The organism is Streptomyces deserti (assembly GCF_054782695.1).
In genome coordinates this window covers 1-57671 of the sequence record NZ_BAAGRZ010000033.1, presented here as the reverse complement: position 1 = coordinate 57671, position 57671 = coordinate 1, and the positions used below count along the sequence as shown (strand labels likewise).

Below are 57671 nucleotides of genomic sequence, written 5' to 3'. Positions count from 1 at the left end.
GGCCGATCTGGTCGCCGGTCTCGGCGAGGGCCTCCATGGCGTGCACGTGCCGTGCGTAGGTGTCCCAGTCGTCGTCCCCGTAGGCCCAGTTGGCCAGTGCGTTGTGGGCCTCCAGCCGGCTGACGGCGTCGCGGTGGGGGTCATGGGCCACCTCGGCGATCACGGTGCGAAGCTCGCGGGGGTAGCCGTCCTCGAAGAAGCCTTCCTGGTTGGTGAGTTCGAGGACGATGTCGATCTGTCCAGTATCGGCCAGCAGGCGCATCCACCGGGCCAGCCGGGCAAGCCCCCGGCATCCCTCCAGGAGGCCGACCAGGGCTTGTCTGACGGCGTCGGTGGTCTGCGCGGGCAGGTCCTCGGCTGCCTGGGCGGCCAGGGAGCGGATCGCGTCGTGAAGTTGGCAGTGACCGTCGACAAAGGTTTGCGACAGGCCCCGGCCGGCGAGTTCACGTACGGCCCGGGCCGCGGCAGGCCCGGTGCTCCCGGCGGCCGCGGCCAGTTGCTGGAGTTCGGCTGCGGTCAGGGCGACCTCCGCGATCGACAGCAGGCCGGCGATGGTGCGTGCCGATGCGGACAGCTGCTCGAAGACCTGCGCCAGGATCACTTCCTGGGTGGTGGGGATGAGATGGGTCTGGGTCTGTACGGCGTCGCAGAAGGCGGCCCCGTCGCCATCGTGCATGGTGCGCACCAGGTATGCGGAGTTGACGACGAACAGGGGCAGGCCGGCCGTCAGTGTCAGGACGCGCCGGGCGGTGGGGTAGTCCAGGGTGCAGCCTTCGGCGGCGAAGACAGCGGCCACGGTGTCGGTGTCCCAGCCGGACAGCGACTCGATGGTGATGCCCAGATGCGTGGCGAGCGGGATCTGTTCCGGCCGGGGGTGGCCCAGCAGCGTGATCCGGGCTGTCGGCAGGGCCTGGACGAGCAGCCGCACGTCGTCCGCCGGGAGGTCGTGCATGTTGTCGATGACGACCGCGAGGGCTGTGCTGGCGTGGGCCAAGCGGCTGTGTACGGCTCGCAGGACGTCGATGCCGGCGCCGTTCGGCAGAGTGACGGCATCGGGCCCGCTCAGGTACCGGGCGGCGATCTCCCGGGCCAGTGCACCAGGCACCGTCTCAGGCGGCATCCGGCCTGCGTCGAAGTAGGTGACCGGCAGCGGGCACCGGGCGGCGGCGTGCGCCGCCCAGGTCGTCTTGCCCGCCCCGGACAAGCCCGTCACCAGCCGCACGCCCTGCTCGCCCGTCAGCTCCAACTCGCCGCCGTGCGGCCAGTAGATATCGGGAACCCGGGGGAAGGCCTGCAGTTCCTCGACGAACTGCTCGAACAGGGCGGGCAGTTCAGCCGTATGAAAGGCGTGCCCGTGGGCCCCGGTGCTCGCGTACTGCACACGGGCGGCCAGCTTCAACACCAGCGTCTGCGCGCCCAGGGACCCGAACGGGACCTGTGCGGCCTGCTCGGTGCACCACTCGAAGACACCATCAAGATCCGCAGCAGCGGGCGGCAGCCATGTCGCCTGCGGATCCAAACGGCCCGGCCACAGCAGCGACACGTCCGTCGGCCAGTCCGTCTGCCCGATCCTGCGCAGCAGATCGGGGCCCGGGGCGGTGTTGCTGACCACGACCAGCTTCGGGGCGCCGGGGCGCCGCCCCGCCGTGTGTTGGGCGCGTATGTCGGCGAACTGCCCAACCGATCCCTTGACGTCACCCCACGTCAGACTGCCTTGACGGGTCTTGACCTGCAGGTAGAGGCGCCGATCCGAGAACGCGACCTCCACGTCCTCGTCCATCTCCATCAGCAGTGTCTGCGCACCGGCCTCACGCAGCCGCAACAGGCAGCCGACGGCGTACAGGTTCTGGTAGGTGAATCCGCGGTGCAGGGAGGTGATCCGCCGCAACTGCGCCGTATCGAGTGGGGCGGCCGGCTGTGTCACGCTGTTTTGGGTGTTGTCGTCGGCCGGTGGCCGCTCCTCGTCGTGCACACCGCCAGGGTATCCGCTCCTGCCTAAGCCGCAGCGCAGGCGTATGCCCTGAGCGGGGCTGCGTGAGGCGCCCGTCTGGCGTAGCAGCAGACTTTCTCGCGGTGGGCTGACAGGCGGCTTACCTCAGCCGTAGGGACAGCGTTCAGCCCAGGGGGCAGGGGCCGAAGGGACCGGGATTTCAGAAAGCGACGGCGAGTGACGCAAGAGCGATGCCGAGGTGGGCGGTCGTACCTGTCGAGCTGCTCGTCAGCCACGGCCCGAAGGGGCTACGACGCGTGCCGACGGTCGACCTGGGCGAGTTCGGCCAGCTTTGCGACACCTTCGCGCACACCGCCTAGGGCCGGAGACGGGGCCGTAGGGACGCCTCCGACTGCGAGGGCTTCACGACGCCGAGTTCGTTGAGTCCGGCTCGAACACCCTCGTCTGCGACGACTGGTCGCAGAGCATCAGCAGGGCGCAGCGGACAGTGTGACGAGGGGTGCCGGGCCCCGACCCTGTGGGCGATCGAGGCCGCGTCCTGCCGCGCACCAGCCCTGCGTCCGTCATGGCTGTGCCGGAGTCCTCCTCATCCTGTCTTCGAGAGCGTCCATTCGGTGGGCTCGCCGCTGCCCGGTTGGTACACGAGGCGCTCCGGCTTCTTGCCGCTTGGCACGGGGAAGGCGACGAGGCCGCGGGCACACCGCCCGGACGTAAGAGTCTTGTCCATCGGATACTCCGGCTTCGGCATGTCACCGCCTGAGGAGCCGGTCACCTTGATGGTGGTTCCGTCCTCGTAGGCCAGCGACCACGGGAACTGGTCGACACTGAAGCTGGCGCCCTCGACGTTGCAGACCTTCACGTCGGCGGTCGCCCAGATGTCGCCGCCCTGAAAGTCCTCGGGCTTCGCGGGCTGGGGGCCCTTGTAGGGCTGCTGATAGGCGAGCGCCTGGACGGTGGCATGGATGTCGTTCTCGGCGTCAACGATTGGTCTTCGTGGCACCCATCTTGAGGACGCTGGTGTCTGTCGTTGATGTGCTGTCGGTGCTCGGCGACGCGGTGACGGTCTGCGTGACGGTGACGCGGATGGTCTTCGGTTCGCCGCTGCCTCCGCAGGCGGTGGCACTCGCGCTGATCAGCAAGACGGCGGCGATGGTGATGGCGCGCATGGTTCCCCCTGGTCGTGCATGTCGAGGTGGGCATCATGCGCGTCGTGGGGTGTGAACGTGGTCGGTGTGTCCGTGTTGTGATCCAATGGGGTGGCCTCACGTGTATCGCTGCCGTGAGGGCTGGCCGGGGGCGTATCTCGCGCGCCGACGTGAACACCGCGCGCAACTGCTCCTCAACTCGGGCCCTAGAGGAGGCGCCGCAGCCACGGTTGCGCCCGCGGGCGGCCCTACTCCAGGCGAGCCTGGCCAGAACCCGTTCCAGGGCTTTCCCTGCGGGCTTCGTGAGCGGCGACGGCGGGTTCATGGTCGAGCCAGTACTGGCACACGGTCCAGCGGATGCGAGGACTGCCCGCATCGCGGAGGACGACCTCGGCGACGAGGTCGCGGGCGCAGCTTCTTCTTCCGTGTGCGCTGCATACGGTGCCCTCGCGCTGCGGCTGCGGGGCATCCCACCGCACGATCTGCATGATGTGCGACTTCATGCCCGACACCGTAGCCGGGAACCGGGCCCCGCCGTGCCGGACGGCCACCCCGCCTGCGCCCGGGCCATCATGGGCCGGGCGCAGGGTCGTTGTAGGCCGCCTCGATCGCACCGGCATTGATCAGCGCGGTCCGCAGCTGCTCGTGCTCGGCTGTGCCCTGCGCAGTGCTCTGGGCAAAGAGCCGGGCCGCATGCCGCTGGATCTCCTGCCAGTGGAAGGAGTCCACGTCAACGCCGAGCATGGCCGCGGCGATTAGCAGGGCATCGGCCGAGTCGGGGTGGCGCGCGGCCCGTTCGGCGATCGCGTCAGGCGCCTCCAGATCCGGCTGGCGGGCCACGGTGCGGGCGGTCAACTCCAGCCAGGCGGCATCGTCGAGGTGGTCGGCGTAGGCGAACCGGCCCGCGCCGGACAGAGCAGCGGGCTCCAGTGGTGCCTCGAGCGCGGAGCGCCACAGCGCTGCCGCGCGCTCGGACCACGGGCTCGACTCACCGCAGCCAATCACGGCCTGGGCGAGGTGGGACAGCAGCTCGGAGACCGCCTGCAATCCGCCGTCCTGAGCGGCGAGCTCTGCCAGTAGGGCCGGGGCGGGGCCCAGCACCTGGGAGCCGTCGAGGAACGACAAGATGATCTTGCCGAGGATGGGGGCGTTGTCCGGGCCGGCCGCCGCCTGCAGTAGCGCCGTACGGTCCAGGCGCGCCAAGACGCCGGCGTGCGGCCGTCGCTGACGCAGCCAGGCCGCGGCGGGCCGCCAGGGGGCGTCGAGTGAGTAGAGCGGCTCTGCGTGCTCCTCGACCCACGCCCCATCGACGTCTGCCAGCTGGTCCAGACCCAGGCCGATGACGGCCAGGGCCTGATCGTCAGGCTCGTCCGCCAGCAGGCGGGTGTCGCCGTTCGCTTTGTTTGATCGGTTCGTGGGTCGTTGAGCTGGGCTGATCAGTTGGCTGGTGGGCCTCGTTTGTGCTGGGTCCTGTGTCGGCCTGTGGGGTAGAGCTTGCGGTGGCGTTGTTGGGCTATGGCTCTGGCCTGGGGGCCTGTTGTGAAGAGTCAACCCTTTGGCTGTGGTTGATCAGGTGTCTGGCTGGGTGCTCATGTTCGCTGGGCGGCTGTTGTAGTGATACCAGGGAGCTGAGAGGGGTGAAGGTGTCTGGCGGGCAGCGTCGTTAGCCGGAGCTGCGCCGGTGTTTGAAGAGCCGGTGTATCTGCTGAAGGACGCGGCTGGCGAGGGAGGGATGCTCTGGCGCCGGGCGTTGCTGTGCGGTCCTGTTGGCGGTGATTTTCTCGGCTGTCCAGCGGGGGGCCCAGTGGGCGGTGTTTCGGCGGATCCAGTAGTGGGACTGGCAGGGGTAGCTCCAGTTCCCGATCGACGGGTTGAGGCTGATGGCTTCGCCGTCGAAGGTGAGTTGCCAGTCGGAGGGGCTGAGAGGTGTGACGGTCCTGTGGCCGCAGCCGCAGCAGCACTGGTGCACCACGGTGGCGTAGGGCAGGGAGACGTACAGGACGCCGGGGGCGATGTGCTCGGGGATGTAGTCGACGAACTCGTGCGTCAGATGGACGGGTCTCACGGGGTGTCCTCGTTGGAGAGGGTGTTGCCGTCGATCTGGTACACGCAGTGGAATTCGTGCTCCAGGTCCAGGTAGATCCCGCAGAGCTTCTTCCATTTGATGACGGCCAGGGTGGCGTTGAGCGCGTTCAGGTCGGCGATCTGGATGTTGCGCTGGTAGTCGTTTGGCCCTCCGGTGTCTGCGAGGGGGATGCGCTGGTGATCGTGCACGTGCTGGCGCTGTTCGGGGGTACTGGTGGTGACCCGGACCAGTCCGGACAACTGCCCGTCGGCCTCGTAGACACCCATACCGACGTCGATGAACGCCACATGGGCCTGTTCAAGCAGTTCGACGAGGAGCTGCCGGGCGCTGCTGCTGTCCACCGCGAGGAAGACGAAGTCCATGGTGCGCAGGCTGTCGGCGTTCGACTCGTCCAGGCAGACGGGGTGGGCGGTGATGCCGCGCCGCATCCGGCCGTAGACGGCGGCAAAGTGCTCGGCCTTGTTCGGGGCCTGCGACAGGTCCTCGCGGGAGGCTGCTCCGGGGGAGCGGAAGGCATTGTGCTGCAGGAACTTGTCGCCGTCGTAGAGGTGTATTTCCTGGACGGGGGTCTTGGCAACCAGGTCGAGGAGATAGCTGCCGGTACCGCCCAGGCCCACGATCGCGATCTTGAGGCCCTCGAAGCGGCGGGAGATGCCCCCGATGCCGGCCCGGCTGGAGGCGGTGTCCGCGTAGTGGAAGACGGACTCCTCGCCGTGGTCGTCGACGACGGGGAAGGTCTGCGCGGTCGCCGTTGGGTCCAGGACCTGTGCCTGAGAGGCCAGGATCGTGGCGTACGTGGTCATCTTCTCGTAGTAGTCCCGGTAGCCGCACGCCGGTTTGCTGGAGAAGGTGAAGTCGATGTCGATCCCCGCACCCGGAGTCTGCCGGGTGCGGTCGTTGATGATGGCTTCAAGCGGCCGCCCTTGATGGTCGCAGGGCTCTGCGCCGCTGAACATGACCACGTGGGTCTCCGGCAGCACGGTCACGTCCCCGGCCAGGGAGAGCTGCGAGACCAGGACGCCATAGTGGATGGTGCGCTGGCTGTCCACGTAGGGGACGTGGTGCATCAGCAGCAGGCCGGACCGCACCTCGATCGCATAGCCGTCGTCCTGGAGCCGCCTGAGGTCCGGGCTACGACTTATCAGTTGCGGTGACATTGAAGATCGTCCTGTTCTTGATCTCTACGCTGCTGCCGGCGGTGAGGGTGCCGTGGTCCGGCTTTTGGTCGGCGTGGCGGAAGGTGATGGTGAAGAAGACGTACGGGCCAGTGGGGACCGGGTCGAAGGCCAGAGCCACGATCTCCTCGAACGTGAGCGTGGCTGTGTGCACGGTCCGCTCCTGGCCATTGACGATGATCTTGTAGCTGCGGGGGTGTCCGGGCGCTGCTGGGGTATCGGGGCGACTCACGATCAACTCCTATCCCTACGGTTTCACTGAAGGCAGTGAAACCGTAGCACGGGTTAGTGGAGTGCGGCACCGACACGCCCAAACGGGTGACTTCTCGTGCGCAGCGCAACTCCTGGCATGCTGGTCAGCCGTGCTACTGGAACTCGCCGGACGACACCCGCTGCTGCGCAACCAACTCGCCGCCCGAAACGCCGTGCACAACCGACTCGTCGTCGATGCGCGCCGCCTGATCTTCGCGAGCCCTCTCGATCTCACTGCCGCAGCAGCCACCACGCACACCTACGCTGCCGCGGGCGCGGACGCCACCCTGGTCCTGCCGGACTCCCCGGACGTCACCGCCTACATGCAGCGGATGGACCTGCTCCAGGCGCTGCCGCCTGGAGCCCATGTCGAGGGCGATCTCCCCGGCGAGACCCGCAGTGACCGCTCCACCACCCTGCTCGAGGTCGCCGCGCTGCGCCCGGACACCGCCGGCGACATCAGTCAGAGGATTGGGCACGTGGCCACGCATCATCTCGGTGCCCGACATGGGCGCCGGGTTTTCCAAGGCGTCGGTGAACTCATCGACAACGCCATCAGCCACGGCGTCAGCACTTGCGGAGCTTTCATCGCCGCCCAGGCCTACAGCGGCAGGACCACCGGCTTTCGACGCCTGGAGATAGCCATCTGCGATACCGGCATCGGAGTCCTCGACCACCTGCGCCGCAACCCTGCACATTCCGGCATTTCCAGCAGCGCCGAGGCTCTCGAGCGCGCTGTGCTCCCCGGGGTCAGCGGCACTCCGGACGTACGGGGTAACGGTCTGCCCGATCTGCTGAATGGCACCAGCGACACCGCTGCCACCCGGCTTGTCCTGCGCAGCGGCAACGGCCTGCTACGTGCAGGCCGGCTCCGGGACGCCTCAGTCACCTACAGCATCAATACCTCGGTCCCCGTCCATGGGACGTGGTCCTGGCTGAGAGTCTCGTATCGCGCCTGACCGAGCTGTGCTTCAATGAATTAAATGAAACCGCAGAAACGTGAAACGTTGCTCACCTACACCGTGAAAGAGCACGGCCCGTTTCTTGCCACCAGGGCCGTCGGGGATGAGGCTCGCCGAACCCTGGAAGAGCAACTACGCGCCGCCGCTCCCGTCGCCATGCTGACCATCGACTTCGGTGGTGTTGAAGCCATGACCAACAGCTTCGTGGACGAGTTCCTCGGTAAGCTGTACCTCCTTCTGGCTGCGGGAGATCTCCGTACCGATGGCGTCCGGCTGACCGGGCTGAATGAGGAAACCCGGGACGCCATCACAGTCTGCCTAGAGCGGCGCAAACAGATCGCCGTCGACGGCGACACCCACATGCTGCTCGGTGACGCAGCGGTCTTGGCCGACACCTACGCTCAGGCCCGGCAACTGGGTCAGTTTCGGGCAGCGCGGCTCGCAGAAGCACTCGGCATCTCACTGCCCAACGCAAACAACCGGCTCAAACGGCTGTTGGAGGCGGGTGCCTTGCACCGCGAACGAGCCGCAGGGCCGGAGCGAGGTGGGAAAGAATTCAGCTACCGGCTGCCCTGAATCGCCTTGGCCGCAGCCTCACCTGGTAGGGCGGGAGAGAAACGCAAGCTGGCCCTTCACCTGCCAAGGCCAGGCGTTCGTCGAAACCCGTGCCCGCTTGCTGGGTGGCTGTTGTAGCGGTGCAGGGGTGTGGGGCTGTGGATGCCGATGGTGCCCAGGAGGTGTTGTTGGTGGGGGTGGAGCTGGTTCCAGGTGTGTTGTTGGGTGCGGATCCATTTGGTGGTCTGGTTGGGGAAGGCTAGGCCGGCGCTGTGGTGGGTGTGGGCTTGGTGCCAGCTGTGGTTCCAGGTGGCGCGCCATGGTGGGTTCCACCACGGGTCGAGGGCGGCGAGTTGCGGGTCGTGGGGCCAGGGCCGGCCGGTTCGTTTCACATGTGCGTGGGCGGCTCGGCGTTGTTTGTACAGCCACCATCCCAGCGGGAAGCCGTCGTGTTCGGTGCGGTAGCCGGCTGAGGTGAGGTTGCCGTGCTGGGCGGCCCACGCTTGGGCGTAGGGCAGGCCGGCTGCGAAGGCGGAAGGCGGGTTCTTCAGCCGCGGGCGGGCCGGGCGGGCTGGTTGGGGAGGTTTCGGTGGTGTCGCCAGCGCGCGGGCCCGTTCGCTGGTGAGACCGATCTCGGCGAGCTGCTGTTGCTGCTCGGGGTGGAGGCTGTCGTAGCTGGAGCACTGGGTGAACAGCCATTTCGCTGTGTCGGCTGGGAGCGCGTCGAGGTCGGCCGTGGTGGCCAGGGAGCGGCCGGTGGTATGCGTGCAGGCGGTGAGGTAGGCCTGGTGCCAGCGCAGTCCTCCCGCCGGGTTCCAGTGAGGATCGATGGCTTCCAGGGCTTTGATGCGGTCGGTGGGCAGTTTTCCTCGGCTGGCGCGGCGGCGTTGCGTGCGCAGCCAGGTGCCGAGGCGGTAGCCGTCGTGGCGGGCGGGTTCGGGGACGGCGAGGTTGCCGTGCTCCTCGGTCCAGGCGCGGGCGTGGGCGAGGCCGGCGGCGAAGGAGGCGGCTTGGGTTTTGCGGCGGGGTAGGGCGGTGCGGGCGCCTTCCGCGGTGAGGCCAAGGTCTGCGAGGAGGTGCTGCTGGCGGGGGTGGAGCTCGTCATAGACGGCGCACTGGTTGTAGAGCCACTGTCCGGTCCAGTCGGGTGTGCCAGGGAAGCCCTCCTCGGGGGCGAGGTTTTGGCCGGAGGTGAGCTGTGTGCGGGCGGCCTGGTAGCGGCGTTGCCATTTCATGCCCCAGGGCGGGTTCCAGTACGGGTCGATGCGGGCGAGGTGTTCCTCGTGCGGCCAGGGGGTGTCGAAGAGTTCGCGGTGGAGGCTGGCCTGGTGGCGTTGTTGGGCCAGCCAGCGGCCGAGGGGGAAGCCGCCGTGCTGAGCGGTGCGGGGAAGGTCGAGGCTTGCGTGCTCGGCCGCCCAGGTGCGGGCGTAGTACAGGCCGGTCTCCATGACCGGGTGCTGGGTGGCCGGGTTGGGCTGGGCGGTGCCCGCGACGGGTTCGGTGAGGCCGAGGCGGGCCAGGAGGTGCTGTTGGCCGGGCTGGAGGGCGGTGTAGTTGACGCATTGGGCGTACAGCCACTGCCCGGTGCGGTCGTCGAAGTTGCGGAACCCGGCTTCGGGGTCGAGGAGGGTGCCCGCGGTGACGGCGGCGTGGGCGTTGTGGTGCTCGCGTTGCCATTTCATGCCCCAGGGCGGGTTCCACCAGGAGTCGATGTCGGTCAGTGCCTGGTTCAGTGCGGGGTCGAGTTGGCCGCGCCTGGCGCGCACTCGTTGGCTGTGCAGCCATTTGCCGATGGTGAAGCCGTCCTGGCGCGCGGAGGTGGGGGCGCACAAGTGGCCGTGTTTGTTTCCGTAGGCGCGGGCGTGGTCGAGGGCGGTGCGCCGGGCTGCCTTGAGGTCCCGGCGCCGGGGCATGGCGTCGCGGGCGCGTTCCGGTGTGATGCCGAGGTCGGCGAGGAGACGCTGTTGTCCGGGGTGGAGGCTGCTGTAGCTGGTGCACTGCTCGTAGAGCCAGGTGCCGAGGTTCTCCGTTATGCCGGGGAAGCCGTGTTCGGGTGTGAGCAGTTGCCCGGCCTTCACCAGTGCTTTGGCGCGGTGGTAGATGCGCTGCCACCACAGGTTCCAGGGCGGGTTCCACCACGGGTCGAGGGCGTCGAGGGCGGCGGCGCGTTCGGGAGCGAGTTCGGGGCCTGCGGCGCGCTGGTTGGCGAGCCAGAGGCCGATGGCGAAGCCTTCCATCTGCACTGTGTTGGGCGCGCACAGGTGGCTGTGCTCGGCGGCGTAGGTACGGGCATGGCGCAGCCCGCGCGCGAACCCCCGGGCTGCGTCTTCGGCGCTGTCTGGGAGCGACGTGGGCTTGGGCTGTGCGGGTGTCTCGCCCCGGTCGCTGCTTTCGGCCAGGAGCTGGGAAACCGGGGTGGGCCGGTGGGGTGGGGAGATGCGCCACATGCTCCGCGTGTTCGGTTTGTGTCCGGCTTGGCTGCGGACGCAGGCGCGCACCCAGGCGTTCAGCGGCCCTGTCGTGACCGCAGCGAGGCGGTCGGCGATCCATGGCCGCTCAAGACGCCGGGCCAGTTCGTCGACGAGGCCGGGGACATCGGCGAGCGAGTGCGGTTGATGCCGGCCCGCCTCGTCGAGCAGCTGCCGCTGGACACCCGCATCGGCCAGGGCCACCGCCAGTGCGACGGCTTCCGGATAGGTCACCGCATCTCGCGCCGCTACGCGCCAGGCGAGGCCGCTGCCCATGGCCATCGACCGCAGCCGGTCGGGCCAGATGGTCTCTTCCGGCCAGGCCTCGTCCCACCACGACGCTGTAACCGCCTGCGCCACAGCGAACGCTTCGCCGGCGTGTGGGCTGCGCCGCAGCAGCCGTGCATGACGGTGCTGGGCCGTTGCGATCTGCGGCACATGCCGCACGTCCAGCTGCCCGGGGCCGGCCGTCGCTCCGTCGACGACGGGGGCTTCGAGCATCCAGCACTGGTGTTTGACGCATACCCGTGCGTGCGGCAGGAGGTAGCGGCGTGCTTGTTCCCGGCCTCGTGTGGCGGTCGCGGTGCAGGCCTGGCAGCCGGGGCCGGTCGGCGGGATCGTGGCTGCGGTGCGGACCCAGGCGGCCGGACCGCTTCCCAGTCTGCTCGAGGGAACCTCCCGGCCCCAGGCGGGAAGGGCATGGCACAGGTGTTCTTCGGGCATGCGGCAGAAGGCGGCGACCACCGTCCGGGCCTCGGTGTTGAAGACGACTTCGCCGTCGGGCCGCACGGTGAAGAGGTTGGGACGCCGTCCCACGTCCACGAGTGCGCCGATGAGTTCTTTGGCCGTGAGCCGGTAGTGGGAGGCGACTCGGCTCATGTAGGACAGCGTCGTCTCACCGTGCAGCGGCGCTACCCGCACCGCGCCCAAAGCCCCTGCGTGCCCGGAGAGTTCGGGCTGCTCGCGCTGTAGTGGCTGCGCCTGCCGCCCGCTGGTGGTCTTCGTCACCGCCGCTCCAACCTGTCAGGATCCCGCGTTGTGGCTGCGCGGGCGCGGGATGCGTTTTCGGGGCGGGCGGGCTTGCTGTTCCGCGCGGATGTCGAGCTGGATGCCGGCCAGGAGCTTCTTGGTGATCTTCTCGCTGCCGTCGAGCAGGGTGGTCAGGGCGGCTTCGCGGATGAGGTGGGAGAGGCTGCCCATGACGCCGCCGGTGCGCTGGTGGAGGTAGTCGGCGTGCCGCGCCAGGGTGTGCGGGGTGTGGTGGCGCAGGCGCAGGGCTTGTTCCATGTCGGTGACCAGAGCGCGCCAGATCTCGCGCTGCTCTTCGGTGGCGCAGGGCAGCGCGGTGTTGCGGATCAGGGTGAAGCGGCCGGCGAGCTGGGCGCCGCGCGGCCCGGTCAGCAGGGGAGAGGCTTCGACGTCGACGCCGGCGTAGACGAAGGTGGCGGGGATGCGCTCGCCGAGGTGTTTCATCTGGTCGGAGGTTTCCGCGCCGGACCGGGTGCGGGTGTCGAGCAGGTGGACGTCGTCCACGAGGACCAGCTTCGTCTCCAGGAGGCACAGCAGGTGGCAGACGGCGTCGGTGATCTGTGCCTGGTTCATGCGGGCCGCGATGGGGATGCCGAGGAACCGGGCGAATTCGCTGACCAGCATCTTGGGTGTGGAGGCCGGTGGCACGGCCAGGAAGACCACGGGCAGGCGGTCCGTGCGGCCGGGGTGCCGGCGCTGCTCGGCGAGTTCGAAGGTGCGGCCCATTTCCAGCAGGGTGGTGGTCTTGCCGGTGGTGGGCGGTCCGGAGACGATCAGGCCACGGCGTGCGGTGCCCTGCTGGCGGCGGTTGAGGAGCATCAGGCGCCGTAGCGACCCGGAGATGCGTTCCATGGCCGGGGTGGTCAGCACCACGAACCGGGAGTGGTAGTCCAGCCGTTCCTCCAGCGACCAGTCCTCGTCCGCGGCCGGATGGGGCTGCAGCGGGCCAGTGGCGACGAACTGCTGCCAGCCGTCCCGCGTGGTCGGCGGCGCGTACGCCGCGGCCCTCGCTCCGTCGTGAAGGGTGCTGTCGGCAGGGGCGTCTGTCACCACTGTGCTGCTTCCTGGTAGGCGTCATAGATCCGGGACGGGCGCTGAACTTGAGCGGGGGAGTCCGGCCGTTCGTCTCCAGCAGGCTCATCGGCGTCAGCGGGGCCGGGCAGGTCGTCGTCCTCGTCCCAGCCGTCCTCGAACCCTGTCTCGCCTTGCTGATCCTCTTCTTCCAGCGGCGTGAAGGCACCCACCAGGCCGTAGGAGAGGGTCGGAGCCGCCACAAGGTCCGGGACCGCCTGCGGCACGGCCGGTCGGGCCAGGGACGCTGCGGCGCTGGCGCGCGCCGCCACCGTCTGCTCGCGGCGAGTCCCGGCACCGTTGCTCGCACGCCGCAGGAGGCGGTCCAGGGCCTGGGCGAGCTGCCGCTCGTGCTCGACGCGGTCGCAGCGGCGCTCGACTGCGGCACGGACGTGCTGCCAGGTGAAGTCGGTGAAGGGCAGGCTGACACAGCCGCGGTGGATCCACGGCACCTCTTCCCACCCGGTGGGCAGCCGCACCCAGATCTGATTGGGGTCGTAGGGGTTGTGGTGCACCTCCCATCTGCCGTCCGGTGCACCCGACGGGTCCCCGCGATGCGGATTGAGGACCTTGTGGTCGTAGGTGCGGTAGTCGAAGCGGATGCCGTAGTCGTTGATGGCCACCCGCTTGATGGGCATGAGCTCGATGTAGTCGTCCGCGCTCAGCGGCACCGGGATATAGCCGGTGACTCCCACGAGCGCGCCCCACATCTCGTTCGGCGACAAGGCGAGCTTCGGCGCCAGCGGATGGCGCAGCGACGCGTGCGGGCGGTGCTGCCAGTCGGTGACCAGCCACTCATCCAGCAGGTCCTGCACCTGCGCAAGCGTCCAGCACGCCTCGTCCTCAACGCGCGTGCCGCGCCGGGTGACATCCGAGCCGCTGTAGCCGGCCACGTACTGGGAGAACCGGTCCCCGATGGTGCGGAACGTCCGCTCGACATGGCCCTTGGCCGGGCCGTTGGCCGGCGGCGCCGGCTGAACGGACACCCCCAGGCTCTCGCACGCGGCAATGAAGGAATGAGAAACAAACACCGCACCTTGGTCGACCACCACCGTCTCCGGCATGATCACCGGCCGGGCCGCTGCTCCTTCCAGCCGCGCATCCAACGACACCAGCCGCTCATAAGGGATGACCGACCGGGACATCGCCAGCGCCGTCTCCCACCCCGGGCGCATCCGCATGGGCGTGACCATCTGCGCCAACAGCACCGCCGCATCCACCGACCTTGTGCCCACCGGACGCACCACCGCGGCACAGATACTGCGCGTTGCCACGTCCAACGCGATCGATAACTCGACCGACCCCGTCACCCCGTCGGCGAGTACCACCAGCACATCAAGCGGCGTACTGTCCAGCATCACCAGCTCACCCGGCCGCAGCGCCACGGTCGGGGTGAAGGGAGGGGCCGGCCGCGACGTGCGCCGCCGCTGCTGCGCCGCCGACCCCAGCAGTCCATGGCCGTCGGCGAGCGCGTGCACCAGTCGGTTGAACGTCGTCACCGGCGGCACCTCCACAACGCCCGGACCATAGGTTTCCTCCAGAACCCACCCGACCATGCGCCGCAGCCGGCTCAGCGTGCCATTGGAGCGTTCCCGCTGCGCCTCCAGCACCTGAGTGATCGCAGCGACCACACGCTCATCGGCCCGTCCCACCACAGAACGCCTACGCGCCGTGCGCTGGTCGACCAGCCCCCACAGCCCCTTCTCGCGGTAACGGGCCCGCATCCGACGCACGGTCACCGCGCTCGTCGGCTGCCCCGCCGCGGTCAACTCCGCTGCCTTGGCCTCCTCCCGTTCCGCCACAGTCCGCTGCGCCGGATCGAACTCCGCCCGCGGCACACCGCCCTGTCCCGGCGCAGGGAGGCCGGTCTCCACCTCGCGCACGTGCCGCTCCCAGGCCTCAGCACGCTCGCGTGCCTGCACAGGCAGTTCCTCCAAGAGCCCGAACGGAGGCACCCGGCGGCGGGCCGCTCCGACGAGTTCGAAGTCAGGAGCAGCGAACAGATAGCTCACCAGCACCGTTGCCGTGGCTTTGTCCGAGTCGACCAGCCGTACACGGGCCCCTTCGAGCATCACCACCGTCCAGGAGCGGCCATCGAACCGCACCTGGCTCCCCACCTCGAGTACTGCCGCCGTCACGCAGACGCCCACTCGCCCGGTCCTGCTGTCACGGTCACCCGTTCATGCAAGGGCTCGTTCAGCGGGGCTGACAGCGCCCCAGTCCATAGGGCATGGAAGAGGGCCGGGAGAACCCTGATGGTGTCCCCGAGGTCACGTGCCCCTTCGATCAGCGGCCGAGGACGGGCAAAGACCCGCATCGCCCCTTCCCTGAGCGCGGTGTCCCGGTAGCGAGGGTGCCGGTATCCCGACAGCCAGCCCAGGTTGGCGGCGACAACCGGTTCGGGAGGCGAGGCGACCCTGTACTGCCACCCCACCGCCCGTGCCGCCGCTGCCATGACGTCAGCACGGTGTGCGAGCCGGGGAGAGATCTCCCCTCGTCCGGCACAGTCGAGCAGCAGACCGCCGCCATCGCTGAACCGTGCCATCAGATGCGGCACATGCGACACCCCGGTCCCCTCAGATCCCCGCCAGGACAGCTCCACAGGGCGGCATGCCATCGCCGTGACCGAAGGATCACGGTCCAGCAGCAGCACCTGGGTGCGCATGACACCTGACCCGTAGTGCACCAGCCGCCCGGTCGTTGCCGACCACCACCAGCCCGGCGCGAAACGACGGCCAGATCGCAGGGGAAACGGACGTACCGGACCGCAGTCCTCCAGACGAACGACACGAGCGGCCTCGCTCCATGGCATCCGCTGTTCTCCACCGTACGGATCCAGGAACCGGGCGCTGTACGAACCTGGATCAGCGACCGCCGGGTGCGCCGAGGAGCCTTGCTGCCACATGCACCTTCAACCGATGAGCATCCCATCAGGTAATGGCCACGTGGCGGCCTGCTCCCTCACACGCATTCCAAGCCCTGCTCAGCGAACGCGTGCCGGCGGATCTGACGGCACGGGGCAGCCGCCTGCTGGGGGACTGGTCCAACACCAACGCCGGTGATTCGAGCGGTCGCCGCGTACGGCTATCGTCCACCAGGACGTCCCCGGTGGGAACACGCCGCCGCGTCGATGTGCAGCAGGGAGCGCGTCATGGTGCGGGACGGCGCGGACAGCTCCAGGGCGCGCTGCTGGCTCTCGTTCGGGCGGCGGGTGTCTGCGAGCGTGGTGAAGGCGTGGCTGAGGCGGACGTGGTGCTTCTGCTCGCTGTACGTCAGCCACGTGTCTGACCGCTCGCCCTCGGGGAGCCGCTCCATGAGGGCACCGGCGAGTGCGGCGTGGGCCTGCTCGGTCTGTTGGTGACCTGCGGCCTGGCGGGCCTGGTCGGCGAGGCCGGCCCCCGCCCTCGGGGCGCCGTAGTTGAGCGGCACCATGGCCTCCCGGGCAAGCCCAAGGCATCTGGGCAAGCCCGCGTTGTTGGTTGGCTGCAATGTCTGGCGTGCCCGGAACCTGGTGACGGCAGGAGCAGATCCGAAAGGTAAAAATGCCAGGCTGCTCCAAACACCGGACCCGTAATCTGCCTATATGGCTGCTGATCGTGAACTGCTCTCCCGGTCCGCTCGCAATGCTGTCCGCGGACTGATGAGCGGTCTCGTGGCAGGGGCGATCCGCGAGTACTGGGAGAACGAGCATTTCGCTGCAGACCCCGACTTCGTACCTGGCGAGGGCGGGGTCCGAAAGCAACTCTTCGACGCCTACGCTGCCTCCGTTGATTGGTCCGACGAAGACCATGTCACCCGAGCCCTGCGGGTGTTTGAAAGCATGCTGCGCCGCCTCGACCGGGAGAGCCGAAAGTACGGTGAAGACGGACTGCCTGCCGACACGGTGATGGAGCTGCGGGAAGCGTTCGCTCGGGACGGCTGCCGCCTGGACGACGAGCTGCGCCTGCACACGGCGCGCGTTGCCCGCCTGACTGTCCACGTCGACGCGCTGACGGAGGCATCGGGCATCCATGCCGAACTGGAGCGGGTCCGCAGGTTCGGTGCCGAGTATCCCGACGATGCGATCGGCGCCGCCAAGCAGCTCATCGAGGCCACTGCCAAGCTCGTACTGCTCAAGCAGAACCTTCCGGTGGACGAACGCCAGGACCTGCCTGCGTTGATCAAGCAGGCGCAGCAGGCCCTTCACCTCCACCCCGCGGCCGTGCCCACGACCCGCACTGGCAGCAGCCCGGACAACGCCGACAGCGTCAAGCGCATCCTGGGAGCACTGACTTCGGCTGCCATCGGCGTCGCCGAACTGCGCAACCGGTACGGGACCGGCCACGGACGGTTGGCCGCACCCACAGGGCTCGGACCCCGGCATGCCCGCTTTGCCGTCGGCACCGCCGCCACCTGGTGCGAGCTGATGCTCGACACCCTTGCCGACCCCAACGCCCCCTGGCGCAAGGCGGCCCCGGCAACAATTCCGCCTGCCGGGAACGCACCCGCAGCCTCAGCCTGAGCCGCGCGAGTCGAACTTCTCACAGGAAGGGCAGCCGGTGGCACCACAGCAGCTCACCGTCGTAACCCGCCAGCGCCTTATCGACCTCCTGGTCGTCGAGAAGATCTGGTGGTGGGGCGCTCTGGATGAAGTGAGGTTCCTGGAGCGCCTGTATGACCTGGACGCCCTCGAAGGTGATGGCTACCGGCGTCTCACGGCCAGAGAAGACATCTGGCAGCACTGCATCAACAACGACGACTGGCCGCCGGAATGGGTGTTCACGGACTCCCGGTTTGGCCTCAGCGGAGACTCTCCACAGCCGCTCTTAGACTTCCTCGCCGAAATGCTTCACCCCGTGGTACGGCGTGACCCGGTCGAGGTGCAGCGTCTGGCCGAAAGACTCAACGAGATCTTGATCAAAGACGGATTCGAGCTTTACCCGACCGAGTACATCAGCGGGCTGCCGGTCTACGCAGGCGGCCCCCGGGCGTCCTTCCACGGCGGCCGGCCGGACTTGAAGTTCGAATCACGACCGCTCCTGACCGACCCTCGAGTACTACACGAACATCAGGAGCGCATCAGGGCCGGCCTGGAACGCGACCCGGCCGCGGCGATCGCTTCATGCAAAGAGCTCGTCGAAAGCCTGTGCAAGATCATCTTGGAGCGTCAAGGCATCGAGTTCCCGCCCGGGGAAGACCTGCCACCGTTGTTCAAGCGCGTCACGACGCTGCTGGGCCTGAACGCCGACGCCGTGGCCGACCACGCCAAGGCCAGTGCCACGGTGGTCAAGATCTTGCGCACACTGACGACGACGGTGCAAGGCCTGGCCGAACTGCGCAACCAACTCGGACTCGGTCACGGGCGCACCGCACCAAGTCCAGCACTGACCCGCCATGCTCGGCTGGCACTGAACAGCACCGTGACCGTGACGGAGTTCGTGCTCGACACCTGGCAGGACCGCATCGATCGAGGGAAACTCCCACCCCTCCCTCAGTAACTTCGCCTCAGCGAGGTCCCAGGGCGTCGTAGGGCCCTCCGGAATCATGCTGCCGTGCACCGGCTGGGAAGACGCCCGAGGCCCGCGAAGACGGCCGGGCTGATGAGTTGTCACCGTTCGGGCAGCTTGCGGCGGAGACCGCCCCCGCCGCGCCACCTTGGCCCACCGGCGCTGCGCCGCGACCACCTCCGGGGCGCCGTGCAGATCGAGGTGCTCCAGAACCTGGTCGGCGTCCGCGTCCAGCAGCCACCGCCGGTGCCGGACGCACACTCGCTCCCATCGCGGCGCGTACCGCACCACCCGCACGACGTCCCCGTGCGGCGGGCCGCGCACAGGCGGCAGCCGAACGCCACCGGCCCGGCGACCGCGCCCCCGGGTCCGCCACGCCGCCGCCGACACCCCGTTCCTTCCGGCCGACAGCTTGGCGTCCTCCTGTGGCCTGCCAGGACCTGGCGTCCGGCTGCCTTCAGCAGCACCTCGGCGTCGGCCCGCGCGCCCCCGCCGTCGTGCCCAGGCGGGTAGTTGCGCCACTGCCAACACGACCGCAACACCTTCGCTTCCATCCGGTAAGGGCTCGCGATGCGACAGATCAGTGACGAGGTCGTCTCCCTCGGCAGGGGAGCGGTCCGCAGCAGGCCGGGGTGATGGGTCACTCCACCACGGTCTCGTGTCCGCCGTCTCGGCTTGATGGGGCTCTTGGCCTTGATGAGGCCGTAGGTGCCGATCATGGCGACCTTGTCGGCGCCGTACTTCTCGGTCACGTACCGGATCACCTCGACGCGCCTGCGCTCGTCGAAGTCGATGTCGACGTCGGGCATCGAGATGCGCTCGGGGTTGAGGAACCGCTCGAAGATCAGGCCGTGCGGGATCGGGTCGAGGTCGGTGATGCCGAGGGCGTAGGCGACGATCGAGCCGGCGGCGGAACCGCGGCCGGGGCCGACGGCGATGCCCTGGGTCTTGGCCCACATGATGAAGTCGGCGACGACGAGGAAGTAGCCCGGGAACCCCATCTGGATGATGATGTCCATCTCGTACTCGGCCTGCTTCTGGCGGTCGTCGGGGGTGCCGCCCGGGAAGCGGCGGTCCATGCCGCGGCGGACCTCCTCCTGGAACCAGGTGATCTCGGTGTAGCCGTCGGGGATGTCGAACATCGGCATCCGGTCGCGCTTCTGGAGCATGCCGTCCATGTCGAAGCGCAGCCCTTTCTCCCGGGCGTCCGAGGAGTCGATGGCGTACATCTCGTCCGTGGACTTCAGGTAGTAGCCGGTGCCGTCGAACTTGAAGCGGTCCGGGTCGGAGAGGTTCTTGCCGGTCTGGATGCACAGCAGCGTGTCGTGGGCGGTCGCCTCACTCGCATGCGCGTAGTGCGAGTCGTTGGTGACCAGCGGGGGGGATGCCGAGCTCCTTGCCGATCTCCAGGAGGCCCTGGCGGACGCGGCGCTCGATCTCGATGCCGTGGTCCATCAACTCCAGGAAGTAGCGGTCCCTGCCGAGGATGTCCTGGTAGCCGGCGGCGGTCTTCGGCGCCTCGTCGTTCCAGACGGGATATGCCGTGCCGCCCTGTCCACGGGCCTGACCTGTGGTGGTCGGGGCGTGGACAGAGCGGAGGGGTGGTGGTGATCCTGCTGGAAAGGGCCGTTGTCAGTGCCTGGTCCTACTGTGACAACGACAGGGAGGAGCAGGTGATGGCGGCAGAGATCTTCCGTACCGGCAGGGTGTGCCCGGGTGCCCCGGCAGGCGCCCGGGCGGTAGTCATCGCCGGATGTGCACGGTGATCTGCAAGCCGCCGGCAGTGGCTCCTACGGCGGCGACAGTGGCGGCGGCCGTGCCGTTGCCGGTCAGGGCGAGGACGAGGACGGTGGCGAGGGTCGCCAGCGTCGTCAGGACGGGCAGCCACGGGTAGAACCGGGCTGCGGAGGACTCCGTACCCGTTCGGGTACGGTCAAGGGACGTCACGGTTTCTGTACTCCTTCGACGGATCGGGAGCCCGACGTCAGGCGATGGGGAGACCCTCTTTCGCGAAGCGGCTTTGGACGGCATGGCTTCGCAGGGTCTCCCTTCGTCGTCTGAAGGGCCTTCGGCATTCAGACTCTAAGCCTCGGCACTGACACTCGCGGGGCCCACTCGCGTACCTTCAGGCGCTGCCAGTTCGTGTCTCGCAGTTGGCACGCGGAAGCCGTCGGTTAGCCAGGACGGGATGCGTGCATCGTTTCGAACCTGGGGATCGTGGTCGGTTCCGCAGCTCAACTCAACGACGAGCACCGGGGCGAGGAGATCCTCGCTGTCTTCGACACCGCCTTCGGCCAGTTCCTCGCTGCCGACCCGGCCGCGTGAAGTTCCGGAAGATGGCGGCCTCGGCCTTCGCGTTCTACCTGGGTACAGGTCCGTACCTGAACGAGCGGACCTCGCGCGTGTGGATCCACAGCGATCTGCACGCGGAGAACTTCGGCACGTACATGGACGCCGCCGGCCGCCTGATCTTCAACGTGAACGACTTCGACGAGGCGTACGTCGGGCCCTTCACCTGGGACCTCAAGCGCTTCTCCGCCTCGATCATCCTCATCGGATACGCGAAGGCGCTCAGCGGCGAGTAGATCACCGAGCTGGTGGAGGTGTACGCGGGTGCGTACCGCGACCGGATCCACGCCCTGGCCGCCGGCGCCAAGAGCGACGAGGTGCCGCCTTTCACCCTGGACACGGCCCAGGGCCCGCTGTTGGACGCGTTGCGTGGCGCGCCCGCTCGCTGACCCGCTTCGGGCTGCTCGACTCGATGACGGAGACCCGTGACTTCGAGCGCCGCTTCGCGCCGGGCAGTGGTTCCATCGAGCTGGACGCAGCCACCCGCTACAAGGTCCTCGCGGCCTTCGACGGCTATCTGGAGACGATGCCGGAGACCTTGCTGGCCCGCCCCGACTCCTACCGCGTGAAGGACGCCGCCGGCCGCCGCGGCATCCCCATCGGCTCGGACCGGGCTGCCGTCGTACAACATCTTCCTCGAGGGCCACAGCGACGCCCCTGAGAACAACGTGGTGAGCTCGTCGATCATCTCGATCAGCTCCTTCTGGCACGTCTCGTCGCCCTTGTCGCGCAGGACGTACTTCATGCCGATGACGACGCCGGCCGTTGAGGACGGTCGGTCCACGCGAGGACGCCGGGCATTGCATCGTCACGGTGCCAGCCGGTTTTATGCCCAGCACGCACGCACGCGACGACCACGGCCACGACGACGGCTGCGACGGTGCCAGCAGTTCTCCGCCACCCGCCACCTCAGCGGACTCCTTGATGTCGTAGGCGGTATGGGCCTCTCGTAGGTGACCTGGCTTGGAGGGGCGCGACGACGCCCGATCAAGGCCGCTGGAAAAGCGAAGTGGTCGGCGGCACGCGCTGTGCCGCCGAGCGGAGCACCCCGGCACGTGCAGTCCGACGAGCTAAAACGTCTCCGTCTCAGATTGGTTCTCCCAGTTGTCCTCACAGGTGTTCTCTCACCTTGATCTCTCAACTTGGTTCTCTCATGTACCCGCTGGCGCGTCCGACTTCAGTGGGGCTGAAATGTTTGATTCAGACCGAGCGTTCCATCTAACTTCGAGGGCATGAAGACGACACCGCCCGCCAAGCAGGACATGCAGACGATCAAGGCATCCGGCCGGGACGACCGGACCGCGATCCTCAAGCGGTCGATCCGTGCCAACGTGCCCTTGCGTAAGACGTTCGTGCAGGCGCCGAGGGGCTCGGCGACCCGGCACGGACCGCTCAGCGAGTTCGTGACCGGCCGGGACCTGCGGGCCCTCAAGGCGTACCTGATGATCGTGGCGGCCTGCAGCAGCGGAACCGACGGCTGGTCCACCCGGCACGACAGCGCGGTGTGGGCCCGACTCATGGACATCCACGAGACCGCGAGCGACCAGTCCGCCCGGACCGGCGCTTGGCGCGCCCTGCAGCGGCTCCAGAAGCGCAAGCTCATCACCTGCACGCGAGCCGGCGTCCTCATCACCGTGACCCTGCTGCGCGAGGACGGCAGCGGTGACGCGTACCACCGGCCTCGCGGCGACTCCGAAGAGGACCTCTATCTCCAGATCCCGGCCACCTTCTGGACCAAGCGCTACGACGAGCAGGTTGACCTGCCCGCGCTCGCCCTCCTCCTCGTCGTCCTGCGGGAGAAGAACTGGTCCAGGTTCCCCTCGGACAAGGCCCCCGACTGGTACGGCTGGTCCGCCGACACCCACGAGCGCGGGCTGAAGAAGCTGCTCGACCTCGGCCTCATCGAGCGACGGGAGCACTACACCAAAGCCCCGCTGACGCCGAGCGGTTACACCATGACCTACCAGTACCAGCGCGCCCCGATCATGCGAGCGCGCAAGAACAGGAAGCAGACCGCTTCCCCCGCCCCCTCATCTTCCAGGGCGAACAAGAAGGCGGCAGCCATCGGCACCTAGGCCAGGGAATGCGCTGTCCGTCCATCCGGGCGCACCTCGGTCCGTCCACGTCGTGGAACCGGTGCCAGAAACCCGACCCCGGCTGCAGAGCGTGCGACGCCAAAACTCCAGAACCAGACTCCTGACACCCCTGCGGGGCGTCCGAACCTCCCCAGGGGGAACTCTTCATGTCCACGCTTGTCCTGTTGGTCGGCCTGCTCCTCGGGCTGGTCGGCCTGATGCTGTTCGGCGGTCTCGTCTACCTCGTACACCGCCACCCCACCTGGGCCGTGCCGATCGGCGTCGGCCTGGCAGGGCTGACGCTCATGGGCACCATGATCACCGCGATTGCCGCCCGATGACCGGGCGTCGTGTGTGGTCGGGGCACCGGGGAGCCCCGACCACACACGAAACCCCAGTCGGTACGCGCCGAGCTCTGGCGGCAGGTGATGTCATCACTCCACATTCCGAATCCCGTTACGCCGCCCACTTGATACCCAGCTTCCGCAGCGCGTCCAGCTGGTCCGCTGTGAGCTTGTCCCGCCTCGCGCGTGTGTTCGTTACCCACACGCCGAGCTTGACGGTCACCGGCTCTGTCTCGCCGTTGACCACGATCTGTTCGCTGTGGCCGCGCGGGACGGGCCGGTGGGCGCCTTCCCGTTCAACCCATTGCGCGAGGGCCGCCAGGCCGCGCTGGAAGGCGTGCTGCGCCTTGCCGGGGCTCTTCGTCGCCTGCGTGGCCGCCGGGGCCGGAGATGGCGCCTCAGCGGGCTTGATGCCCAGCTGGGACAGCCGCTCCTGCTGTTCGGTCGACAGCTGCGCCCAAGCGCCCGGCTGGGTCTGCCGCTGAAGCCACCGCCCGATGTCATCACCGTCCATCAGCACGCCGGGTGCGATGTCGGGCAGGTGGCCGTCGGCGTCGACCAGGTCGGCGAGGACGCGGTAGTGCCGCTGCCAGTCCAGTGGCCAGCAGCAGTTCCAGTCCGGGTCAATGGCCGCCAGCTGCTTTGCGCGCTCCGCTGCCCGCTGCGGGTCCTTGCCGAGGCCGCCCTTCCGGCGCAGGTTGGCCATGTGCTGCCCGACCGGGACCAGCTCACCTTCAGCGTCTCCCCACACAGCGTCTTGCCTCGGGGCCAGGTGGCCGTGTGCGCGCCGGTATGAGCGCAGCGCCGCCAGCTTGGTCTCCCAGGCTTCCTCGCCGGGTTCCCACACCATCCCGGCTTCGTCGAGCAGCTCTTTGCGGTGGGAGTCGAGTTCGCCGGCGCGGTACGCGCGCCGCTGCTGGTGGGTCCAACGCCCCAGGGGGAAAACGGTGACGCCCAGCTCGGTCTCGGTGTCATACGGAACCGCGTGCAGACCGGTGATGCCGTTCTCTTCCCGCCAGCGCAGCAGGGCCTGGTAGCCCTCCAGCCACACCAGGGACTCCGGCCGGTATACGCGGGTGCGCAGGAACGCGGCGATGGTGCCGGGGTCGCGCGGGCTGGAGAAGTGGAGCAGGGCGGATTCGGCAGCGGCCTGTGTGTCGTCGTGCTCCTGGTCCTCGCCGTTGCTCTCGCCGCCGGCCCCGATGATCCGGCCGTCTTCGTCGCGCTGGACGTGCATCCGCCGCTGCTCACGACCCCGGGACAGGGCGCGCGAGGCGAGCTGTTCGACCAGGTGTTCGTCATGACTGCGCAGGCCCTGGAGCACCGCTACGAGGGGTGCGAAACTGGCGCTGGCCACCATGTCCTTGGGGTCCTCGCCGGGCTGGAGGAAGACCGGCACGATGATCCTGGCTGTCTTCTGGGTGCCGTCCGGGTTCGGCCTGAGCGCGCGGCCGATGTTCTGCACGATCTCCACCTGGGAGCCGCGGGTGTCGGCGAAGCAGATCGCCTCGACTCCTGCGACTTCTCGTTTCGGTGTCACCAGTTGTTCTCATTTGGATGCCTTACGTCTCTACTGGTGAGAGTCCAGAAGTGGTGACGTCTAGTGAGAAGTTTTGGTGACGCGGTGTGAGAATCCCCAGCGTAACGAAACGAGAAGGCCATAGGAGTGGCTATCTGACCTGTTGTTTTGTGCTTTGACCTTGCTAGGTGGGAGCCGTGCGTGATGGCCGAGAAGATCCCCAAAGACCGCCGTTGAGGGCGAATGAGCCCGAGCGCTGTGACCGGGCCTTACTGGTTGCTGTGTCCGTCCGCCGGTCGATCATCAATCACCATCCCGCGGAGCGCCGGGACGAGTTCATGGGTCGGTGACCGAGTGGGAGTACGCAAGCACGGTGCTCCGACGGTTCGTCCGTAGTGAAAGACCCTCACCTGCATGGGGAAGGCTGGGCGTCCGAAATCGAGATCGTCACCGTCGGGGGGACCCCACATACGTGGGGAGGAGAGCATCGCGCGGGCGGTGACGGTGTCGGTGATGGACAGACCCCCACGCGTGTGGGGAAGACTTGGAGCGCTGGGTGAGCTGGCTGTAGTCCCAGGACAGACCCCCACGTGTGTGGGGAAGACCCTTGCTCACCTGCGGTTCTAGAGACCGGTAGGGCATATTTTTTGTTCACGTTACCTGAGCTGGCCGCGCTGGTGGAGCCGCCGCCTGGTGGGGGTTGTCACGGGAGGTTCTGCTTGAACTGCCTGACTATGCGGTGGCCTGGTATTACCAGAAGCGCGGTGATTGTGGTGCGGGAGCGCCTCCTGCGGCCGCTGTGGGGTCGTCCCAGGGCTTGGCCCTCTCGCCGCTGGCGTTGCGGACCCTTTTCGCGCAGGAGCCCCCAGGCGGCAGCTGACGAGTGACGTCGGCAAGGAAGGAGTAATTACGTCACTTCGTGCCGTCGGCACACGCACCTGCGAGAATCAGCACGTGAGTTCCCTACCGCCCCGTAAGACGACACAACTGTGCTCTGAGGCGGACTGCGGGCAGCCGGCCGCGTTCTCTACCCGTACGAAGAGGACCTGGTGTGACGCCCACATCACGGAGATACTGGGTGAGGGCGGCCTGGAACCGCTGGAGCCCTTCACGAAACCGAAGGCGTGGCGTCTGACCCGGTGCCTGGCATGCGGCTGTGAGGCGCACTATCGCTTCGAGTACACCCTGGAAAAGAACGCGTATGGGGAAGCGACGTGCCGGGCCTGTTACTTGCGGCAGTGGGCGCGGGAGGCTCGCCAGGCCATGGGTGCGTACGCGGACCTGAGCCCGGTGCCGCAGGCCGAGGCGCGGGAGCACGCCGAGAAGAACGGATACGACTACCTCAGCGCACTGACCGCGCCCTCTTTCTCCGACGACCCGCACCATGTCCGGTGCCGCTACTGCGGCCGGTTGAGCGCCGCGAGGCTGGGGGACATCGGATTCGGCTGCCAGTGCCAGGTCAACCCTCGGCGTGAGCGGCAGACGACCAAGCCCGCCGGGTCCAAACAGCGTGACCTCCTCAAGAACAGCGAACTGCCCGTCCTCGACTGGTGGGACCACGAGCAGAACGACGCCGCCACTTGGGAGACCGTCACCGTCAAGGCACGGCGGGAGGCGGCCTGGCGTTGCCCCGACTGCGGACTGCGGTTCAGGAAACGGATCCTCGACATGGTCAACATGCGTGAGTGTCCGGAGTGCGCACCGAAGCGACGGGCTGAGTGGGAGGCGGAGCACGCGCGTTATCAGAGGACGCCGGTCGCGGACGTGCCCGAACTGCTTGTGGCCTGGGACGACGAGACGGATCCCCGGACCGTAATGGCCGCGGACTACCGGCACCGTCAGCTCCGTTGCCCGCGAGGGCACCGCTGTCGCCAGTCTCCCCTCACGTATCTACGTAACGGCTGCCCGTCCTGCCGCGGCCAGGACACACGCGCGTCGCGTCTTGAGGCGATCGAGACCGATCCTGAGGCCTTCGGACTCAACGCCGAGATCGCCGCACAGTGGCACCCGACCAAAAACGGCAAGACTCAACTGTCGAAGGTGTCGCCCGGTTCACGCAAGCTCATGTGGTGGCGGAATGAAGACTGCGGCCACGAGTGGCAGGAGACACCGGCCCGTCGGGAACAGGGCCAGCGCCTGCGCTGTCCGGAGTGCCGCACGATCCTCGACTCGCTCGCCTACCACTTCCCCGATCTGGCGGCGGAGTGGTCGCCGGCCAATCCGCTGTCCGCGTGGCAGGTGCGCCCGACCGGCCAGACCTTGTTCACACCTGCCTGGATATGCTCCGCAAATCCAGATCACGCATGGCAGGCCGCCCTATCTTCACGGACTAACGGCAGCGGCTGCCCCGAGTGCCGAGAGCACGGCAAGTCCCGCATCGAGCTTGATCACTGGGCAGCTGCGGAGCGCGCCTTCGGCGGAGCGTCGTCCGGCCAGTCAGTGCGGCACGAGGCATTCGCCCGGCGTGCGAACTGGCTCGTCGACATCACGGTCGAAACGGCAGGGGAGCGGAAGCTCGCCATCGAGTACGACGGCTCCTACTGGCACGTGGACAAGGTTGACCTCGACATCGAAAAGTCCCGTGACCTGCTGGCCGCCGGATACCTGGTGGCCAGGCTACGCGAGTATCCACTGCCACCGCTGTCGATCGACGACCCGAACTACGCGGAGTTCGTCGTGTACTCGGCGATGCCGAAGCCGGACGAGACAATCGGCTGGGTGAGGGACTGGGCAAGCAGGCGGGACGAGGGGTCGGCAGCCCAGCGCTGAGGCCTGTTGTGGTGAGGCGGCCGCCGCGTCTCACCTGCCGGTGGGAATAGGCCGCGGCGGAAGGCACGACAGACTGTCCCGGACCCGAGCTGAAACGGCCCGACGAGTCCCGACCGGGAGCCAGGGTCGGGCTTTTGACACCTGGCCCCTCACGGGCCGCGCTGTGCTCGCCGACCGGTAGCCCCTACGCGTGCAGGGAGAATGCGCCGAGCCGTACGCACGGAGGGGCGAGTCGAGCGACGAATGACGCCCCCTTACGTGCGGACGACCGCATCCCCTACCGTGCCGAAACTGGGCTTGATCCGCTTTGACGGACATCCGAGATCAGGGGCTGCCCCGGGAGGATGTCCATCATGGAGAGCATGGGGAAGAAGAAGCCTCGCCCTCGCCGTTCGTTCACGCCGGAGTTCAAGGCCGAGATCGTCGAGCTGTGCTGGCGCGGTGACCGCTCGGTAGGCCAGATAGCCAAGGACTTCGACCTGACCGAGACAGCGGTGCGGCTGTGGGTCAGCCAGGCCGAGGTCGACGCGGGCGAGCGCGACGGGCTGACCAGTAGTGAACGCGAGGAATTGGCCGCGCTGCGGCGGGAGAACCGCCGGCTGCGGGAGGACGTCGACATCCTCAAGCGGGCCACGGCTTTCTTCGCGAAGGAGACCCGGTGACGGTGCACCCGTTCATCGAGGCGGAGAAGCGAGACGGTCACAACGTCAAGCGGGCGTGTGAACTGCTGCAGGTCTCCCGAGCCGCCTTCTATGCCCGCCGCACCGGCAAGCCCGGTCCGCGGGCGGTCCGTGACGCGGAACTGACCGGGCAGATCACCGAGGTCCACGCCCAGTCGCGTGGCACCTACGGCGCTCCACGCATCCACGCCGTGCTGAAACGCGAGGGTGCTGTCTGCGGACGCCGCCGCATCGCCAGACTGATGCGGGCGGCGGGCCTGGAGGGCCGCTACCGCAGACGACGGCACCTGACCACCGTCCCCGACCCTCGCGCCGCCGCCCGGCCCGACCTCATCTTGCGGCAGTTCGGTCCCGACCCGGCCGATGTCGACACCCGCTGGTGCGGCGACATCACCTACGTCCCGACTGAGGAGGGCTGGCTGTATCTGGCAACGGTCATCGACATCGCCTCCCGCCGGGTGATCGGCTGGGCGACGGCCGATCACCTGCGAACCGATCTGGTCGCCGACGCCCTCACGGCGGCCTGCCGCGGGCGTCGTCCCACCCGTCCGGTGATCTTTCACTCGGATCGTGGCTGTCAGTACACCGTCAACAATTCGCTTCTCTGGCAACGGAGTTCGGTGTCCGCCTGTCCGTCGGCCGCACCGGGCAGTGCTGGGACAACGCGCTCGCCGAGTCGTTCTTCGCCACGATCAAACGGGAGTTGCTCGACACGAGTTCCTGGCCCAGCCGGGCCGCCGCCCGCACCGCGATCTTCGACTTCATCGAGGGCTGGTACAACTTGCACCGACTGCACAGCAGCCTCGGTTACCGCAGCCCCGCCGACTACGAGGCCGCACTGGCGGCCTGACCACCACACCGATGGTGTCCGTCAAAGCGGAACAAGCTCAAACCGTCCGCCAGGAACGACCCCCACGTGCGTGAGGAAGACTGGTCTGCACGTGTTCGGTATCCCAAACCTGGGAGATACCCCCGCGGGTGCGGGGACGATGACCGGGGGGATGTGGTCGAGGAGGATGGAACGACCCCCACGTGCGTGGGGAAGGCTGAGGTCAAGGTCGGGTCAGCACGATCAGCGCGGGCAGACCCCCACGTATGTGGGGAAGACGCGGGTTCACGTCCTGGGTCGTGGGAGCGGGGCTGCACGTGGTCGGCATCCCAGACCTGAGAGAAGCCCCCGTGTGTGGGGGGAGCATCCCAAGACGATCGTTGTCGACCGGGGAAAGGTCGACAGACCCCCACGTGTGTGGGGAAGACACGTTCCACCAGAAGGTGGAGGAGGCCGCCGCGGACTGACCCCCACGCGTGTGGGGAAGACTTCAGTCGGTGGAGGATCGAGACGTCCCTCGCGGACTGACCCCCACGCGTGTGGGGAAGACTCTTGGCGACCTGCGTGTCTGAAGATCAGCGGACCATATTTGACTCACTTTACCTGAGCTGGCGGTGCTGGTTGGGGCAGCTCTGTGGCAGCGGTTGCTGCTGATGGGGTTGCGGAGCATCGAGGCGGATCGCGTGAAGGCTGCCGTTCTTGGTGACGATGTACAGCACGCCGTCCCGCAGCTGCGGGACGCCCTGTGCGGCAGGATCCCAGAACAGGCCCGCATCGATGCCCGGGAGGCGGCGATGGGTCTGCAGATCCCAGCCTTGAAGCCCGCCTGCGCGGCTCACCGCCCAGGCGGTGTGGCCCGCAACGTACGCGGGCGCCTCGAAGGAGGCCGCCGGCCGTGCGGGCGCGTCCCAGGCAACCGCTCCCGTCGCATCGTCCAGTGCGAAGAGTCGGCCCAAGGCCCAGGACGTGATGAGTACTTGCTCGCCCGCCACCACCGGGCGGGCGCGAAGAGCCTTGGCCACCCTGACTGTCCAGCGGTTCTCGCCGGTCAGCGCATTCCACGAGGAGACGTGGCCGTCCTGGTGGGCCAGGTGAAGCGTCTTGGGCGACGCAGTGGGCCTGTCCACGACCGGCGCGGGCAGCTGCTCCCGCCGCAGCAACGCCCCGTTGCGCACGTCGTACGTGCGCAACCATGGCGTTTCTTCTCCCGGTTCGGCGGAGATCACATGGACCCTGTCGGCTCCGGCGAGCCATCGCTGTGCAGAGGCAAGACGGATCGGCTCAGTCCAGCGTTGGCGGCGCTTGTCGATGTCGAGAGCCTGCAGTGCCCACGGCCCGGATGCGCCGCTGCCGGCCCAGGTGACGAACACGGCGTCACCGACGACCCGTGGCGTTTCGAGGAAGCTTGACGCGGCCGGCTCCGGAGGCCAGCTCCACAGGCACCGACCCGAAGCCGTGTCGTACACGTGCAAGACGCCGTGCAGATCAGGCACGTAGAGAGTCCCGCGATCGCACGCCGCCTGCCCCGCCGCGCACCGCTCGATACGGGGGCCGCTCTCCAGACCGGAGCGGATGTCGCGAGGGCGGAGCGTGTTCCCTACCGCCGAAGCGAACACGGTAGTGCCGTCTACCGGAGGCTGATTGGCGTAACCCACCGGCTTCGGCTGCCACAGTCGCTCGCCAGAAGCGGCATCGAAGGCATGCAGGACGTGACCGTCCACGACCAGCAGTGTGCCGTCATGAACGCGCGGTTGGCAGGCACCGGGCCGCAGAAGGCCTTCGCGCGACCACAAGAGACGGGGAAGCTTCGAGGCCGCAGCCCGCCCTCGACGAGGACGCGGTATCGCCGACGCCGCGCTCGGCGTCTCGTCACGGACGAACGGCGCGTCGCGCAGGGCCTGAAGCAAGGATTCCCGGGTCACCGTCGCACCAGCGGGAGCGTAGTCATTCGCGCACTCCCTCAGCCGGGAGAAGAAAGCATCGCCGTCGGCTGTCCCCTGCCGGGCGGCCAGCGGCTGCAGCCGCTCCACCGCCGCAGTCCGGTCGACGGGACGGACCCCCTCCAGACGAAGCTCAAGAACCGACAGATGTGCCAGAAGCCGCCACGCCAGATCATCGGGGGCAACTCCCGAATCAGGAGCACCGCTGCCCACGGCGGCCGCGATCAGGGCCTTAAGGTCTGAGAGCACGCGGTGAGCTGACTTGTTCAGCCGCCCCGGCTCGGACACACGGCTTCGGAACACACCGGCGCTTCCGGCAGCGACCGCAGCTGTCGTCAGAGCCTGCAGTGATGCAGCCCGGGGGAAGGGCGCGGCCACCGCCAGGGCCAGATGCCAGCGGCCTGCGCGCAGATACGCCCACTGCTGCTGCAGAGTGGTTAGGAAAGACTGCATCAGCTCGACCGATGAGGAGTCGCTGATAGCGAGCCGGGGACGGCGGCGCACGGCGATCGACAGGTGGTGCACAGCGCCATTGCCCGCTCGGCCAGTCACGAGGTAGTCGTCCACTGCAGTCACAGCGCGGGCCTGGAAGCGAACCTCGACCGGCGTGACATGGTCTCCCAGACCGGGCACAGGCGTTGCGGTGATGAGATGCGACAGCAGGACGGCGCCGAAGTGATGCTCGAGCACGGTTCCGCCCCCGCCGGTTGCGTAGGGGCTTACGCCTGCTGATGCGTTCATTCCGCACGTGTCCTTCCCGGGTCGTGCCGCGCACTGCGCCGTGCCGCCCGAGGCGGGCGCGATCTCACGTACGGAAGTCTACGAACCGTCCCACCAGTTGATGCCTGAAAGGACCACGGCGCGCAGCGCTGTTGGTGCTGATCGGCAGGGGTGTGTTAATGATGGCCGCTAACGCCGTAGCGGCCATCAGCTGCCGCGCGTCCGTAACCCGCCCGGAGCCTGCCGGTATGGCCCACGGGCCACTATGCACGCCTGCAACCCTTGCTGGACGCTGTCCGTGTATGCGTCCATGCCCCCACCCCGAAGCAGCGCGCGCCCTGATGCCGCCGTTAACCTGCTGGCTGGAGCAGACCCGGGGGAGTGCAGCGAGTGGTGCAGCCTGACGAATTTGAAGTCTGGTACACGACGGAGGACTTCCCTGACACCTTCAACCGGACCGGCCGGATGGTCTTCACTGTCGACGCCCTCGCGCATGCCCTGTTCGTCACGGGCAGAGCACCGCAGGACCAGGCCGTTTACGGCTGGACATCCGTCTACGAGTGGCTTCACCGCGTTGCGCTCATCCCGGCATACATCCGCCGGGCACCCACAGGCCGCCTCACCCGGTCCGACCTCGCACGCGACCTCGACCGCTCGGAGAAAGTGGCACTGTCTTACACGTTGGGGCAGGCCATGACCGGGGTCTTCAGCCAGCAGACGGTCTCGGTGCGGTTCCTGATGCACGTGGACCGGTACGCCGCCCGCTACGGCATCCGGTTCGCCGCCAACACCCGCAAGCGCGCTGACCTCTTCGGGGAGAGACAGACCGGCGGTTGGGTCGTCGCCGAGGCCAAGGGGAGATCCGGGAACATTGATGACGAACTGAAGGAGACGATGCGGGCCCAGAAGCGGACGATCCGATCGATCGGAGGAATGCCCCCGGCCCTGGCGTACGCGTGCGCTGCCCATTTTCCCCAGTACAAGGGAGTGCCGGATCATCTCAAACTGCACGCTGTGGATCCGGAGGAGGCAGAGCTTGAAGCCATCGACCTCCCAGCGGACCGCGACCGTTTCATCCTGGCCTACTATGAGCCCTTCCTGGCAGCGCTCGAGGCGGGGCAGGAGGAACCGGCCCGCGGCGGATACGAGCTTGCCTCTTTCGGCCCGTTCCGGATCAGCGTCGGGGTCCTGGCCCCCGTTGCCCAGCGCGTCAGACGGGCACAGCGAGGCCGCATCGAGCATCTCTACCAAGACGTCGTAGAGCTCCTCGACACGCACCTGGCCGCCGCCAGGCCCGCCCACCAGTTCACGGACGGAACGGTCGTCACGAGCAAGTGGCAGCAAGCACTAGACCAAGATGATTGGAGCACCGAGACGGGCGAGAACTACCCTCAGTGGTGGTGAAACCTGCCCGCCGTCGGCGGGCCGTTGCGCCGCCCGATGGCCAAGGCGGCCACCGCAGCGGCCGGCCCACTACGGCGGTCGTCATCGTGGGAGCGCCCTGACGCGGTCAGCCGTGCGGGCCGTCGTGATGCCGCGCCCAGTCGAGCCGGTGGATGAGCCACGCGGAGACCGACCAGACGCCGTGGCTGCCAGGCAGGTCATTGGCGTTCAGCTCAGCAACGTAGCCGTCGGGCCACTGGAAGCCCTGGCGTCCTCGTGCGGGTGGCGTCGTCCCAGGTTGCCCCGGCCCGTGCCCTGCCTCCCACGTGATCCGCCGTCGGGGTTCGCTCCGGCCTGCGTCACCCATTACCGACCTGCCCGACCGGCAATTCGTCACCATCCGCCACCTCAACTCTGCCGGTCATCGCCGACCTGGAGCGGGCGCTTTGCACGCCCGTGACGCCGGGCGCGGTCAAGGGTTCGACAGACCCTCACGGGTATGGGGAAGACGTCGAGCGGACCTTCGGCAGTATCAACACCCTGGACAGACCCTCACGCACGTGGGGAAGAGACCGCTGGCCCAGGGAAAACTGTTCGACGACGGGAGGCAGACCCCCACGCGTGTGGGGAAAACAGCATGGGCCGGTTCTCGTCCAGGGCGATCCGCGACAGACCCCCATGTATGTGGGGAAGACGCGCGTTCACGTCCTTGGTCGTGGGAGTGGGGCGACGGCCCCCCACGCATGCGGGGAGACTCGCTCCACAGCCCGGCTGGGCGTCCGTACGGGAGGAGAAGCCTGCCGCCACTGCAAAGACTCTCACCACCGACGGCTGACCCCCACGTGTGTGGGGAGCCAAGGCGGGCTGGACCGGGTGTGCGCAATTCAGCGACGAACCTCCACGTACGTGGGGAAGACTCCGCGGGGGACGGCCGGTCTTGGTGCGCGGCAGGGGCAGACCCCCACATGCGTGGGGAATACACCAACGTCTTCTCGTCGCTGACGGCTGCGGCGGGCAGACCCCACGCGTGTGGGGAGGGGAGAAGCCCTGAACAGCTCATGATGACTAGCAGAGGCGCACCCTCACAGAGTGAGGAAACCGGCGAAATCCGAATCGCAGGGTACACCTTCCGGTACCCGGGATGCCCCGCACTGGGAGATGATCACCATGCGGCAGGATAGGCGTAATACCCCTGAGTTCCAGGGTGGGTTGACGCAGAGCGGAGCGGGAGCGTTCGGTGGGGGTGCGGGAGGATGCCCGGCGCGGCGGGATCGATCTGACGCCGTGGGGCAAGTTCGACCGCGGGGCGTGGGCGGTGTATCCGCTGCTGTTTCATCTGCTGGATGTCGCGGCGCTCGCGGGTGTGGTCTGGGACCGGTACCTGACCCGCGGTCAGCGTCGGCTGATTGCCGCCGGGCTGGGGCTCACGCTGGCCGAGGCGCGCTGTCTGGTGATGTTCATCGCCGGCCTGCACGATCTGGGCAAGTTGTCGGCGTTCCAGGAACAGGAGGCGTATCCCTGGGCCCGGGTCAGCGACACCCTGCGCGCGGACATCCGTGACTGGCAGCGTATGCCGCACGAACGGGCGTCCATGCACAGTGTGCTGCACCTGCTGGCCGAGGCCGGCTACCCGGCGGACACTTCCGACAGCCCCGGAGTGCTCGTCGCCCAGATCCTGGGCGGTCACCACGGCCGGTTCCTGCAGGTCGACATCGACGGCGCAGCCAAAGCCTCCCGGGTCAACCTCGCCCTGGGCGGGCCGGCCTGGCAGGATCTGCGCCGCCGCTACTTCGCCCTGCTGCGCCATCTGACCGGCGCCACCGCGGTGCCCTCGGACGTGTCGGTGCCGGCGGCTGTGCTGATCACCGGAATCGGCATCATCGCGGACCGGCTGGCCAGCCAGCGCCACTACTGGCTGCCCAGGGCCCAGGCGCCCGCCTTCGGCGCCGGCGAGCACTTTGCCCAGGCCGTCCGGGACGCCCCCGCTGTGGTCGAGGAGTCCGGGCTGGCCCGCATCACCCTGCCGCAGGTGCCGTTCACCCAGGCCCACGGCGGTCTGGAGCGGCCGAACGCCCTGCAGGCCTCGGTGATCGGGCAACTCACTGCCGCGGTGGGGGAGAAGGGGCCCGGCATCCTGGTGGTCACCGACGCCACCGGCGGCGGAAAGAGCGTCACCGCGCTGGAAGCAGCACGGATCTTCAATGCCTCCGGGGACACGGCCGGCATCCTGTGGCTGCTGCCGACCATGGCCACCACGGATGCCGCCTACGACCTCCTCGAGGCCTATGTCGCGGCCCACCATCCCGAGCACGCCCCGGTCTCCCTGGTCCACAGCCACAGCTACGACAACACCGCCTACACCGACCACCGCCTGGCCGCCCACGAACCCTCCACCAGCGACGCCTACTGGCCCGACAGCGACCACGGCGACGATGACGAGGGCAGGCCGGCTGCGGGGGAGCGGCCCGAAGAACGCGTGACGGTGCCCGACGGCTGGCTGCGCGGCTGGGACAGGGCACTGCTGGCCCAGTTCACCGTCGCCACCCACGACCAAGCCCTCATGGCCGCCCTGCCGGTCCGCTTCAGCGCCCTGCGCATGCTGGCCCTGTGCGGGCGGACCGTCATCGTCGACGAAGTCCACGCCCTGCCCCCGTACATGCGGCAGACACTGTCCCGGCTGCTGCACTGGCTCGGCGCCCTGGGCTGCCCCGTGGTGCTGCTGTCCGCGACCCTGCCCGGCCACATCAGCAGCCAGCTCGTCCGCAGCTATCTCGACGGCGCCGGCCACCCGCACCCCGAAACAGCCCACCTGGACTGCCGACCCCCCTACCCGGGCTGGCTCTACGCCGCCGCCTCGGACGCCTCCCTCACCCGCATCGACCCGGCCGCGGCCGAAGCCCACGCCGACCGCCACCGCCGCCGCGCCGACCTCCGTCTCCACCCGGTGCGCCACCCCTCCTGCACCGACCGCGAAGACACACCCGCCCGGGAGAGCCGCCTGGAGCGGATCGCTCATGAGATCGCCCCCGTCGCCCGCTCGGGCGGCTGCGCGGCGGTGTACTGCGCCACCATGGCCGACGCCCAGACCACCTACACGCATCTGCGTACCGCCCTCGACTGGCCGGACGGCGGCCCTAACGGTCAGTTGCTCCTGCTGCACGCCCGCCTGCCCGGCCACCAACGCGAGGCCCTCACCCGCCGTATCCGCACCGCCCTGGCCTCAGCCGGCGAGCGCCCCGCGCGGCTGGTAGTCGTCACCACCAGTCTGCTGGATATGAGCCTCAATATCGACGTCGACGTCATGGTCAGCGACCTGGCGCCCCTGCACACCCTCCTGCAACGCCTGGGCCGCCTGTGGCGCTTCGACCACATCAAGCGGCCCGACTGGCTGTGCGGCGGTCGCCCCCGCCTGATCGTCCTGGAGCCCACCGACCATCGCGGCCGCACCCTCTTGCCGCCCGCCTGGCGCCCGTTGGACTCCCCGTTCCTGCCGCTCGCCACCGCCGCCTATCTCGCCCGACGGCCCGAGCAGCCGCTCACCCTGCCCGACGACGTGCAGCAGCTCGTGGAAGCCGTACACGGAGACGCCGACGCCCTGGCCCGCACCGATGCCGCCCTGCGCCGCAGCCACACCCTGCACCAGGCCCGCACCCGCACCGAGGAACACCACAGCCTGCTGCACCTGGTCCCGGCCTGGCACGACACCCTCTCGCTGTCCGATCTGCACCGCCAGAACCTGCACCCCCGCGAGGCCGCAACCCGCCTGGGCGCCATGCCCCGCCGCCTCCTGCCCGTCTACCGCATGTCCGGCGGCCGCCTCACTCTGGACGCGGCCGGCACCCGGCCGCTGCCCGAGCACCGCAAACCGACCACCGCCCAGATTCGCACGATCCTCCAGCACACCCTGCCCGTCCCCGCCGCCTGGGTCGCCGGCCGCACAACAGACCACCACATCCCCGCCTCCTGGCGCAGCCACGCCCTCCTCGCCGACCTCGTCCTGCTCCCGCAGGACGCCGGCGATCCCTGCCGGCCGGTGCGCTTTGGCCGGCACCGTCTGCACCTCGACGGCGCCCTGGGACTGGTCCACACTGAAGACTGAACCGCTTCCCGCTTCCCGCCTCACGCCGCCCGCCCGAACTCCCCTCACGGGCATCGCCGTTGCAGGAAGGCCGGACCTTCCTGCCCGGGGCACGCAGCTGCGCGGTGCCAGAAGACAGAAGGCCGCGAATTCTCATCTCAGGCCGCCAGGGCTTCTCATCCGATGCCCCCTGCCGCGGCTGGGAACAGACAGGAATGCCTGACATCTGAGCGAGAACCGGCAGTGACATCGAAATGAGAAGTGACAGCCGTCGCACCGTCGGCACGGATTGAGGAGTGCGGTCCGGAAATGACTTACGTTCAAAAAAGGGGCACCGACCGGTAATTGTTGGCTGGACTATGTGGTTCGGAAGCTGCTCGTCTATGGCTAATATGGAAACGCGGAGCCGGACTGACGTTCGAGTCCGGTCTCGCGCGCCCTGCCTGCTGCGCTGTGTGCACCGCACCCTTGGTGCCCCCGTGGTGCAGGGGCGGCACGTCGGCGTGGCCTGACCCGGCCTGCGCCCGCACCGTCTGCCCCTTCCTTGCCTTTCCTGCCGCCCTGGTGCGCCCCTGGTGCCTTGGCCTGCGGAGAATTCCCGCTCCGGCGCGTGAGTCTTCCCGAAATCCCTCTCTTGTTCGCACCCGGCAATGGATCCTGTGTGTCTTCCCCGCATTTTGAGACCGACAAAGAACCGTGTATTCCCGTCCTCTTCCCGGACGGGCGCCAGGAGGAGTTGGGGTGGCGGGACGTGCTGCTGCGCGCCCACCTCATCAAGGACCTGGCACTTCCCGTGCCGCCGGCGGCATCTGCCGTCTTGCGCCTGCTCGTGGTGATGGCCGCACGAGTCAGCGGCCTGGACGCACGAGGACAGCGACGCTTGACGGCACGTCAGTGGGCTGCCCGGCGACGGCAGTTACTCGCACAACCCGACGGGTTCGACCCCGACGCCGTTCATGCCTACTTCGACACCTACATCTGGGACCTGTTCCACCCGGTGCGGCCGTTCCTGCAAGACCCGAGACTGGCCAGCCAGTGCCCGCAACGCGCCGGCGTCAACAAGCTGGTCTTCGGCCGCCCTGAGGGCAACAACCTTTCCTGGCTCAGCCCGCACTCCGACAGCGACCCGCAGCCGGTGCCCAGCGCCCAGGCGCTGTGGCACATGCTCATCCACCACTACTACGGCGCGGCCGGACAGTGGTCCGTGCGCACCGTAGGCGACCGCTCCCTCAACCGGGCCAAAGCCGGCCCACTGCGCTCGAGTCTGTCCTTCCACCCCCTGGGCCGCACACTGTACGAGACCCTCCTGGCCGGCATCCCCAAGCCCGACCCGTCCTGGCCGGACGCAGTGGACCACTGCCCGTGGGAGGAACCGCTGCCCCACCCCGACCCCGACGACGACGGTGACCCCGTCGAGGGCCCGGACCCCGATGCCGCGCCGCCGCCGGTGTCCTCACCGGGCCGTCTGCTGACCGGCCGCTCGCGTCACGCCGTCCTTCTCATCCCCGCACCGGACGGACGCCACGTGACCGACGCCTACCTGACCTGGGCCACCCAGAAAAAACTCCCGGCCCTCGACCCGTACCTCATCCATCACGTCCATGCGGACGAGCCCGTCACCCGACGCCACCGACCACGCCGCGCGGACGCCGACCGGGCCCTGTGGCGCGACCTGGATGCCCTGCTGCTGGCGGGCGACGAGGACGACCGCAAAGGCACCCAGGCAAAGAGCGGAAAAGGCCGCTACACCGTCCAGCGACCCGACGCCTTCACGACCCTCAACGACCTGCCCCCCGACCTGCGCGCCGCCCTGCGGGTGCGGGTCTACGGATTCGACCAGGACGGCAAGACCACCAACCGCACCTGGTACACAGCCCTGACCCCGCCGATCTGGCCCTGGACGCAGGAATGCGACCCGGCCGCGGCCGAGCGGATCGCCGCATGCCGCAAGGCCGCCGAAGAGATCGGCGCCCACCTCGACCGCCTCTCCCAGGACGCCTGGAAGCAGACCACCAACTCCGGCAGCCCCCGCCACCTGCCGCCCTGGACCCGCAGCGCCCGCACCCTGTACTGGCCCCGCGCCGAGGCCACCTTCTGGAACCTGCTGAACGAACCCGCCCGCAGCGCCCGCGCGGCGTTCGCCGCGGACGCCATCGACGCCCTGCGCACCGCCACCCGCCCGGCGATCGCCCAGCACTTCCGCGCCGCCGAAGCCGTCGCCACCGCCCTGGCCCAGCTGCGCCTGCGCAGCCGCTGATCCTCCCTCACCACATCCCTCTGCCCGCTCTTTCTTGCCGCCTTATCGGAGGCTGCCGCCCCTATGCCCGTCACCACCGCGCAACGTCGCGCCCACTACGACGACTTCGTCCACCAGGTCATCACCTTGTGCGCGGTCAACGGCATCCGCGCCGACCTCAACTCGGGCTTCGGACGGCCCGTCGCAGAGTGCTCCCGGATGCCAGAGCACCTCACCCGGCACATCACTGGCTTCGGAGCACGCCGCGCCCACTACACCGTGGCCTCACTCATCGCCCTGCACCGCGACCTGCCCCACCAAGAAGGCACCTACCAGCCGGAGCAGCCCGCCCCCGGCAAGGACGCCGCCACCACACCGGCCGCGAACACAGCTCCGGCATCCGACCCGTCGGGTCCGGCAGCGGCGGCGAGCACGGCTGAGCGGCCCTGGCGCCGCCGTCCCGATCTCGGCACCCACCTCGCCATCGCCGTGGCCCGCTACGGCTTCAAGGAAGCCACCATGACCAACCGCGTCAAAACCCTCACCCGGCTCGACACCTCGCTGCTGCACCCGAGGCTGTGGACGCTGACCGGCCACCTGAACAGCCGCGGCGCCGCCCGCCTCGACTTCGCCGTCCTGCTGGAAGACCTGGCCTGGTGGGACGACGACCAGCTCGAGATAGCGGCCCGCTGGCGCGAGAACTACTTCCTCACCCTGCACACCCTGACGTCCAAGGAGCAGTGACATGACCGCCTACGCCCCCGCCCGCTACGCCGACTTCCACATCCTGCACCCGCTGCCCGCCTCCCTCCTCAACCGAGGAGAGGACGACCTGCCCAAGACCCTGAACCTGGGCGGCGTGGTCCGCGCCCTGGTGTCCTCGCAGTCCTGGAAGCGGGCCGTGCGCCTGCGCCTGGAGGACGTCCTGGACGAGCACGCCGCCCGCACCCGCATGCTGCCCCTGCGGGTGGCCGACGCCCTGCGCGCGGCCGGCTGGCCCACCGACCTGGCCGCCTTCGCCGGAACCCAGATCGTGCGCTCGGCCACCACGGAAGGCCTCAAGACCGAGGAAAACCAGCGCGGCATCACCTCGGCCACCCTCTACATGCCGCGCGACGTCCTCGACGACCTCACCGACCTGTGCACCGAACACCGCCCGCTCCTCGAAGAAGCCCTCGCCAAGGAAACCGCCGCACAGACCGCCCCGGCCAAGGGACCCCGCAAGAAGCCCAAGGCGGAGGCCGTCCTGCCCACACCCAGGGTTGCTTCCGTGATCCGCCGGCGCACCGCGACCATCAACCTCTTCGGCCGCATGCTCGCAGAGGTGCCCGACGCCCACGTCGACGGCGCCGTGCAGATGGCACCCGCCTTCACCGTCCACCCCAGCTCACCCCAGCCCGACTACTTCACCGCCGTCGAGGACTGGGCAGCCCCGAACGAGGCCGGCAGCGCCCACCTGCAGACCGCGTTCTTCACCACCGGCCTGCTCTACCGCTACGCCACGGTCAACCTCACCGAACTGACCCGCAACCTGAACGGCGACCACGAACAGGCCCTGCACCTGCTGGGCCTGTTCGCCGACGCCTTCATCGACGTCATGCCCGGCGCGAAGAAGACCTCCACCGCCCCGCACACCTACCCCCACCTGGTCCACTACACGATCCGCGACCGCCGCCCCGTCTCCTACGCCGCCGCTTTCGAACAGCCCGTCAAGCACGCGCCCGGCGGCGGCTACACCGCTCCCGCCATCACCGCCCTGTCCGAGCATGCCGGCGCCCTGAACCGGCTGCTGGGCACCCGCCGCCTCGTCGGCTGCGGCTACGCCACCCTGCACCCCGGCCCCGTCGACCACCTCGGCACCGCCCACGCCGGCCTCGACGACCTCATCGACGCCCTCACCAAAAACGCGGCCCTGCCCACCGGGACCCTCGTATGAACGGCATCCTGCTGCGCCTGGCCGCACCGCTGATGTCGTTCGGAGAACACGCCGCCTTCCACTACCGCGACACCCTCCCCTTCCCCTCCCGCTCGGCCCTCATCGGCCTGTTCGCCGCCGCCGACGCACGCCCCCGCAGCGAAGCCCTCGCCCCCGACCCGGCCACCGGCCAAAACCCCTACACCGACCTGACGTTCACCGTCCGCATCGACCGCCCCGGCACCCGGCACACCGACTACCACACCGTCGGCGGCGGCCGCCCGCACCGCCAGGGCCTGCGCACCAGCAGCGGCGCCTACCGCCCCCGCGAGAAGTCCACCCTCATCACCGAACGGGTCTACCTCGCCGACGCCGTCTTCACCCTCGCCGTCCAAGGACCCGACCCGCTCCTGGAACACCTCACTCAGCGGCTCGAACAACCCGCCTTCGGCCCCTACCTCGGCCGGCGCGCCTGCCTCCCCAACGAACCCCTCGTCCTCGGCGGCCCGCACCCCGACCCCATCGGCGAACTCCTCCACCACGTCCCGCTCAGCCTCACCACACCACCGCGCACCGGCCAGGCCACCGTGCCTGTCGCCTTCGTCTGGGAACACCCGCCCTCCCACGTACCCGCCGCGCACAGCGAACGCGAAGTCGCCGACGTCCCCCACGACTTCACTCCCACACGACGCTTCCACAAGACCCGCCGCACCTGGCACACCACCGAAGACCTGCCCACCGCCCTGTACGCCCCACCCCCCGCACTCACCGAACTGACCGCCTACATCCACCAGGACGCCACCCCGTGACCAGCACCCCAACCGACGCCCTCGCCACCACAGCGACACTGACCCGCATCCGCCTCAACCGCCGCAGCCCGGCCGCCCGCCGTGACCTGGCCGACGCCGTCAGCCTGCACAAGAGCGTGATGCTCCTGGCCCCCCACGACCTCGGCGAAAACCCCCGGCAGCAGGCCGGCCTGCTCTTCCGCCTGGAAGACGCCACCGACGACACCCCACCCACCCTGCTCGTCCAGTCCCACCAGCCGCCCGACCTCACCCGCCTGCCCCACCACTACGGCACCGCCGAAACCCGACCCCTGCACCCCATGTTCCAGGCCCTGACCCCCGGCCGAGCGGTGCGCTACCGCATCACCGCCAACGCCAGCGCCGCCCGCCGCGTCCTGGACGACCACCACCCCGTCGACAACAAGCACGGCCGGAAAATCGTTGCGCTCTACGGCGACGACGCCCTCGCCTGGTGGCAGCGCCGCGCCCACCAAGCCGGCCTCACCCTGGCCAGCACCGACATCACCCCTGCCCGCTTCCCCCGCGCACGCCGCCGCGCCGACAAGCCCGGCGAACAAGCCCACTCTCCCGGCCCCATGCACGCACTGACCCGCTTCGACGGCCTGGCCACCATCACCGACCCCGACCAACTCAGCCACGCCCTGCTCACCGGCATCGGCCGCGGCAAGCCCTACGGCGCCGGCTTGCTCACCCTCGCCCCCGCCTGACCCACCCGCGCCCCGACGTCCACCACCCCAGAAAGACCCCGACGCGTGCCCGCCACACCACCACCCGACGGCCTCTACGACACCACCTCCCTGCGCGCCGCCGCCGTACGCCGCCTACTGCGCCTGCGTAATGCCGAACGCCTGACCCACTACGACGTGCGTACCGTCGCCGCCGCCTTCACCGTCCACTGGCGCACCGTGCGCCGCTGGATGGACAACGCCACCACCCACAACGGCACCTACACTCCCCAAGGCCGCCGCCACTTCACCCTCACCCCGGCCATGCACGAAGCCCTGGCCCGATGGAACGGCAACGCCGCAGCCACCTACCGCGAACTCGTCGGCGATGGCATCTTTGGCAACCCGCCCCGTGTATCCCAGGCAACCTTTTACCGCGCCGTAGACCGGGAACTCACGCCCGGCCAGCGTGCCGCCCTCAGAGGAGGCGAAGCCGCCCGCCGCCGACACGACGTGCACGCCCTGCGCCCGCACGGCAACCGCAACGACGTATGGGAGACCGACCACGTCGAAGCCAGCGTCTTCGTCAACATCGACGGACGCCGCCGCAAACCCTGGATCACCTGGTTCATCGACCACACCACCGCCGTCATCTGCGGTCTGGCCATCACCCCCCACCAGCCCAGCCAGGACGCCATCCTGGCCGCCGCCCGCGACGCCATCCTCTGCACTGATCACCACCGGCCCTTCGGCGGCATCCCCCGCAAGATCCGCACCGACCGCGGCCGCGACTTCCTGGGCAAGTGCGTGGACGAAGCGTTCAAAAAGTTCGGTACCGAACTGATCGTCCTGCCGCCCTACAGCCCCCACCTCAAAGGCACCGTCGAAGCCATCAACGGCGCCGCCAAGCACATGCTGTTCAAAGGACTGCCCGGCTACGCCCACACCCCCCGAAGCCGCCGCGACCGCCGCGGCCAGCCCCTGTGGGCCCTTCACGAACTCCTCGACTACGAAACCTTCATCACCATCGTCCTCGACTGGGTGGACTGGTGGAACAACGACCACACCATCGCCCGCCTCCACCGGCGCACCCCCGCCCAGGCCTGGCACGCCGACCTCACCCCCATCGACACCCTCGACCCCGCCGACCTGCACACCTACACCCTCACCGACGCCGGCCCACCCCGGAAGATCACCAGCAAGGGCGTCCGCTGGAAAAGCGCCTACTACGTCGGCGACTGGATGCACGGCCACTCAAGCGCCGGCGAGATGGTCCGCCTGCGCCACGAACCCCACCACTACCACCGCGTCGAGCTCTACGACGCCGACACCCTCACCTACCGCGGCCCCGCCTTCCGCAGCGACGAAATGAGCCCCCGCCAAGCCCGCGCACTGCACAACGCCCGCCGACGCGAAGCCGACCGCTACGCCGCCAAAGCCAGCCGAGCCCGCAAGAACGCCAACCCCCGCTACGCCGCCACCAGCGTCGCCGCCGCGCCCGAGCCCCTCAATCGGCTCACCGCCAGCCGAGCAGCCGCCCAGCTACGCGAGCTGCGGACACCGGAAGCAGACCCGCAGGCCGAGGCCCGGCCCGACCTCCTCAACCGGCCCCAGCCCGCCTCCACCCGCTGGACCAAGCCCCTGTCCGCCCCCAAGCCCCAGGACACTCCGTGACCCGACCCGCCACCACGCCCGAGAGCCAGTCGGCTACCGGCCCCAACTACCACTACATGGGCCTGCCCGAGGCCCGGGCCATGCTGACTAACGCCAGTGCAGAGACCTACGCCAACCTTGTCACCACCCTCAAAGCCGACGCCGGCAAGGGCGCCATCATGTGCGTCCACGGCGGCGTCGGTCTCGGCAAGACCTTCGCCGTCAACAGCCACCTCGACGAGCTCGCCCCCCACACCACGCTCCGCATCAAAGTCGGCTCCGCCAAAATCCAGGCCCTGCGCGCCGCCCTGTACAAAAGGCTCGACCTGCCCGGCGAGGCCCCTCTCAACAGCACCCGCTGCGAAACCATGCTCAAAGAAGCACTGTCGGAGACCTCACGCGTCTTGGTCGTTGACGAAGCCCAGTGGCTGGACACCCGGGCCTTCGAATTCATCCGTGAGCTTTGGGACGACGAGGACACCCGCCTCGCCGTCGTCCTGGTCGGAGCCGAAACCTGCTACCAGAAGATCAAGAACCGTCCTGCGCTGGATTCCCGCATCCTCGTCTGGCAGCGCTACAAGCCCCTCACCCCCGCAGAAGTCCTCACCGTCATCCCCGAGTACCACCCGCTGTGGGCGGACGTACCCACCGACGAACTGCTGTGGATCGACGACGTCGCCTGCCACGGCAACTTCCGCCAGTGGGCCAAAATCACCTACCTGCTCTGGGAACAGCACGGGGGCACAGGCTCGAAGGGGACCGGTAGCACGGATGCGACGACCCCGGCCACTCCGCACGGCGCGGCCGCACCACTCCATCCTTACAGCCGCGACCTCGTGCGCGCCGTCCTCAGCCGCCTCGACCCCACCCAACATCACACCGACTGAAGCGTTCCCGCATTCACGCCGTCCCGGCCTCTGGGCGCGTCCGCACCGCCACCAGAGCTGGCGGTGCGGCACCGGCAGCTATCCGCGATACTCCACGCCGGGTGACCCTCAACGTGGGGGAGCGGCTGGCACATCCACCCTCCCGGAGGTGTCGAACAACGACCAGGCCACCATAATCAGCGCATCCTATGGGCCGGTTGTCCCGGAGCCCCGTCTAGGTCCACGAAGCCGTGCTCGACCGGCGCCCGCTCACTGCTCAGCAGTGGGTTGGCCGCGTTCGTTGAGGGCGGACCCCCCGCCAATGTGGGGAACAACCGGGTGGTGACGCCACCGGTGGTGCGGCCGTGGATAGACCCCTACTTACGTGGGGAAGACCCCTTGCTGACCTGCGAAGCCAGCTTTATCGATAGAGAATTCTACTCATGTGGTCCGGGCGGCAGTCAGCAGTGCCCTCCGTCGGCGGGCACGGTGGAGCACGCGAACCGGGGCTGAACAGGCGGGCCAGCCGCCGGCAGGGGCGCTGCTGGACGAGCGGCACCTCTCGGGTGGCAGCTTGCCCCGGCGGCTTTGGACGCGGGCTGGTTAGAGGCTGTTGTCGGTGAGGGTTCCGCGCTGCACGAGCTCGTCGGTGGTGCAGCCACGTCGCTGTGCCATTGCGTGGAAGGTTTCCTGCTCGCGTTGCCAGGACAGGGCCCGGTCGGCTGCCGTCTGACGGATGTACTCATCAGCGGACAGGCCCAGAGCGGCAGAGTGGGCGGCGATCGCCTCTTGCTCCGCAGGCGTGAATGTCATCATGACCTCCTTTGGCCGGTGGGCTTGCTGCTCGGCGGGGAGCCGGGCGTTAACCCGCGCAGGTCATGACGCTACCCGTTGCGCGGGCTTCAGCCCGCGCTCGCTGCAGTGGGGTGGGTGTTGATCCAGGAGAGGCCGCCGAGGTCGAGTTGGTGGCGGGCGCGGGTGACGGCGACGTAGGCCAGGCGGGCGTCCGTGTCGCTGACGGATTCCGGAATGGGCTGCCCTTGGGCGTCGTGCTGGTCGGTGTCATTGGGCGGGGGGAAGTCGTCGGCGATTTTGACGGTGGGCCATTCGCGGCCCTTGGCGGTGTGGGCGGTGGAGACGGTGACGTCGGCGTGCTGTTCGTCGGTGAGCTGATCGACAGCGGCGAGGATGGCGTCGGGTCCGTGGGTGTCGACGAGGTCGACGAAGGGCTGAAGGTCACGTCCTGCGGGGTCGTGGGCGGCGTAGTCCTGCAGTTCGCCCCAGGAAGCGAAGAGCACGAGCTCGGGGTGGGAGGTGCGGCGGCCGTCCTTGAGGTCGCGGGCCGCGAGAGCTAGCGCGGCCAGTTGCTGTACTCCGCGGGTGAGCGCGACGCGGTGGCCGGCGGCGAGCAGGCGCATGACTTCGGCCATGGCGCCGATGTTGGTGCGGCACAGCACCGCGTCCGGCCGGTCGAGGCTGCCGATTTCGGTGGGGATGGTCTCGCTGCCGGTCAGGCGGATGGGGGCGTCGGCGAGTGTGAGCCACCGGTTGGCCTCTTCGGCGATCAGGGGGCCGAAGCGGAAGGAGCGGGTCAGGGTGAGAGGGGTGGCATCGAAGCCGGTCATCACGTCCCGGGCGCCGCGCCAGCCGTAGATGGCCTGGGCGGAGTCGCCGACCATGACGAGCTGTGCGTGGCCGCGCTGGGCGGCGAAGACGTCTTCCAGGACGGGGTTGGTGTCCTGGGCCTCGTCGAGGAAGAGGAAGTCGGCTTCGAGGACCGGCCCGGTCAGGGCCCACATTTTCAGGTAGTGGTCGTGTTCGAAACGGACCACACCCTGATCGGGGTTGTGCAGGTCGGCCCAGGCCTTGGTCGCGAACGGCATGACCTCGTCGGCAAGTCGGTCATGGTCGCCGGGTGTGTCCAGGCCACGCAGTCGTGGCACGTGGTGGCGGGCCAGGGTGCGGTCGGCGGAGTAGCAGTAGCGGGTGACGGTGCGCAGCACGGTGTGGGAGAGGGCGCGGGGGCCGATCTGATGAGCGCCGATGCGGACCGGACGCGTGATGCCGAGCGCCTGGCCGGTCTTCCACGCGGGCTGGCGAGGGCTGTTGAGCCGGCGGGCGTAGCGGTGACCGACGGCGGCGAAGGCTGTGGCGTGGGCGGTCTTGCACAGCACCGTTCGGGGGAAGCGGCCGGCGGCATCCTGGGCGATGTTCTTGTTGAATGCGAGGTAGCGGCCGCGACGGCGGGTGCCAGCGGCGAGGAGGCCGAGGGTGCTGGTCTTCCCCGTCCCGGCGCCAGCCTGCAGGACGAGATGGTGACCGGCCCGGAAAACGTCGGCAGCGTGCGCCTGTTCGTCGGTAGGCGTGTGCAACAAGAACTCCGCGAAAGAGAAAGAAGCACTGGAAGGGGGAAAGGAGTGATGAGCGAGGTCTGCGGTGGTAGCTGCCGTCCCGGCAAGGTGCAGCGCCCGGGATGGGCTCACAGCGGTGATGCCGGCTGTGCAGGACCCAGGCCGCGCAGCCCAGGACTTCTTCGACGGTGGGGTGGGCGAGCAGGCTCTCGAGCCGGTTCTCCGGGCGCCGAGCGCGTTCCTGCTCATGCTGGGCAAGGTCCGCGGCCACGCACTGGCTGAGCACATCCTGCGGCCGCTGCCCCAGGGCTGCTGCGGTCCGGCGGAGGGCCGCGACGGCTCAAAGGAGGCGAGAGCGATGTTGAGCAGAACCAGGCCGCGCCGGTTGGGGCAGTGCGTGACCAGGATGCCGGTCGACAGTCGCGTGCCCAGTTGGTGCCGCGGCACGTGCAGGGCATCGCCGGGGCTGCGCGCGCTCTGCACCGCCATCAGCCGGGTACGGTCCGCGTTCGCGGCCGGCCGGACGCTTGCCCGGGCGTGCCGGAGCTCGGTGCGGGTGGCGGGCCTGGGCAGGGTGAGCTCGACGGCATGGAAGGGCGTCATGGGCCAACTGCCCCGTGTGCCCCGCCCGCGGGGCCTGGGCGTCGGGTGCGGGCGGGAAGGCGGTTGTGGATGTGCTCGTGGTGGCGCAGAGGGTCGAAGGGCTCCCAGTCGGCCACCGCCAGGTCGGCGGCCGTGGGCGTAGCGGCGTGCTGCAGGCAACGCTGGGCCCGCCAGCGCAGCTGCTCGGCGTACGGGATGGCGCTGAGGTCGTAGACGGCCATGACCGCCGCGGGCAGGGCCAGCTGCCCGCTCGTCACGGTTGCCGGGACCAGCCTCCAGGTGCCGGCCGGGACATCGGGGGAGAGCAGGGTGCTGGTGCAGCGGTGGCGGCGCCGGGTCTGGGCGATGCACTGGATCTCGTCGACCGGGCGGGCGGCGAGGTAGCGCACGTACAGCAGTTGCACGACGGGGCGGGTCGGGCGGCAGGCTGCCGAGTTCTTCCGTTGGGGTGCCGGGCTGTCCGGGGAGGCCGGGCAAGGGGTGAAGGCGCCGGCGTCGATGAGACGGCGGGTGTTCACGGCGAGCGACCGGCGCAGCCCGGTCAGCTCGGGCGGGGTCGGGGGAGTGTCGCGGGCGGGACAGACGACGGCGTGCGGCAGGCGGCACCAGCTGCTGCCGTCTCCACCGGGGTAGGCGACACCGGAGCTGACGTGCCAGCGGCACACGGCGGGCACCCGGGCGGCCGGAAGTTCGTGCGGATGGAGGCGGACGGGCCGCTGAGCGCCGCGGTGGTACCACTCGATCCGGTTGCCGCACTCGCGGCACCGGTCGCCCTGGCCGCAGCGCAGCAGCCGGCTGACGCCGTCGGGGGAGACGTGCAGGGAACGGCGCACGCGGTGGGCGAGGGGGCTTCCGTCCCAGCGCCGGGCCGGGGGAGGAGGTGTGGAGCGCATGCGGGCTAACTTGTCAGCCAACACGCCGGGTCCGCGGCAGCAGCTCTGCCGGATCGCCCGGTCAGCCTCATACGGTGCGACTGGAGTGCGAATGCATGATTGCGTGTTCGAGAGAGTCTCGCCGGTTCGGGTGATCTGCGACAGGCACTCGGGCAGGGGGTCAGTCCCGGACCGGGCCGGGCAGGTCGTGCCCGCGGCATAGGGCGCTGAAGAGCTCGTCGAGCGGGGTGTTCAGGGCGTGGGCGAGGGCGTGCCACGTCTTCAGCGTGCCGATGGTGCGGCCCTGCTCGATCTCGATGACGGTGCGTCTGGCCAGGCCGCTGCGGGAGGCAAGCTCGTCATAGCTCCACCCGCGCGCGGCCCGCAGGCGCGCGAGCTCGAACCGCAGCGCAGTCAGGTCCGGATCGGGCGGCAAGATCGTCACCCGTCCATCCGACGGTGCAGACCCCTGCACTGCCAGTGCATACCTCTGCCCTATTTTCCCAGGTGACGACACCCGCAACAGGGCAGAGGTCTGCACTACGGTGGGCGGCCGTCCCCCCACCCCAAGAACGGGACCGGCGCGGAATCGACAAGGAGGAACACGCGCCCATGAGGCTGCGCCCAGCATGTCCGACGACACCACGCGCCTGGACCGTGGAACTGCGCCCGCACGCCGGCGGGCTTGCTCTCGTATGCCAGCAATGCCCGTACGGCAGCGGGCAGATCACCGCAGCCTCCGCACGCGCGGCCGCCCTCACCCACCTCGCACGGCACGCACGCGGCAACCTTCTCCCCCCGCACCTACGGATCTGCCAATGCCGTGAACGCGGCTGCCACTGGCACCCCCGCCACCGCGGCTGCGCCGGCCCCATCCGCCTCCTCCTCGCACGCGAACACGGCGGACGACTATGGCGGCTCACCGACACCTGCAGCGCCTGCGCCGCAGCGACAGCACAGGCCGCCGTAGTGCCCGACACCGTCCTCGCCCGCCCACCGCTGCACCCGACAACCGCCCGCCGGCACAGACGCCGCCCCAAGGGGCCCGGCGAACAGGCCCGGGTACGGGAGATCCTCAGCTACCTGGCCGCCGCCCTTCCACCGGACACTTCGGCTGCCGCACGCCTGCTCGCGCTGCAGTGCGCGCTCCGCATGAACACCAGAATGCACGTCCGGCTGCCCAACGGCGTGCTGCGCAGCCTCCGCCTCAACGCCGTCCATGACGCATGGCGCGAGCTGGAGCACGCGCGATGGCTGCGTATCATCCCCGATAACGCGGCCAAAGAGGTTGTAGCCGAACTACTTGACGCTGCGCTGCTCGGCCAGGCCCCGGCCCGCCCCGACCGGATGCGTGCCGCGGACTGGGCACTGCGCGTCAGCTCCTCCTCGACAACAAGGGCAATCGGACCGTTGCCGCAACTGGCGAGCGCGTACCTCGCGGCGCACGCCGACCCGCAAGCCGACAGCGGTCTGAGTGAGCTCGACCAGATGGCGCGCGCCTGCGGACTCCCGCCCGCGGAACTGCCCACCCTGCTTGACCAACTGGCAGCAACCGGGCCGCTCAAGTCATGGCAGGCCTGCCCTGACTCGGGAGACCTGCGCTGGACCCTCGTGTACGGAAGGGGAATCCACGACACCAGCCACCAGCACGACACGGCCACTCCAGGCAACCCGGATGGGGGAGGAGCACGACCTTGAGTGTGCGAACAGCCGCTCGGGCGAAAGGTGCCGCAACTTAATCTTGAACAGGACGTCGTCTACTGGCCCCCTCGTACGGGCTTCAAGCGGCTTACGTCGCGTCACCCGCCAAATATGCTCCGTACGCTGCCGCGGGGGACGGCTGTGCCTGCTTCGCCCTCGGAGGCTGGGCCGACGACCGGCAAATCACCCTCGTCGACGTCGGGCTCGCCAAAGAGATCGACGACCGCGTCGCAGACGTGCGGGAAGAAATGTCCGGGCTGGCCTCCTACCACGGCGGTTACGTCTCCATGCCCGTCTCGGAGATACGTCGCCTGTTCGAAGCCGAGGACGACGGGACCGGCGGACCACCCGTGACCGCACAGATGCAGGTGACCTACAACCGGTCGCATCAGCTCATCGAGCACACGGTCACCATCGACGCCGTCTCGTTCCGGCAGTTGATGTGGGACCTCGAACACGGCACGAGTACGTTTCCGCAGGAGCAGTTGAGGCGCCTGTACGGACTTCAGGCAACAACCGGCAATGCCGAAAACCCCGATCCCCCCAATCCTCCCCATTCCCCAGAGCCGTCCTCCAGCGTGAGGGGTCGGGCGTCATGTGCTCTCGCCGCAGCCGTACTCGAACCCCTGCGCCCCCTCGTGGACCGGGCTCGCCGAGTCATCATCGCCCCCGACTCCGAACTGTGGCTGGCGCCGTTCGCCGCTCTGCCCAATGCCGAAGGCAATCCATGGCTGACCAACGCCACCCTCACCGTCGTCAACCACGGCCTGGAACTGACCACGGACGACACGCCAGCGGCCGGCACCGGGGATGCCCTGGTTGTGGCGGACCCGGCCTTCGGCGCACCGGACGGCGAACGGACACGGACATTCTTCGCGCCACTTCCCCACGCCCTCGAGGAGGGGAAGATCGTGGCATCACTCCTCGGCGTCGGCGTCACGACGGGTCCCGACGCCACCGACGTGCTGCTGCGCAATGTCCGATCGCCGCGTGTTCTGCATCTGGCCACCCACGCCTTCGCCATCCGCCAGCGCGAAGACTGCCGCAGGAGCCTCGAGAAGGACCACCTCGCCCGATTCCGCGGAGTCGAGCGGCTCACGCACTCGGACAATCCGTGGCACCGCTGCGGAGTGGCGTTGGCCAACGCGGCGCTGTGGGAATCCAGGAGCGAGGGTCTGCCGAAACCGGGTGACGGCCTGCTCCTGGGCTGACATCGCGGGCTCTCCCTGGAAGGTACGGCTCTGGTCGTACTCACCGCATGCGATACCGGTCTCGGCACGGGCGGGGCGGGCGACGTGCCCTGGTCGGCCGGCCACGCCTTCCGCCAGGCCGGAGCAAGAGCCGTGATCATGAGTCTGTGGCGCGTACCGGACGGAACGACCCGGACGGTGATCCAGGAGTTCTACCGCCGTCTCGCTGCCGGCGCTGCGCCGGCGCACGCGCTTCAGCAAGCACAGAGGAAGGCCTGGTCGGAAGGACTGCACCCGCGGCACTGGGCTGCGTTCGTCTGTCTCGGAGTGCTGGCCCACACCCTTCGCCCCTTCGCCCTTGTACCGTCGCAACACCGTCACTGCCGTGGAGTGGCCAGAAGCCGTAGGGGGTTTCGTGGACCACGTGGCTGAGGTGGAACTCGTCCTCGTCGACGACGGCAGCCGCTCGTTCGACACCGCTCCCCAAGAGGCCGACATCGGAGCCGTCAAATTTCAGGGCTGGCAGATCCATGCCGTCACGCCCGTGCCCACGGATTTCCGTGGCCATGACGTCTACGTCATCAAAGTGAACACCGACCTGGTGACGCGCCCGTCCGTTTCACCCCCACGGTGGATGGAGTTCGGGTTCGTATTCGAGGACAGCGGCGTGTACGTGGCCGACATGGTGCCGCGGGCCGTCGGCATGCCCGAACCCGCCCGCAGTTACGCAGTGACCAGGCATCTCGCCTTCATCGCCGATCCCGGTGCCACATCCCGGACCGGCTACTCCGGGGACGTGGTGATGAACGACCTCGTCGTTCCGGCGATCACACCGACCATCGAAGCGCTCGGAATCGGCAGCACGGCAGTGCGGTGGCGTCATAAAGGAGACACCGAAGGGGGCCCCGTCGGCTCGCGCAGCGGTTGGCTCCTGCTGCTGGTCCCCTCCGGCCTGCGTGAACTGAAAGTACGGTCCGTCGCCGCCTACGCTCTGACGCCGTACGAAGAAATGGGGTTCTCCGCGAAGGGAAGACCCGCCACGTTCGTCGTCCAACTTCCCCTCGGCAGGATCCCCGAACCCCGTCCAGCCTCAGCCGAAGCCACTGGTCGGCGTCAGATCAGGCTCGGCTTCGCCCTCGACGTCGAGGGCTACAGCACCCGCCCCGGCCCCCGGCAGAACGAGGTGCAGGACCGACTGGCCCGGCTCGTCCACCAGGTGCTGCACGAGGCCGGCGTTCCCGATGAGCGGACGGACATCCAGCCCACAGGTGACGGCATGAACGTGGTCCTGCCGGCCGACATGGACTGCGTCGATCTCCTCCCCCGGCTGATGACCGGTATGGCCGGGCAGCTGGCCAGGGACAACAGCATCCACGCGGACAGAATCCGATGCCGTATGGCATGCGACATCGGACCTGTCAGCCGCTCGGCGCTCGGTTTCTCCGGCCCCACGGTGGTGAGGTTCTGCCGCCTAGTAGACAGCCGGCAGCTACGGGATGCCCTGGAGAGCAACGAGAAAGCCGACCTCGTCGTGGCCGTTTCGGACTGGCTCTACGAGAACGTCTTCCTCCCCGGATACGCAACCGCCGACCATGGTCCCCTCGACGACCGTGCCCTCCGCGACGGTACCCCTGGCGGCCTTGGTGAAGGCCCCTTCGACGACAAGGCCTTCACCCAAGTCCTCGCCGTGGCCAAGGGCGTCGAAGATCGACTTGATCACCGAGCGGACTGGTCTGCCCCTCTCCGTCGGTATCTCCGGCGCCAACCTCCACGACAGCCAGGCCCTGGAACCCCTCGTGCGCGGGATCCCGCCGATCCGCTCCCGCCGTGGCCCGCGCCGGCCCAAGCCCGCCAAGCTCCACGCCGACAAGGGCTACGACTACGACCACCTGCGCCGATGGCTCCGCAAGCAAGGCATCTCCCACCGCATCGCCCGCAAGGGCATCGAGTCTTCTACACGGCTGGGCCGACACAGGTGGACGATCGAGCGCACCATGGCCTGGCTCGGCGGCTGCCGCCGACTCCACCGCCGCTACGAACGCAAGGCCGAACACTTCCTGGCCTTCACCGCCATCGCCTGCACCCTCATCTGCTTCCGCCGAAGTCGCCAATTGAGACGATCTCTAAACCTCCGCTGGCTCGATGCCGAGCCTGCCGTACGTCAGCTGTGGTGCATGAGCGACTACCGGCGAGTGGCGAGAAACGCTCGGTGGTGAGGAAACGGGGGGTCTGCTGTCAGTCCTCTGTGTTTTGATCAGCTCGACCCGGCGTGGACACGCCAGAAACAGGTGTGTCCACGCTGTTCTGACCAGCAACAGGGGGCATAACTTGAGATTGAGGAGACTGCTGGCCGCAGGCGCTGTATCGCTGGGGCTGCTGGGCAGTTGCCTGAGCGCCGCCCAGGCGACTGACGCGGCGCAGACCGCCGGGGATGCCGCACCGGCCGCGGAAAGCTCGGTTCCGGTGCCGGAGGATCTGGAGGAGTCGTCGCAGGAGCTGGACGAGGCGATTTCCTTGCCGGTACCTGAGGCGCTGGAAGGTGAGGAACCGGCGCCCGTGTCGGCAGCACCGAGTAGTGAAGAGTCCGAGAGGGGGCCGCTCATGGCTCCTGACCCGGACGAAAGCGCAGCGGATGCTGAGGCGAAATGCCAGGGTCGGCTGGCGCTGGCTGCGGAGCGGGGCGACGACGCCCCAGTGGCGTGTGTGTCGTGGGGATCCAGCGCGTCGGTGTCGGAGCTGCGCGCCGCTGTCAATGCCTGGCCTACGCCGAACTGGTGTGACGACCACGGCGCGAACGGCAAGTGGTACGTCAACCGGTTCAAGGCCTGCGGCATCTTTCCGGCCGACCTGACGGTGCGCGATGCGCGCACTGGCAGAAAGCTCGGCGGTATGGAGTACCTCGTCCGCGCCTACGCCTACAGCAAGCGGGACATCAAAACGTGGGCCTACCAGGTCGAGTTGATGGAGGTGACCAGCTGGGGCGCGGCCAAGGGCGCCAGCGCTGAAGGCAACGGGAAATGTGCGGGCAAGTGCAAGGTGACCGAGAGCACCTTCCCGTCCCAGCGGATGGGCAAGGACAAGGAGGCCGTTGGCCAGTTCTTCCTCGACACCACCATCAAAACCACGCCGAAGGGCCAGAAGGGTGAGGGACAAGCAACGGCGGTGTGGCGGTTCACCAAGCCCGGGTGGGCCGGGCCCAGCAACGAGGTCATCCTGCCGACGCCCCCGGTGCGGTGCGACAACGCTCTTCCGGGCACTTCCAAGGCCGGCTGCGTGATGCCCTACATCCCGGAGATGGTCTACGCCAAGAGCGGCGAGTACCCGGAGCTTGCCGAGCACATCGAGTACGCGCAGAACACCAAGAACTTGCCCGGCAAGCACGGGACCACACGCTACCTGACCCGGCTGACTGACAAGGCCAAGATCAAGGAGAACCGCAACAAGGCATGCCCCTCGAGCCTGGAACGGCCTCCGGGCAAGCAGTGCGACGAGTACCCGATGGCGTCGACCTGGCAGGGCGCCAAGCACGGTGGCGGCAATTTCAGCCGACGCATGATCGACGGGACACAGAACGAGGAAGGCGGCAAGGCTCTGAGCCGCTTCTACCTGTACAACCGCATCATCGAAAAAGACAAGTTCCTGGTGTGGATCAAGTAGAGGAACACACCATACGGCGGAGGACAGCGAGATGAGCGACGAGGTCGAACGGGGCAACGGACTCGTCCCCGTGCAGTACCACCAGTTCGACATCAGCGACGAGGACGGCCCGACCGGCCCGGACCTGGCGCGCGAGCACAACGGACTCGTGCGCGTCGCCGACGGCGCCATCACTGTCATGACCGGCATCCATACCGGCGACGTCGACGTCATGGTCACCCTCCATCACACCCAGCCCGCCCTCGACAGCGGTGACTGGCAGGAGATCGTCGAAATCTCGGCACAGTCCGCCTCCGGAGAGCTCATGGTCCGCGGCATCATGGACGACCTGGACGAAGAACTCCCCGTCCTGTCCTTCAACGGTCCCGGCGACTACCGGCTGCGCATCCATGCCCGCGGCCGGGACACCGCCGTCGACCTGGCCCCCGACGAGGTCACCGAGTGGTACCTCATCCAGGCCTGGCCCGCACCCGCCCAAGAAGTCGCGGTGCTCCGCCAGACCGACGCTTACGGGGCTTCCGTCCGCGCCCACTGACCAGGCTCACGACTCTGCCCGCCCACCGCTGTCCTGGTGGGCGGGCAGACGCCTGTGGTAGGTAGCGTGCGGCTGGCGAGCGAGGCGGTCAACCGTTTCTCCCCCTCAGCTGATGAGAGGCACAGCTCCACCACCTCCCACGCCCGACGGCACGACGGAGACTCGCGGCCCCGCAAGCTCAAGGTCGGCCGCTTGGGGGCTGCGGAACCGAGGTCTGGTCCACCCGAGCGTTTGGCTTTGCGGCCGAGCCGATTCGCCGCCGACCGCGCCGTGGCTCGGCCCGCTGCCGGCCGCCGCCGGTGCGGGGCCGCTGAATCGACCGTGTGCGCCATGCTGCTGCAGACCGTCAGCCGCGGCGACAACCTCACCCTCGCCGACCAGCTCCGCACCTGGGCCGAGGAACTGCGCATCGCTGGCCGGACCAACCGGCGGCACACCGTGGTCGGGCCTGTGGCCGCACCTGGACCATGAGCCCGACCTCGGCGGCCGAGCGCCCCGTCCGCGGCAGGTCAGGACCGCCCTTCATGGCCACTGATCAGCCCCGACCGGTGCCCTCGCCAACAGGGGCTGCTGCGTTCCAGCGCCGGCCGGGAACACCCCCTCCGCGGTACCAGGCCGCGGCCGTACGTGTAGGTCGAGGATGTGCAGCTCATGTCGGGTTGCAGTCGGCGGGGCGCAGTTCGGGCGGCACCTCGTTTCGGTGCCTGCGCATGATCTGCCGCAGCGCGCGGGCGAGGACCGCGTATGGGCGGTATGGCATGGACCTCAGCATGGCAGGGATCAGGGTTCGTCCGGCCATGTCGTCAACACGGATCCGGTGTCCTCGTCGACGAGGGTGATGCGAGCCCCGGGCTTGCCCCAGTCGCCGATCCAGCTGGCCGTCCTCTGACGTGCGGCTGGCTCGGCGTTCCACCAGCCGTGGGCGACGGGGTGGCCGTCGACCGTGAGGGTGACCCGGTACCGGCCGGATGCGGGCGTGTTCATGTGAGTCGGATCCCCCGCGTCCGGCCGGGCGTGCGCACGATGGCGCCCTTCGTCTCCAGTTCCCGCAGCTGGTAATGAATGCTTGAGGGACGTAGGCCTACGTAGCGGGCGATCTCTGCGACCGTGGGCGCTTCGCCCTGGCTGATGATGACCTCGCGGATGCGGCGGAGGATCCTCTCCTGGGTGTTGGTGAGGTGCTGCACCTTGTGGTTGGCCATGCCCCACAGTAGAGCGTGTGTTCGAATTTTGTTGCAAGCTGGGACGGTGGATGACCTACCGCCTGACCTGTACCGGCTCCGCACTCTGGAGACGTGGCTGGTCCTCACCCTGGAGCGGGTCCGGCGGCAGATCGCGGACGCTGAACGCCGGGAGGCGGAGCGGCAGCGCGGCATCGCGGCCCGGCCGCCCGCACCGGAGTGGCTCATCGACCTCGGCCTGACCGGGCGTGACCCGCTGTATGTCCGCGTCGGCGACTGCTGGGCCGCCGGGCAGTGGTTGAGGGGGATTGGCCGCGAGCAGGCCTGGCGCGCCCTCGCCGATGGGGTGAAGGCGTGCCCGCACTGCCAGCCGGACAACGCCCTGGGGTTCCTCGACTAGTGAGCCGGTCTTGATGTCTCGCTTCGCCACGTGAGCTGTGTTCTGTTTCAGATCATGGCTGTGCTGGTGACAGCGCTGCTGTTCTTCGGTGTGCTGACGTATGGGGGACAACAGGCTGGAACCGCTGGTGTTATCCGAGGCCGAGCAGCTGACGTTGCAGGGCTGGGCGAA

49 protein-coding genes and 5 pseudogenes (1 of these 54 running past the window's edge) are annotated in these 57671 nt (G+C 68.7%); 29 read left to right on the top strand and 25 right to left on the bottom strand.

The window, feature by feature from the left end; translation table 11 throughout:
- On the bottom strand, window positions 1-1972 hold the 5' portion of the coding sequence (locus tag ACYVMZ_RS33840; protein WP_461086588.1) for a hypothetical protein. The gene continues 719 nt to the left of window position 1, outside the view; 1972 of the gene's 2691 nt are visible here — the first part of the coding sequence; the start codon lies at window positions 1970-1972; the stop codon falls past the left edge of the window.
- A gap of 209 nt (window positions 1973-2181) precedes the next feature.
- On the opposite strand from ACYVMZ_RS33840, the gene ACYVMZ_RS33835 reads away from it, so the two are divergent.
- Entirely contained in the window at window positions 2182-2310 is a 129-nt protein-coding gene (locus tag ACYVMZ_RS33835; protein WP_461086586.1) for a hypothetical protein, read from the top strand.
- A 227-nt stretch (window positions 2311-2537) separates the two neighbouring features.
- On the opposite strand, the gene ACYVMZ_RS33830 is transcribed toward ACYVMZ_RS33835, so the two are convergent.
- From ACYVMZ_RS33830 to ACYVMZ_RS33800, 7 genes are all read right to left on the bottom strand, one after another.
- The gene (locus ACYVMZ_RS33830; RefSeq protein ID WP_461086584.1) at window positions 2538-2951 is read right to left on the bottom strand and encodes a DUF4352 domain-containing protein; all 414 of its coding nucleotides are present in this window, start codon (window positions 2949-2951) and stop codon (window positions 2538-2540) included.
- Window positions 2929-3117, bottom strand: coding sequence for a hypothetical protein (locus tag ACYVMZ_RS33825; RefSeq protein WP_461086582.1), 189 nt, complete (start codon window positions 3115-3117; stop codon window positions 2929-2931). Before ACYVMZ_RS33825 ends, ACYVMZ_RS33830 begins: the two co-directional genes overlap by 23 nt.
- Before the next feature lie 227 nt (window positions 3118-3344).
- Complete coding sequence (locus tag ACYVMZ_RS33820; RefSeq protein WP_461086580.1) at window positions 3345-3599, bottom strand: hypothetical protein; 255 nt, start codon at window positions 3597-3599, stop codon at window positions 3345-3347.
- Between the two features lie 67 nt (window positions 3600-3666).
- On the bottom strand, window positions 3667-4299 hold the full coding sequence (locus tag ACYVMZ_RS33815) for a hypothetical protein (protein ID WP_461086578.1): 633 nt from the start codon (window positions 4297-4299) through the stop codon (window positions 3667-3669).
- Window positions 4300-4759: 460 nt separating this feature from the next.
- Window positions 4760-5161 (bottom strand): DUF6527 family protein, encoded by a 402-nt coding sequence (locus ACYVMZ_RS33810; protein ID WP_461086576.1) that lies wholly within the window; start codon window positions 5159-5161, stop codon window positions 4760-4762.
- Entirely contained in the window at window positions 5158-6339 is a 1182-nt protein-coding gene (locus ACYVMZ_RS33805; RefSeq protein ID WP_461086574.1) for a ThiF family adenylyltransferase, read from the bottom strand. Before ACYVMZ_RS33805 ends, ACYVMZ_RS33810 begins: the two co-directional genes overlap by 4 nt.
- Entirely contained in the window at window positions 6314-6589 is a 276-nt protein-coding gene (locus ACYVMZ_RS33800) for a multiubiquitin domain-containing protein (RefSeq protein ID WP_461086572.1), read from the bottom strand. The genes ACYVMZ_RS33805 and ACYVMZ_RS33800 overlap by 26 nt, the downstream gene beginning before the upstream one ends.
- Before the next feature lie 130 nt (window positions 6590-6719).
- On the opposite strand from ACYVMZ_RS33800, the gene ACYVMZ_RS33795 reads away from it, so the two are divergent.
- Both ACYVMZ_RS33795 and ACYVMZ_RS33790 read left to right on the top strand, forming a co-directional pair.
- Window positions 6720-7568, top strand: a complete 849-nt coding sequence (locus ACYVMZ_RS33795; protein WP_461086570.1) for a hypothetical protein — start codon at window positions 6720-6722, stop codon at window positions 7566-7568.
- A gap of 24 nt (window positions 7569-7592) precedes the next feature.
- Window positions 7593-8147 (top strand): STAS-like domain-containing protein, encoded by a 555-nt coding sequence (locus tag ACYVMZ_RS33790; RefSeq protein WP_461086568.1) that lies wholly within the window; start codon window positions 7593-7595, stop codon window positions 8145-8147.
- Window positions 8148-8203: 56 nt separating this feature from the next.
- Here the strand turns inward: ACYVMZ_RS33790 and ACYVMZ_RS33785 are convergent, their stop codons facing one another.
- The 5 genes from ACYVMZ_RS33785 to ACYVMZ_RS33765 all read right to left on the bottom strand — a co-directional run bounded on the left by ACYVMZ_RS33785 (window position 8204) and on the right by ACYVMZ_RS33765 (window position 16126).
- Complete coding sequence (locus ACYVMZ_RS33785) at window positions 8204-11602, bottom strand: Helicase associated domain protein (protein WP_461086566.1); 3399 nt, start codon at window positions 11600-11602, stop codon at window positions 8204-8206.
- Window positions 11603-11617: 15 nt separating this feature from the next.
- Complete coding sequence (locus ACYVMZ_RS33780; RefSeq protein ID WP_461086564.1) at window positions 11618-12676, bottom strand: TniB family NTP-binding protein; 1059 nt, start codon at window positions 12674-12676, stop codon at window positions 11618-11620.
- Window positions 12670-14799, bottom strand: a complete 2130-nt coding sequence (locus ACYVMZ_RS33775) for a transposase family protein (protein WP_461086562.1) — start codon at window positions 14797-14799, stop codon at window positions 12670-12672. The genes ACYVMZ_RS33780 and ACYVMZ_RS33775 overlap by 7 nt, the downstream gene beginning before the upstream one ends.
- A gap of 29 nt (window positions 14800-14828) precedes the next feature.
- A complete protein-coding gene (locus ACYVMZ_RS33770; protein ID WP_461086607.1) occupies window positions 14829-15506 on the bottom strand; it encodes a TnsA-like heteromeric transposase endonuclease subunit in 678 nt (225 codons plus the stop codon).
- Window positions 15507-15778: 272 nt separating this feature from the next.
- Window positions 15779-16126: a hypothetical protein gene (locus ACYVMZ_RS33765; protein ID WP_461086560.1), complete on the bottom strand. Its 348-nt coding sequence runs from the start codon at window positions 16124-16126 to the stop codon at window positions 15779-15781.
- 151 nt (window positions 16127-16277) lie between these two features.
- Here ACYVMZ_RS33765 and ACYVMZ_RS33760 point away from each other — a divergent pair, with 151 nt between their 5' ends.
- Window positions 16278-17195: an abortive infection family protein gene (locus tag ACYVMZ_RS33760; protein WP_461086558.1), complete on the top strand. Its 918-nt coding sequence runs from the start codon at window positions 16278-16280 to the stop codon at window positions 17193-17195.
- Between the two features lie 37 nt (window positions 17196-17232).
- Window positions 17233-18171: an abortive infection family protein gene (locus tag ACYVMZ_RS33755; protein WP_461086556.1), complete on the top strand. Its 939-nt coding sequence runs from the start codon at window positions 17233-17235 to the stop codon at window positions 18169-18171.
- A 671-nt stretch (window positions 18172-18842) separates the two neighbouring features.
- On the opposite strand, the pseudogene ACYVMZ_RS33750 reads toward ACYVMZ_RS33755, so the two are convergent.
- Together ACYVMZ_RS33750 and ACYVMZ_RS33745 are read right to left on the bottom strand one after the other, a co-directional pair.
- Window positions 18843-19704, bottom strand: a pseudogene (locus ACYVMZ_RS33750) (DNA polymerase III subunit alpha); the annotation flags it as partial.
- Between the two features lie 219 nt (window positions 19705-19923).
- Window positions 19924-20127: a hypothetical protein gene (locus tag ACYVMZ_RS33745; protein ID WP_461086554.1), complete on the bottom strand. Its 204-nt coding sequence runs from the start codon at window positions 20125-20127 to the stop codon at window positions 19924-19926.
- 270 nt (window positions 20128-20397) lie between these two features.
- Here ACYVMZ_RS33745 and ACYVMZ_RS33740 point away from each other — a divergent pair.
- From ACYVMZ_RS33740 to ACYVMZ_RS33730, 3 genes and pseudogenes are all read left to right on the top strand, one after another.
- Window positions 20398-21203: pseudogene (locus ACYVMZ_RS33740) on the top strand (DUF2252 family protein); the annotation flags it as partial.
- Between the two features lie 558 nt (window positions 21204-21761).
- Entirely contained in the window at window positions 21762-22604 is an 843-nt protein-coding gene (locus ACYVMZ_RS33735) for a hypothetical protein (RefSeq protein ID WP_461086552.1), read from the top strand.
- 167 nt (window positions 22605-22771) lie between these two features.
- Window positions 22772-22945 carry a hypothetical protein gene (locus tag ACYVMZ_RS33730; RefSeq protein ID WP_249956631.1) on the top strand — a complete coding sequence of 58 codons (174 nt, stop codon included), beginning with the start codon at window positions 22772-22774 and terminating at the stop codon, window positions 22943-22945.
- Window positions 22946-23060: 115 nt separating this feature from the next.
- Here ACYVMZ_RS33730 and ACYVMZ_RS33725 read toward each other — a convergent pair.
- Window positions 23061-24464, bottom strand: a pseudogene (locus ACYVMZ_RS33725) (helicase associated domain-containing protein); the annotation flags it as partial.
- A 1293-nt stretch (window positions 24465-25757) separates the two neighbouring features.
- Here ACYVMZ_RS33725 and ACYVMZ_RS33720 point away from each other — a divergent pair.
- The 4 genes and pseudogenes from ACYVMZ_RS33720 to ACYVMZ_RS33705 all read left to right on the top strand — a co-directional run bounded on the left by ACYVMZ_RS33720 (window position 25758) and on the right by ACYVMZ_RS33705 (window position 28766).
- The gene (locus ACYVMZ_RS33720; RefSeq protein WP_461086550.1) at window positions 25758-27236 is read left to right on the top strand and encodes a zinc-ribbon domain-containing protein; all 1479 of its coding nucleotides are present in this window, start codon (window positions 25758-25760) and stop codon (window positions 27234-27236) included.
- 362 nt (window positions 27237-27598) lie between these two features.
- Window positions 27599-27898, top strand: coding sequence for a transposase (locus tag ACYVMZ_RS33715; protein WP_461086548.1), 300 nt, complete (start codon window positions 27599-27601; stop codon window positions 27896-27898).
- A pseudogene (locus ACYVMZ_RS33710) lies at window positions 27895-28503 on the top strand (IS3 family transposase); the annotation flags it as partial. The gene ACYVMZ_RS33715 and the pseudogene ACYVMZ_RS33710, both read left to right, overlap by 4 nt.
- Window positions 28440-28766, top strand: coding sequence for a transposase (locus ACYVMZ_RS33705; RefSeq protein WP_461086605.1), 327 nt, complete (start codon window positions 28440-28442; stop codon window positions 28764-28766). The pseudogene ACYVMZ_RS33710 and the gene ACYVMZ_RS33705, both read left to right, overlap by 64 nt.
- Window positions 28767-29344: 578 nt before the next feature.
- Here ACYVMZ_RS33705 and ACYVMZ_RS33700 read toward each other — a convergent pair.
- Entirely contained in the window at window positions 29345-31426 is a 2082-nt protein-coding gene (locus ACYVMZ_RS33700) for an outer membrane protein assembly factor BamB family protein (protein ID WP_461086546.1), read from the bottom strand.
- A gap of 369 nt (window positions 31427-31795) precedes the next feature.
- Here ACYVMZ_RS33700 and ACYVMZ_RS33695 point away from each other — a divergent pair, with 369 nt between their 5' ends.
- The 9 genes from ACYVMZ_RS33695 (at window position 31796) to ACYVMZ_RS33655 (ending at window position 45031) form a co-directional block, all read left to right on the top strand.
- The gene (locus ACYVMZ_RS33695) at window positions 31796-32809 is read left to right on the top strand and encodes a hypothetical protein (protein ID WP_461086544.1); all 1014 of its coding nucleotides are present in this window, start codon (window positions 31796-31798) and stop codon (window positions 32807-32809) included.
- A gap of 1216 nt (window positions 32810-34025) precedes the next feature.
- Window positions 34026-36887, top strand: a complete 2862-nt coding sequence (gene cas3, locus ACYVMZ_RS33690) for a CRISPR-associated helicase Cas3' (RefSeq protein WP_461086542.1) — start codon at window positions 34026-34028, stop codon at window positions 36885-36887.
- A gap of 640 nt (window positions 36888-37527) precedes the next feature.
- Entirely contained in the window at window positions 37528-39123 is a 1596-nt protein-coding gene (casA, locus tag ACYVMZ_RS33685) for a type I-E CRISPR-associated protein Cse1/CasA (RefSeq protein ID WP_461086540.1), read from the top strand.
- A 63-nt stretch (window positions 39124-39186) separates the two neighbouring features.
- Window positions 39187-39846, top strand: a complete 660-nt coding sequence (locus ACYVMZ_RS33680; protein WP_461086538.1) for a type I-E CRISPR-associated protein Cse2/CasB — start codon at window positions 39187-39189, stop codon at window positions 39844-39846.
- 1 nt (window position 39847) lies between these two features.
- Entirely contained in the window at window positions 39848-41038 is a 1191-nt protein-coding gene (cas7e, locus tag ACYVMZ_RS33675) for a type I-E CRISPR-associated protein Cas7/Cse4/CasC (RefSeq protein WP_461086536.1), read from the top strand.
- Window positions 41035-41826, top strand: coding sequence for a type I-E CRISPR-associated protein Cas5/CasD (gene cas5e / locus ACYVMZ_RS33670; RefSeq protein ID WP_461086534.1), 792 nt, complete (start codon window positions 41035-41037; stop codon window positions 41824-41826). Before cas7e ends, cas5e begins: the two co-directional genes overlap by 4 nt.
- Entirely contained in the window at window positions 41823-42533 is a 711-nt protein-coding gene (gene cas6e / locus ACYVMZ_RS33665) for a type I-E CRISPR-associated protein Cas6/Cse3/CasE (RefSeq protein ID WP_461086532.1), read from the top strand. Before cas5e ends, cas6e begins: the two co-directional genes overlap by 4 nt.
- Before the next feature lie 45 nt (window positions 42534-42578).
- The gene (locus ACYVMZ_RS33660; RefSeq protein WP_461086530.1) at window positions 42579-44165 is read left to right on the top strand and encodes a transposase family protein; all 1587 of its coding nucleotides are present in this window, start codon (window positions 42579-42581) and stop codon (window positions 44163-44165) included.
- Window positions 44162-45031, top strand: coding sequence for an AAA family ATPase (locus ACYVMZ_RS33655; protein WP_461086528.1), 870 nt, complete (start codon window positions 44162-44164; stop codon window positions 45029-45031). The genes ACYVMZ_RS33660 and ACYVMZ_RS33655 overlap by 4 nt, the downstream gene beginning before the upstream one ends.
- Before the next feature lie 582 nt (window positions 45032-45613).
- On the opposite strand, the gene ACYVMZ_RS33650 is transcribed toward ACYVMZ_RS33655, so the two are convergent.
- The 4 genes from ACYVMZ_RS33650 to ACYVMZ_RS33635 all read right to left on the bottom strand — a co-directional run bounded on the left by ACYVMZ_RS33650 (window position 45614) and on the right by ACYVMZ_RS33635 (window position 49281).
- Complete coding sequence (locus ACYVMZ_RS33650; protein ID WP_461086525.1) at window positions 45614-45826, bottom strand: hypothetical protein; 213 nt, start codon at window positions 45824-45826, stop codon at window positions 45614-45616.
- Window positions 45827-45912: 86 nt separating this feature from the next.
- Window positions 45913-47382, bottom strand: coding sequence for a UvrD-helicase domain-containing protein (locus tag ACYVMZ_RS33645; RefSeq protein WP_461086603.1), 1470 nt, complete (start codon window positions 47380-47382; stop codon window positions 45913-45915).
- Window positions 47383-47960: 578 nt separating this feature from the next.
- A complete protein-coding gene (locus tag ACYVMZ_RS33640; RefSeq protein ID WP_461086524.1) occupies window positions 47961-48857 on the bottom strand; it encodes a DUF6083 domain-containing protein in 897 nt (298 codons plus the stop codon).
- Between the two features lie 160 nt (window positions 48858-49017).
- Entirely contained in the window at window positions 49018-49281 is a 264-nt protein-coding gene (locus tag ACYVMZ_RS33635) for a helix-turn-helix transcriptional regulator (protein ID WP_461086522.1), read from the bottom strand.
- A gap of 524 nt (window positions 49282-49805) precedes the next feature.
- Between ACYVMZ_RS33635 and ACYVMZ_RS33630 the strand changes: the two genes are divergently transcribed.
- The 3 genes from ACYVMZ_RS33630 to ACYVMZ_RS33620 all read left to right on the top strand — a co-directional run bounded on the left by ACYVMZ_RS33630 (window position 49806) and on the right by ACYVMZ_RS33620 (window position 52159).
- Entirely contained in the window at window positions 49806-50534 is a 729-nt protein-coding gene (locus ACYVMZ_RS33630) for a hypothetical protein (RefSeq protein WP_461086520.1), read from the top strand.
- A 251-nt stretch (window positions 50535-50785) separates the two neighbouring features.
- On the top strand, window positions 50786-51748 hold the full coding sequence (locus ACYVMZ_RS33625; protein ID WP_461086519.1) for a CHAT domain-containing protein: 963 nt from the start codon (window positions 50786-50788) through the stop codon (window positions 51746-51748).
- A 15-nt stretch (window positions 51749-51763) separates the two neighbouring features.
- On the top strand, window positions 51764-52159 hold the full coding sequence (locus ACYVMZ_RS33620; protein ID WP_461086601.1) for a CHAT domain-containing protein: 396 nt from the start codon (window positions 51764-51766) through the stop codon (window positions 52157-52159).
- 658 nt (window positions 52160-52817) lie between these two features.
- Here ACYVMZ_RS33620 and ACYVMZ_RS33615 read toward each other — a convergent pair.
- Both ACYVMZ_RS33615 and ACYVMZ_RS33610 read right to left on the bottom strand, forming a co-directional pair.
- Window positions 52818-53102, bottom strand: a complete 285-nt coding sequence (locus tag ACYVMZ_RS33615; RefSeq protein ID WP_461086517.1) for a hypothetical protein — start codon at window positions 53100-53102, stop codon at window positions 52818-52820.
- A 114-nt stretch (window positions 53103-53216) separates the two neighbouring features.
- A complete protein-coding gene (locus ACYVMZ_RS33610; protein WP_461086611.1) occupies window positions 53217-53447 on the bottom strand; it encodes a hypothetical protein in 231 nt (76 codons plus the stop codon).
- Between ACYVMZ_RS33610 and ACYVMZ_RS33605 the strand changes: the two are divergent.
- The 4 genes and pseudogenes from ACYVMZ_RS33605 to ACYVMZ_RS33590 form a co-directional block, all read left to right on the top strand.
- A pseudogene (locus ACYVMZ_RS33605) lies at window positions 53425-53829 on the top strand (IS5 family transposase); the annotation flags it as partial. The gene ACYVMZ_RS33610 and the pseudogene ACYVMZ_RS33605 overlap by 23 nt on opposite strands.
- A 232-nt stretch (window positions 53830-54061) precedes the next feature.
- Window positions 54062-55384 carry a NucA/NucB deoxyribonuclease domain-containing protein gene (locus ACYVMZ_RS33600; RefSeq protein ID WP_461086515.1) on the top strand — a complete coding sequence of 441 codons (1323 nt, stop codon included), beginning with the start codon at window positions 54062-54064 and terminating at the stop codon, window positions 55382-55384.
- Between the two features lie 31 nt (window positions 55385-55415).
- Window positions 55416-55919 carry a hypothetical protein gene (locus tag ACYVMZ_RS33595; protein ID WP_461086513.1) on the top strand — a complete coding sequence of 168 codons (504 nt, stop codon included), beginning with the start codon at window positions 55416-55418 and terminating at the stop codon, window positions 55917-55919.
- A 330-nt stretch (window positions 55920-56249) separates the two neighbouring features.
- Window positions 56250-56390 (top strand): hypothetical protein, encoded by a 141-nt coding sequence (locus ACYVMZ_RS33590; protein ID WP_461086511.1) that lies wholly within the window; start codon window positions 56250-56252, stop codon window positions 56388-56390.
- A gap of 309 nt (window positions 56391-56699) precedes the next feature.
- On the opposite strand, the gene ACYVMZ_RS33585 is transcribed toward ACYVMZ_RS33590, so the two are convergent.
- The gene (locus tag ACYVMZ_RS33585; protein ID WP_461086509.1) at window positions 56700-56903 is read right to left on the bottom strand and encodes a hypothetical protein; all 204 of its coding nucleotides are present in this window, start codon (window positions 56901-56903) and stop codon (window positions 56700-56702) included.
- Window positions 56900-57121, bottom strand: a complete 222-nt coding sequence (locus tag ACYVMZ_RS33580) for a LexA family protein (RefSeq protein ID WP_461086507.1) — start codon at window positions 57119-57121, stop codon at window positions 56900-56902. The genes ACYVMZ_RS33585 and ACYVMZ_RS33580 overlap by 4 nt, the downstream gene beginning before the upstream one ends.
- Before the next feature lie 46 nt (window positions 57122-57167).
- On the opposite strand from ACYVMZ_RS33580, the gene ACYVMZ_RS33575 reads away from it, so the two are divergent.
- Entirely contained in the window at window positions 57168-57500 is a 333-nt protein-coding gene (locus ACYVMZ_RS33575) for a DUF6233 domain-containing protein (protein WP_461086505.1), read from the top strand.
- Window positions 57501-57671: the final 171 nt, after the last annotated feature.

Bases quoted from the DNA above. Each gene is read 5' to 3' on its own strand.
- ACYVMZ_RS33835 (WP_461086586.1), top strand. From the start codon at position 2,182: ATGCCGAGGTGGGCGGTCGTACCTGTCGAGCTGCTCGTCAGCCACGGC.
- ACYVMZ_RS33825 (WP_461086582.1), bottom strand. From the start codon at position 3,117: ATGCGCGCCATCACCATCGCCGCCGTCTTGCTGATCAGCGCGAGTGCC.
- ACYVMZ_RS33820 (WP_461086580.1), bottom strand. From the start codon at position 3,599: ATGAAGTCGCACATCATGCAGATCGTGCGGTGGGATGCCCCGCAGCCG.
- ACYVMZ_RS33805 (WP_461086574.1), bottom strand. From the start codon at position 6,339: ATGTCACCGCAACTGATAAGTCGTAGCCCGGACCTCAGGCGGCTCCAG.
- ACYVMZ_RS33790 (WP_461086568.1), top strand. From the start codon at position 7,593: ATGAAACCGCAGAAACGTGAAACGTTGCTCACCTACACCGTGAAAGAG.
- ACYVMZ_RS33770 (WP_461086607.1), bottom strand. From the start codon at position 15,506: ATGCCATGGAGCGAGGCCGCTCGTGTCGTTCGTCTGGAGGACTGCGGT.
- ACYVMZ_RS33765 (WP_461086560.1), bottom strand. From the start codon at position 16,126: ATGGTGCCGCTCAACTACGGCGCCCCGAGGGCGGGGGCCGGCCTCGCC.
- ACYVMZ_RS33760 (WP_461086558.1), top strand. From the start codon at position 16,278: ATGGCTGCTGATCGTGAACTGCTCTCCCGGTCCGCTCGCAATGCTGTC.
- ACYVMZ_RS33735 (WP_461086552.1), top strand. From the start codon at position 21,762: ATGAAGACGACACCGCCCGCCAAGCAGGACATGCAGACGATCAAGGCA.
- ACYVMZ_RS33730 (WP_249956631.1), top strand. From the start codon at position 22,772: ATGTCCACGCTTGTCCTGTTGGTCGGCCTGCTCCTCGGGCTGGTCGGC.
- ACYVMZ_RS33715 (WP_461086548.1), top strand. From the start codon at position 27,599: ATGGGGAAGAAGAAGCCTCGCCCTCGCCGTTCGTTCACGCCGGAGTTC.
- ACYVMZ_RS33700 (WP_461086546.1), bottom strand. From the start codon at position 31,426: ATGAACGCATCAGCAGGCGTAAGCCCCTACGCAACCGGCGGGGGCGGA.
- ACYVMZ_RS33680 (WP_461086538.1), top strand. From the start codon at position 39,187: ATGCCCGTCACCACCGCGCAACGTCGCGCCCACTACGACGACTTCGTC.
- cas7e (WP_461086536.1), top strand. From the start codon at position 39,848: ATGACCGCCTACGCCCCCGCCCGCTACGCCGACTTCCACATCCTGCAC.
- cas5e (WP_461086534.1), top strand. From the start codon at position 41,035: ATGAACGGCATCCTGCTGCGCCTGGCCGCACCGCTGATGTCGTTCGGA.
- ACYVMZ_RS33650 (WP_461086525.1), bottom strand. From the start codon at position 45,826: ATGATGACATTCACGCCTGCGGAGCAAGAGGCGATCGCCGCCCACTCT.
- ACYVMZ_RS33640 (WP_461086524.1), bottom strand. From the start codon at position 48,857: ATGCGCTCCACACCTCCTCCCCCGGCCCGGCGCTGGGACGGAAGCCCC.
- ACYVMZ_RS33625 (WP_461086519.1), top strand. From the start codon at position 50,786: ATGTCCGGGCTGGCCTCCTACCACGGCGGTTACGTCTCCATGCCCGTC.
- ACYVMZ_RS33595 (WP_461086513.1), top strand. From the start codon at position 55,416: ATGAGCGACGAGGTCGAACGGGGCAACGGACTCGTCCCCGTGCAGTAC.
- ACYVMZ_RS33590 (WP_461086511.1), top strand. From the start codon at position 56,250: ATGCTGCTGCAGACCGTCAGCCGCGGCGACAACCTCACCCTCGCCGAC.
- ACYVMZ_RS33585 (WP_461086509.1), bottom strand. From the start codon at position 56,903: ATGAACACGCCCGCATCCGGCCGGTACCGGGTCACCCTCACGGTCGAC.
- ACYVMZ_RS33580 (WP_461086507.1), bottom strand. From the start codon at position 57,121: ATGGCCAACCACAAGGTGCAGCACCTCACCAACACCCAGGAGAGGATC.